Here is a 45,141-nt window from a genome sequence, read left to right on the forward strand (position 1 = left end):
TGGCCTAGTAACAAGGGCTTATAGCTCTAGAGCAAACCACCCGTTGGACGGGTGGTCATGATTTTGTGTCATTGACAAGGCGGGAGGGGCGAGGGTACAATGAAGAAAAGAGATTTAAGAACAGCGAGGGTGTTGCAAAATGGGTAAACGAATCAATCTGGAAGAGGAAAAGGAATTGATGGCACTTGGAAAGGCGCTGTCTTCGGAAATCAGACTGAAAATTCTGGGACTTCTGCAGGAAGGACCTTTGTGTGTCAATGAAATTGCAGAGTTTTTGAACATTCCTGCTTCTTCCGCAGCGCTTCATGTACGGGTGCTGGAGGAGGCGGAACTTATCCGCACAGAGCTAAAGCCGGGTATTCGGGGCTACATGAAGCTGTGTATCCGTCAGGAAACCAGTGTGGTGCTGGATTTACAGAAAAAATCCAAGGAGCAGAGGGAAGAAGTGATTTCCATGCCTGTAGGAAATTATGTGGATTATAAAATTACTCCTACCTGCGGTATGGTAAATGAAGAAGAGTATATTGACGGAGAGGATGAGCCGCGCTGCTTTTACGACCCCAGACGGACCACGGCCAAGCTGGTGTGGTTTTCCTCCGGTTATCTGGAATACCGTTTCCCCAATGCGGGTATGCAGAAGGAGCCGGTAAAGTCTCTGGATTTTTCTGCAGAGTTATGTTCAGAAACAGCGGATTACAATCTGGACTGTCCTTCGGATATCACACTCTGGATTAACGGCATAGAGGCGGGAACCTGGACTTGCCCTTCGGATTTTGGAGGGAGAAGGGGGAAGTTAAATCCGGACTGGTGGGAAGATAAAAACAGCCAGTATGGTAATCTGAAAAACTGGCACATTGATGAGACCGGTACTTACCTGGACGGTCTGCAGGTCAGCGGACGGGGAATTGAAGCGTATGCTTTGGCCGAGGGACCTTATGTGTCAGTGCGCATCGGCATTAAGGAGGACGCAGAGCATGTAGGGGGTGTGAATATTTTTGGGAACTGTTTCGGAGATTATCCCCAGGATTTGGTTATGCGCCTGAAATATTAAGGCGGAGACGGGATTTCTTTGAAAAAGGGCTTTACATCTTGTTTTTCTGTGCTATAATTTCGTTATAAACAAGAAAGATGAATTAAAACATAAAAACTGTTTTAAATGAGAGAAGGGAATTGTGCAGGTCTGTTTTACAGGATGACACAACAGAATTGGGAGGAAGCAAATATGTTGAATAAAGATATCAGAGATTTGGTGCAGTATGGAATGGATGCAGGACTGGTGCCGCCCTGTGAAAAAAATTATACCATCAACCTGCTGCTGGATATGTTCCATGAGGACGAATACCAAGAGCCGCAGGAAGAAATCTGTGCCGATTTGGAGACGATTTTAAAAAGTCTTCTGGATGAGGCGGTAAAGAGAAACATTATCGAAGACAGCATCGGATACCGGGACTTGTTTGATACAAAGATTATGAACTGTCTCATGCCCCGTCCGTCCCAGGTGCAGGAAAAATTCTGGAAAGAATACGAAAAGAGCCCTCAGGAGGCTACGGATTATTTTTACAAATTAAGCCAGGACAGCGATTATATCCGCCGCTACCGCATTAAAAAGGACAGAAAATGGACCGTGGACAGCCCGTACGGTACTATTGACATTACTATCAATCTGTCCAAGCCGGAAAAAGACCCAAAAGCCATTGCTGCAGCAAAGAACGCAAAGCAGAGCAGCTATCCCAAATGCCTGCTGTGTATGGAGAACGAAGGTTATGCAGGACGGTTGAATCACCCGGCCAGAGAGAATCACCGGATTATTCCCATTACCATAAATGATTGCCAGTGGGGCTTTCAGTATTCTCCTTATGTGTATTACAATGAGCATTGTATTGTGTTTAACGGACAGCATGTACCTATGAAAATTGAGCGAAATACCTTTGTAAAGCTGTTTGACTTTATCAAGCTGTTTCCTCACTATTTTCTGGGTTCCAATGCAGACCTTCCCATTGTAGGAGGTTCTATTTTAAGCCACGACCATTTCCAGGGCGGACATTATACCTTTGCTATGGAAAAGGCACCTATGGAAAAGGAAGTCACCATTTCGGGATACGAAGATGTAGAGGCCGGCATTGTAAAATGGCCGTTGTCTGTGCTGAGAATTCGCAGCAAAGATGAAAAACGGCTGATTGATTTGGCCAGCCATGTACTGGAGGTGTGGAGAGGCTACACCGATGAAGAGGCGTTTATCTTTGCTGAGACAGAAGGAGAACTTCACAACACGATTACACCGATTGCAAGAAAAAGAGGAGAGTTTTTTGAACTGGATCTGACTCTGCGCAATAATATTACCACAGAAGAACACCCACTGGGACTGTATCACCCTCATGCAGCCTACCACCATATCAAGAAAGAGAATATCGGCTTAATTGAAGTTATGGGTCTGGCAGTACTGCCAGCCAGACTGAAAGAGGAACTGGAGCTTCTGGCTTCCTGCCTGCTGGAAGGAAAAGACCCTGCACAACATGAAATGCTGGTAAAACATGCAGACTGGGTAAAAGAATTTTTGCCGAAATATCCAAACCTTACCAAGGACAATGTGATGGACATTCTGCAGGAAGAAGTGGGACAGGTCTTTGTCCATGTTCTGGAAGACGCAGGGGTTTACAAATGCACGGAAGAGGGCCGGGAAGCGTTCCAGCGTTTTATCCACGCTTTATAATTCTAAAGAGAAAAACAAAAAAGATAGGTGTCCTGCCTGTCTTTTTTGTTTTTTTTATGCTATACTACTTGATAAACAAAGAAAAGAGGGATAGTTATGCATCCGGTATACGAAAAACTCCAGGGCTGTCTGGCCAGTATCCGGCAGAAGACAGACTTTGTGCCAAAGGTGGCGCTGATTCTAGGCTCCGGTCTGGGAGACTATGCAGAAGAGATAGAAATTCACCAAATCATACCATACGAAGAAATACAGGGCTTTCCCGTGTCTACCGTACCGGGACACAAGGGACGATTCGTCCTTGGATATGTAAAGGGCGTGCCTGTTATCATTATGCAGGGCAGAGTTCACTATTATGAGGGGTATTCCATTACAGATGTGGTGCTTCCGGTGCGTCTGATGAAGCTTTTGGGAGCCGAGATTCTGTTTCTTACCAATGCGGCGGGAGGAGTGAATTTTGACTTCCGGCCGGGAGATTTTATGATGATTACAGACCAGATTTCCTCCTTTGTCCCATCGCCGCTGATTGGCTCCAATGTGGAAGAACTGGGAGAGCAGTTCAGCGATATGAGTGAAATCTATGATAAGGATTTGCAGAAGCTTTTAGAGAGCACGGCAGAAGAATTGCGGATTCCTCTTCAGAAAGGGGTTTATATCCAGCTTACCGGTCCCAATTACGAATCTCCGGCAGAAGTGCGTATGTGCAGAATTCTGGGTGCAGACGCAGTAGGTATGAGTACGGCCTGCGAGGCTGTGGCGGCCAATCACTGCGGCATGAAAATCTGCGGAATTTCCTGTATTACCAATCTGGCCTGCGGCATGAGCGAAACCCCTTTAAACCATAAAGAGGTACAGGAGATAGCAGACCAAAAAGCCCCGGATTTCAAGCGGCTTTTGACGGCTGCGCTATCCCGTATGTAAGACAAAAATGAACCAGATAAGGAGAATACAATGAGGGAAAAAATCCTGCTGATAGACGGACACAGTATTTTAAACAGAGCCTTTTACGGCCTGCCGGATTTGACCAATTCCGAAGGGCTTCACACCAATGCCATTTACGGCTTTTTAAACATCCTGTTCAAAATGATGGAAGAAGAAAAACCGGATTATCTTACGGTTGCCTTTGACCTTTCGGCGCCCACCTTCCGGCACAAGATGTACGACGCCTATAAAGGAACCAGAAGACCCATGCCCCAGGAACTGCGCCAGCAGGTGCCGGTGATGAAGGATGTGCTTGGCGCTATGGGGGTGCCCATTCTCTCTATGGAGGGGTATGAGGCGGACGACCTTTTAGGAACGATTGCCAAACGGAGCGAGGCAAAGGGCATGGATGTCACCGTGCTTTCCGGAGACAGGGATTTGCTGCAGCTGGCTACAGACCATATCTGCATTCGTATTCCAAAGACAAAGGGCGGAAAAACCACCATTGAAGATTATTTTGCAAAAGATGTGCAGGAGGCTTATCAGTTAAGTCCGCTGCAGATTATTGAACTGAAAGCCCTGATGGGAGATACGGCGGATAATATTCCGGGGCTTCCCGGAGTGGGAGAAAAAACGGCTACCAAGCTGCTCTTAGAGTACGGCAGTGTGGAAAATGCCCATGCCCATGCAGAGGAAATTAAGCCCAACAAAGCAAAAAATGCTTTTTTAGAGCATTATGATTTAGCGGTACTCAGTAAGGATTTGGCAACTATCCGCATTGACAGTCCGGTGGAGTATGACTGGGAAACTGCCAGAATCCATGATTTATATACTCAGGAAGCCTACGAATTTTTTAAGGAACTGGAATTTAAAAATTTCCTTTCCAGATTTGAAGAGACCGGAAATACCAGCAAGGCAGAAGAGCATTTTGCAACCATTACGGATTTTGCAAAAGCAGAGGAACTTTTTGCACTGGCTCAAAAGAAAGAGCGGGTGGGACTGGAACTTCTGGAAGAAAAAGGAATGATTCTGGGGCTTGGTCTGGCTTATGAGGAAGAAGGGGATTTGCAAGTGTACGGCATGCTGCCCCAGGGATTTCTGACGGAAGCATATCTTCTGGATAAAGCAAAAATGCTCTGTCAGCAGGGAAATGCGGTGGCGTCTTTGAATGTAAAGGCCATGCTGCGGCATATGGATTTAGACCATCATACCGCCATGTTTGACGCCCAGATAGCCGCCTATCTCTTAAATCCCTTGAAATCCGAATATGCTTATGACGATATTGCCAGAGAATATCTGGGAGAAATGCTCCCTGCAAAGGAAGACCTGCTGGGAAAACTTTCTTATTCCAAGGCAGCGGCAGAGAAAGAAGAGGAACTGGCAAAAAGCGTCTGCTATATGGCTTATACGGCTTTAAAAGCCAGACAGCCTCTTTTGGAGGCTCTGGAAGCAGCAGGGATGAAAAAGCTGTATACAGATATGGAAATGCCTCTGTTGTTTACCCTTTCCGATATGGAGAAAGAGGGAATCCGGGTGAATGCAGAAGAATTGAAGGAGTATGGAGAAAAGCTGCAGGTGCGGATTGCAGAACTGGAGAAAAGTATCTGGCAGCAGGCAGGGGAAGAATTTAATATCAATTCGCCCAAACAGCTTGGAGTGATTCTCTTTGAAAAGCTGCAGATGCCGGGAGGAAAGAAGACGAAAACCGGATATTCCACGGCGGCAGATGTACTGGAAAAGCTGGCTGCAGATTATGCCATTGTATCGGATATTCTGGAATACCGCCAGCTTACCAAACTGAAATCCACCTATGCGGACGGTCTGGCGGGCTATATTGATGAAGGCGGCCGAATTCATTCCACTTTTAACCAGACGATTACTGCCACAGGGCGTATCAGCAGCACAGAGCCCAATCTGCAGAATATTCCGGTGCGGACAGAACTGGGACGGCTTCTTAGAAAGGTATTTATTCCCCAAGACGGGTATGTGTTCTTGGACGCAGACTACTCCCAGATTGAACTGCGTGTTCTGGCTCATATGTCCGGGGACGAAAAGCTGATACAGGCTTATCGGGAAGCCCAGGATATCCACAGAATGACGGCTTCTCAGGTGTTCCACATTCCTTTTGAAGAGGTAACTCCTCTGCAGAGACGGAATGCCAAAGCCGTCAACTTCGGTATTGTGTATGGTATCAGCTCTTTCGGACTTAGCCAGGATTTGAGCATTACGAGAAAAGAGGCAGAGCAGTACATTAAAAATTATTTTGAGACTTATCCGAAGATAAAGGGATTTCTGGATAATCTGGTACAGCAGGCCAAGGACGAGGGATATGTCAGTACGATGTTCGGACGCCGCCGTCCTGTGCCGGAACTGAAATCCAGCAACTTTATGCAGCGTTCCTTTGGGGAGCGGGTAGCCATGAATTCCCCTATTCAGGGCACGGCAGCAGATATTATTAAAATTGCCATGATTCAGGTCAGCCGCCGCCTGAAAGAGGAAAATCTGAAATCCAGACTGATTCTGCAGATACACGATGAGCTGCTGATTGAAACGGCAGAGGATGAGGTGGAACAGGTTTCCGCCATTCTGGAGCAGGAAATGAAGGGAGCGGCGGAGTTATCCGTATCCCTGGAAATTGATATGCACACCGGCAAAAGCTGGTATGAGGCAAAATAAATAGAGAAATGCGTTACAAAGGAGGAAGTGTCTATGAGGATTATAGGAGTAACCGGCGGCGTGGGAAGCGGCAAAAGCGCGGTATTGAATTATATGGAAGAACATTTCGACTCCAGAGTGGTAAAGGCAGATGAAGTGGGGCATATGCTGATGATGCCTGGAAGAGAGTGCTATGAACCGGTGATTCAGCTTTTCGGGGACTGGGTGGTAAGGGAGGACACCTCTTTGGACCGGGCAGCCATTGCATCCATTGTCTTTGATAATCCCGAAATGCTGAAAAAGCTGGACGATATTGTACATCCGGAAGTAAAAAAATACATTTTAAGGGAAATTGAACGGTCCAGAAAAGAAGAGACGGAATTTTTTTTTATTGAGGCAGCTTTGCTTCTGGAAGAAAAATATGATGAAATTTGTGATGAGATATGGTATATTTATTGCGAAAAAGAAGTACGCATGGAAAGACTGCGCAGAGACAGAGGCTATTCAGATGAGAAAATCAAAAAGCTGATGGACAACCAGCTTCCGGAAGAGGTCTTTGAAGAGCGCTGTGATTTCCAATTATATAATGATGAAGATGTAGCTCATACTTATCTTCAGATTGAACGGAAAATGAGGACATATTATGAATCTTTGTAGTATAGCCAGCGGTAGCAGCGGAAACTGTATCTATGTGGGAAGTGATACCACAAGCCTGCTGGTAGATGTAGGAATCAGCGGAAAACGCATTGAAGAGGGACTGCGAAGCATTGACCACACCACCGGGGACTGCGACGGTATTTTGATTACCCATGAGCACTCCGACCATATCAAAGGTCTTGGGGTGATTTCCAGAAAGCACAAAATCCCCATTTACTGCACCAGGGGAACCATGGAGGCCATGCAGTCCATGAGCAGCCTGGGGAAAATGCCGGAAGGGCTTTTCCGTCCCATAGAGGCAGACAAAAAATTTCAAATCGGGGATTTACAGGTGCAGCCCTTTGCCATTTCTCATGACGCGGCAGAACCGGTGGGATACCGGGTAAATCATGGTACAAAGTCTGCAGGCATTGCCACGGATTTGGGATATTATGATGATTACATAGTGCAGAATCTCTCCGGACTAGATGTGCTTTTGCTGGAAGCCAACCATGATGTAAATATGCTGCAAGTGGGAAGTTATCCCTATTATTTGAAGCAGCGTATTTTGGGAAACCGGGGACACCTTTCCAATGAAACGGCAGGCCGCCTTTTGTGCCGTCTGCTGCATGAGCGGATGAAAGCTGTTTTTCTGGGACATTTAAGTCGGGAGAACAATTACGAAGCGCTGGCTTATGAAACGGTCTGCTCCGAGGTGACTATGGGGGAAAATCCCTGGAAATCTTCGGATTTTAAAATTGCTGTGGCACACCGGGAGCAGGTGTCGGATTTGGTAACTGTGTAAAGACAGCAGGTAGAAAGAAACATTTTACAAATAAAATAAGAAATGAGGAGCTAATCATGAAGAAGACCATTATTACCGTTGTGGGAGAAGACACCGTAGGAATTATTGCAAAGGTATGTACTTACCTGGCAGAGAACAAAATTAACATTCTGAATATTTCTCAGACGATTGTAGACGGATATTTCAATATGATGATGATTACAGATACCAGCATGTCTGCAAAAAAACTCAATGTGATTTCCGAAGAACTGGAAGAGATTGGAAATGGAATCGGCGTGGTGATTCGTGTGCAGTTAGAAGACATTTTCACAAAAATGCACCGGATTTAAGAAGCAGGCAGAAAGGACGGAAAATCACCTATGATTAACATGTATGAAGTCAATGAGACAAATAAAATGATTGAGGAAGAAAACCTGGACGTGCGCACCATTACGCTGGGTATCAGTCTTCTGGACTGTATTGATTCCGATTTACAGCAGGTGAACCGTAAGGTTTACGAAAAAATTACGGGACTGGCCAGACATCTGGTGGAAACAGGAGATGATATTTCCAAGGAGTTCGGAATTCCGGTTGTCAATAAAAGAATTTCTGTAACCCCTATTGCACTTGTAGGCGGTGCAGCCTGCAAGACACCGGAGGATTTTGTCAGTCTGGCAAAGACGCTGGATAAGGCGGCGAAAGAGGTGGGCGTCAACTTTATCGGGGGCTATTCTGCCACCGTGTGTAAGGGCATGACAGCGGCAGACGAGCTTTTGATTCGTTCTATTCCTGAAGCGCTGGCTTCTACGGAGCGGGTATGCAGTTCTGTGAATCTGGGTTCTACCAAAACAGGAATCAACATGGATGCCGTGCGCCTTATGGGCAGTATTGTTCTGGAAACGGCTCAGGCTACCAAGGAAGAGGATTCTCTGGGCTGTGCAAAGTTGGTGGTATTCTGCAATGCTCCTGACGACAATCCGTTTATGGCAGGTGCTTTTCACGGAGTGACCGAGGCAGACGCGGTTATCAATGTAGGCGTATCCGGTCCGGGTGTTGTGAAAAAGGCGCTGGAACAGGTGAGAGGCAAGAATTTTGAAGTGCTCTGCGAAACGATTAAAAAGACGGCCTTTAAGATTACCCGCGTGGGACAGTTGGTGGCTCAGGAGGCGTCCAGACGTCTGGGGATTCCTTTCGGTATTATCGACCTTTCTCTGGCGCCGACTCCGGCTATTGGAGACAGTGTGGCAGATATTCTCCATGAAATCGGTGTGGAATATGCAGGCGCGCCGGGAACCACGGCTGCTCTGGCTCTTTTAAATGACCAGGTGAAAAAAGGCGGTGTGATGGCTTCCTCTTATGTAGGCGGATTGAGCGGTGCTTTTATTCCGGTCAGCGAAGACCAGGGTATGATTGACGCAGTTGTAGCGAATGCCCTGACCATTGAAAAGCTGGAGGCTATGACTTGTGTCTGCTCCGTAGGGCTGGATATGATTGCGATTCCCGGAGATACAAAAGCAACCACGATTGCAGGCATTATTGCAGACGAATGTGCCATCGGTATGGTAAACCAGAAAACTACAGCCGTGCGTGTGATTCCGGTTATCGGCAAAGGCGTGGGAGAAACGGTGGAATTCGGCGGTCTTCTGGGCTATGCGCCGGTTATGCCGGTGAATCCCTATTCCTGCGAAAACTTTGTGAACAGAACCGGAAGAATCCCGGCGCCGATTCACAGCTTTAAGAACTAAGGAGAAGAGGAAATGGAATCTCTTTGGTCGGTACTGAGTATTGTCATACAATTTTCCGGGGTTTTTGGTATTTTTTATGTGATTCGCGGCATGTATATGTTCCGTAAGAAAAAGTTTCTCACCGCGGGATTTGATGAAACCCAAAAAGAAGAAAACCGGGCATGGTGCAGAGGCGAGGGCACGGTATGCCTGTACTGGGGCGTTTTGCTGCTGCTTCTGAATGTGTATGCATTTGTTGCGGCGTGGACAACAGGGCAGCTTTCTATGGTTGTAGTCATGGTGTTTGTGCTGTTGTTCTGCGCAGGCTGCGGGGGACGTATTCGGAACAATCTGAAATACAGAAATAAACAGAACCAGAAAATAAAAAGAATATAAGAAAAGTGAAAAGAGCAGAATCTGGAGAGTACGGCATCTCTGGATGCTGCTCTTTTTCGCTGGAATTTTAGATTTCTATGGTTTTCGTTGCTATTTTCTGGCGGAATGTGCGGTCATGTTCTACGAAAATCATGGTGGGTGCAAATTCCAGTATGAGTTCTTCTATCTGCATACGGGAATAGATGTCAATAAAGTTCAGGGGTTCATCCCATACATAGAGATGAGCCTGCTCACAGAGACTTTTGGCTACCAACACTTTCTTTTTCTGGCCTTCTGAAAAATCCTGCATATCTTTCAGGAACTGTGTACGGGCAAAGTCCATTTTCCGCAGCAGGGTTTTCAGCAGGGTTTCTTCTATCTGGTTCTGGGCCGCAAAGTCCGAAAGTGTGCCTTTTAAGTGGGAAGTGTCCTGTGGAACATAGGAAATTTGAAGCCCGGAACCTACGGTAACTGTGCCTGTATGAGGAACAGATATCCCGGTCAAAAGTTTTAAAAGGCTGCTTTTGCCGCTGCCGTTTTTTCCATGCAGCACCAGACGGTCCCCTTGCTGTACAGAAAAGGAAAGCGGGCCGCAGACAGGTTTCCGGTCATAACAAATGCAGATATGGGAAAAGGAAGCCAGAGTATCTGTATGATATTTCTGAGGGAAAAGCTTTAAATTTTCCGTATATTCTGCATTTTTCAAAAGGCCGGATTTTTCTTCTATGGCCTGTTTCTGCCGGGCTTCAATCGTTTTTGCACGTTTCATCATTTTAGCGGATTTATGGCCAATATAGCCTCTGTCTACAGGTCCGTTTCCATATTTGGCAGTTTCTGTGCGGACAGACCAGGCAGAAGTTCTCTGGGCCGCCTGCCGCAAATGGGAAATATGAAACCACCATCCGACAGGAACTGAAACGGTGCGCCGATGAAATTGCTTCGGTGGATGTGTCCATGCAGACGATACGGGATATTCTCCGCAGTGAAGAATGGGAATAAAAATCCTTGACATATATAGATAACCGATATAGTATATAGTTAATCGATATATCGAAAAACTATATGCTATATTTTTGTTTGAAAATGTCTGACACAAGGAGGTAGAAAATGGCAATCAGTAAAACAATGGTTTCCGGCAGTATGACGATGTTGCTTTTAAAGCTGCTGTCGGAAAAAGATATGTATGGGTATGAAATGATTTCAACATTACGGCAGCGTTCTCAAAATGTTTTTGAGCTGAAAGCGGGAACCCTCTATCCTTTGCTGCACACCATGGAGGAGAAGAAGCTTCTGCAATCTTATGAGCAGGAAATCCAGGGGAAAATGCGGAAATATTACAGCATTACCAGAGAAGGCCGCAGAATGCTTTCTGAGAAAGAGGCGGAGTGGCGGGAATATGCCGGAGCAGTAACCAGTGTCTTAGGATTGGAGGGGTGACAAATGGAAGAATATTTACAAAAAGTACTGGAGCAGATACGCTGCAAGCAGGCCCGAAAAATGGTGGAAGAAGAACTGCGGGGACATTTGGAAGAGCAGATTTCAGACAATCTTCTGGAAGGCATGGACAGGGACGAGGCAGTGAAAAGGGCGGTAGAGGATATGGGAAGCCCTGTAGAAACCGGAATTTCTCTGGATGCCCTTCACAGACCACAGATGTGTTGGTCTATGATTATCCTCATAGGGTTTATCAGTTTTCTGGGAATTGTGATTCAGACCGTGATTGGAAAAAGCGATGGAACCTTGGGAAACAGCCACATTATCCGCTATATTTTTCATGTGGTGCTGGGCTTTGGCCTGATGCTGGGCGTATACCGCCTGGACTACAGTTTTCTGGGAAAATATGCAAAATTTCTGGCAGGACTGGGCGGACTTTTCCTTTTCCTGCAGGCAGAGTTTTTCCCTGTATCTGTGAATGGCGCCAATAGCTGGATAACGCTTCCCGGAATCGGAACGTTTTCCATATCTTCCATGTTGTATCTGGCGATTCCTCTTTATGGAGGAATTTTATATCAGTATTATGGACAGGGAATACGGGGAATTGGCAAATGTCTTCTGTGGCTGCTGATTCCGGTTTATCTGGCTTACCGTATGCCACATCTTTTTCAGGCCGGATTTTTGTTTCTGGTGGAGGGGGTTCTCTTGAGTTATGCGGTATGGAAAGGCTGGTTTCAGGTGAAAAGGGGAGTTTTTCTAGGAATGTTCTGGGGAATAACGCTGGCGCTCCCGGCAGGGATTGCCGTGTTGGGGGTGAAACTTCATTGGTTTGCCCCTTATCAGATAGACAGAATACAGTATTATCTTGGACGACTGGGACATATTTCTGGATTTTCAACAGAAGTGATAAGAGAAAATGGCAGATATGATGTGGTTCCGTTTTTAAGCGCCAGTTATGGTGTCATAGCCGCTGTGGTTGTGGTTGCTATGGTGCTGATTCTGGCCATGAAAGGGCTGCATGTGGCAAAGAAACAGAAAAATCAGCTGGGAATGATGATTGGTTATGCAGGTGCATTATTTTTCCTCTTTATGACACTTTTTCACATAGGGGAAGCTGCCGGATTTTTCCCTGGAACGACCAGTTTTCTGCCCTTCCTTTCTTCCGGCGGCTCAAACCTTCTGGTATCTTATGTGGTTCTGGGACTTCTGCTCAGCGTGTACCGCTATCAGAACCTGCTTCCTGCAGAGCAAAAGAAAACCGTTGTTCACAAAAGAACAGGCGGCTTTTGCAAATCATGAACAAAAGCGGTCTGTTTTTTTATATGCAGTACGGACTGGTAGAGGTTGGAGACAAAAATATCTGTCTCAAAAGCAGAAATTTCTTCCTTAGGCAGCCGTTTTTTGTAGTCCGCGGCTTTTGTGAGGACAGGAATCGTACTGTTGTTCTGTAAAAGCCGGAGAAATTCGGAACTTTTCTTTTGAAAGCCAAGCAGCCGCACATAACCGGGAGCATGGGAAGGCAGGTCTGCCGGAATTTCCAGGAGCGTGTGGAGCAGGGCGCGGTTAATTCTGGTACGGGTCAGTTCCTTTGTTTTTAAAAGTCCTGCAAACTGGGAAAAGGACATAAATTCATTCAAACGGTTGCAGATTCGCCTGGCCAGTTCCGGGGACATGTCGGCATACTGACAAAGGCTGTCGGGGGTACTGCGCATCAGTTTGTATTTTAGCAGCAGGGAGAAATCGTCCTCGGTCATCATGTCTTCTTTTGTCAGATTGTGGGGCAGAGAGGCTACCATTTCCGGCTGTGTCCGGGTGAAAAGTGATAAAAGAGCCGGGAGAAATTCTCTGGAGTCCGTATCCTGTAATTGGGAAAGGCTTCTGCGGACAGCGGAGGCGCTGGGATAGCTGTTTTCCAGTTTTTCGGCGTGATAGGCGCTGCCTTCCCGTTTCAGTGTTACCGGACGTATAGAACTTTTCAGTGAAAGCAGCGCTTTGCAGTATTCGACTCCCAGAATATTGTTTGGCGTATCTAAAAATTCGTTGTTCCATGGACCGGAAAGGAATTTTGCGCCGTATTCTAAGAGTGCAGCTTTGCGGGCTGAGGGGAAAGAGAGGCCCTTTTTCAGGTTTTCTTTTAAAGAAATCTGAAAGGCTTCCGGTTCTTTCGACAAAATTTCAGCCGTGGCCATACAGGGAGAGAGTTCTCCGCTTTCGCTGCCAAAGCAGAGAAAATCTATACCATGTAAAGCATTTAGAATTCCTATGCTGCCTTTGGCAAAATATTCTGCACTGGAGGAGGCGTAATAAGAGGGGAGTTCCAGCACCACATCAGCCCCTCCCAGAAGCGCCATTTTTGTCCGCAAATGTTTGGAAAAAACAGCAGGAGTGCCCCGCTGGACGAAATCACCGCTTAAAACGACTACAGCATAGTCTGCTCCGGTCAGTTCTTTGGCTTTTTCTATGTGATAGGCATGTCCTTTATGGAAAGGGTTATATTCCGCTATGATTCCGACTGCTTTTTTCATGGTAAAATCCTTTCTGTAAAAATTGTGTTCTGTTACTATATAAACATATGAGGGAGTTGTGTGCAAGGAAAAAATAGAGAATATAAAATTGTCAAGAAAAAATACTTGACAGCCGTAGAATCCTGTTGTATGATAACCAAGGTGATTACGAATGGAAAAATTTGTAGAACAGACTTTGCTGTATGATTTCTACGGAGAGTTGTTGACAGCTCACCAGAGAAGAATCTACGAAGATGTGGTTTTAAATGACTACTCCTTAAGTGAAGTGGCCGACGAGCTGGGTATCAGCCGGCAGGGCGTGCATGATAATATCAAGCGCTGCAACAAGGCTTTGCAGGATTACGAAGCAAAGCTGCATCTGGTAGAAAAGTTTGTGAATATTAAAAAAAAGGTCCATCGTATTCACAAGCTGAGCAGAGAATGTGAAAATCTTAGCAGACAGGAACTGGTTTCCCAGGTGGAAAGTATTTCTCAGGAAATCTTAGAGGAGTTATAACAGATGGCATTTGAGAGCTTAACAGACAAACTTCAGAATGTATTTAAGAATTTAAGAAAAAAAGGACGTTTGACCGAAGCCGATGTAAAGGCTGCCTTAAAAGAAGTAAAGATGGCGCTTTTGGAAGCGGACGTCAGCTTCAAGGTAGTAAAGCAGTTTATGAAGGCTGTGCAGGAGCGTGCTATCGGACAGGACGTTATGTCTGGTCTGAATCCGGGTCAGATGGTCATTAAGATTGTAAATGAAGAGCTTGTCCGCTTAATGGGAAGTGAAACAACAGAGATTGCCTTAAAGCCCGGCAATGAAGTGACCGTTTTGATGATGGTGGGACTTCAGGGTGCCGGTAAGACTACAACCACTGCAAAGCTGGCAGGAAAGCTGAAGTCCAAAGGAAGAAAGCCTCTCCTGGCTGCCTGCGACGTCTATCGTCCGGCTGCAATCAAACAGCTGCAGGTAAACGGAGAAAAACAGGGTGTGGAAGTCTTCGCCATGGGAGATAAAAACAGCCCGGTGGACATTGCAAAAGCAGCTTATGAGCATGCAAAAAATGAGAAGTATAATGTGCTGATTCTGGATACGGCAGGACGTCTTCACATTGATGAAGATATGATGAAGGAACTTGCCCAAATCAAAGAAGCCATTGACGTAGACCAGACCATTCTGGTGGTAGATGCCATGACCGGACAGGATGCGGTAAATGTGGCAGAGACCTTTGGAGAAAAAGTTGGAATCGACGGAGTCATTTTGACAAAGATGGATGGTGACACCCGAGGCGGTGCGGCGCTTTCCATTAAGGCCATCAGCGGAAAGCCGATTTTATATGTGGGTATGGGCGAGAAGCTGTCCGATTTGGAACAGTTTTATCCCGACCGTATGGCGTCCCGTATTTTAGGGATGGGGGATGTCATGAGCCTGATTGAAAAGGCACAGGCCAATCTGGATGAAGAGAAAGCCAAAGAAATGGAGCAGAAGTTCCGCAAAAATTCTTTCGGATTTGACGACTATCTGGAAAGCATGAACCAGATGAAAAACATGGGCGGTTTGTCCAGTGTACTGAATATGCTTCCGGGTGTGGGTTCCCAGATTAAGGACATTGACAGCATGGTAGATGAAAAGGATATGGCGAGAAAAGAAGCGATTATTCTGTCCATGACCCCAAAAGAACGTTCTCATCCCGAAATTTTAAGCCCTTCCAGAAAGAACCGGATTGCCAAAGGCGCAGGTGTGGATGTGGCGGAAGTCAACCGTATGGTCAAACAGTTTGAACAGGCCAAGAAAATGATGAAACAGATGCCCGGACTGATGGGCGGCAAAGGTGGTAAAAGAGGAAAATTCAAACTTCCCTTTTAACATATATGAAACTTTATGAAAAAACCAGGAGGTGAAAAGAAATGGCAGTAAAAATCAGATTAAGAAGAATGGGACAGAAGAAAGCTCCTTTCTATAGAATCATTGTTGCAGATTCCAAATCCCCAAGAGATGGAAGATTCATCGAAGAGATTGGAACATATGACCCAACTCAGGAACCAAGCGTATACAAAGTAGACGAAGAAGCAGCTAAAAAATGGCTTGCAAACGGTGCTCAGCCAACAGAGGTTGTTGCTAAAATCTTCAAACTGGCTGGTATCGAAAAATAATCCGGGAGGTAATTTGTAATGAAAGAATTAGTAGAAGTAATTGCAAAATCTCTCGTAGATTCTCCTGAAGAAGTCGTTGTGACAGAAACAGAAGAAAACGACGCTATCCTTTTGGAACTCAAGGTTGCCCCTGCGGATATGGGGAAAGTAATTGGCCGCCAGGGCCGCATTGCCAAAGCTATCCGTACTGTGGTAAAGGCCGCGTCTTCCAAAGGTGAGAAAAAGGTTGTCGTAGATATTTTACAGTAATAACAATCATGAAAGGGGTTGTCGCATGAACAGCAGTGTGACAGCCCCTTTTTTATCATACCGGGCCCAAAGACCGGGAGAAAGAGGAGTATATAATATAGATGGAAGATTTATTGCAGGTAGGCGTGATTACCACAACCCACGGTATTCGCGGAGAGGTAAAAGTATACCCCACCACAGACGACGCCCACAGATTTGACTATCTGGAAAGTGTGCTTCTGGATACAGGAAAAGAACTGTGTGAACTGGAAATCCAGCGGGTGAAGTATTTCAAACAATTTGTTATTTTGAAATTCCGTGATGTGGACAATATTAACGATATTGAGCCTTACAAGGGAAAAAGTCTTTATGTCACCAGAGATTTTGCCGTACCTTTGGAAGAAAATGAATATTATATTGCAGACTTAATAGATATGGACGTATTTCTGGAGGACGGCTCTCTTTTCGGTACTTTAAAAGATGTCATGGAGACCGGGGCCAATGATGTGTATGTGATTCACACCACAGATAAAAAAGAGGTACTGGTTCCTGCTATCAAAGACTGTGTCAAAGAAGTAGACGTAGAGCAGAATAAAATGATTATTCATCTGCTGAAAGGACTGTGCTAGGAGGGAAATCATGAAGTATCATGTATTGACGCTGTTTCCGGAAATGATTGAAAATACCGTAAATACCAGCATTACGGGGAGGGCCTTAAAAAGCGGAAAAATTTCTCTTCATACGGTAAATATCCGGGATTTTGCTGATAACAAACACATGCGGGTCGATGATTATCCCTATGGCGGAGGCGCCGGTATGGTTATGCAGGCCGAACCGGTTTTCAGAGCTTATGAATCTGTGCGAAAAGAATCCCAGGCAGCCCGGCAGGGAAAAAAGCCCAGATGTATTTACCTGACGCCTCAGGGACAGGTATTCCGCCAGACCATGGTAGAGGAACTGGCTATGGAGGAAGAGCTGATTTTCCTCTGCGGTCATTACGAGGGGATTGATGAGCGGGTACTGGAGGAAGTGGTGACAGATTATGTGTCCATCGGGGATTATGTGCTGACCGGGGGAGAACTGGCGGCCGCTGTTATGATTGACGCTATTTCCCGTTTTGTACCCGGTGTGTTGAACAATGAGGAATCCTCTCAGTTTGAGTCCATGCAGGACAATCTGTTGGAATATCCACACTATACCCGCCCGGAAGAGTGGAATGGGAAAAAGGTGCCCAAAGTGCTTCTTACAGGCGACCACAGCAAAATTGAGGCGTGGAGGCTTAAGCAGTCTGTCAAAAGAACAAAAGAGCGCCGTCCGGACCTGCTTTCTAAAAACAGACCTGTGACAGCGGCATATTTCAGTCCCACAGAGGGTACGAAAAGGGCCACAGAACTGCTTATGAGCTGTCTGACCCAGAATCCGGCGTATCTGGACTTGACCAGAAGGAAATTCCGAAAACAGAAGCATGTATTTAAAGAGCAGGAGCTTCTGGTGGCTGCGGCTCCGGTATACGGAGGACAATTGCCTCAGGTAGAGAGTGGTATTTTCTCTTCTCTGCAGGGAAACAGGACGCCCTGTATTCTGGCAGCTGCGTATGGCAACCGCCATTACGAGGATACACTGGCTCAGATGAAGGAAATTCTCACAAGACAGGGGTTTGTTTGTATTGGCGCCATAGCTCCGGTGATTCCGCACATTTATTCAGCGAAGCTGGGAATGGGAAGACCGGATGACAAAGACCTGGAAATCTTCCGGAAGTTTGCCGTTGCTGTGAAAAAAAAGCTGGAAGAAGCGGAAAATAGTGTGCTTTTGGAAACAGACGTACCGGGAAATCCAAAACCTGAGCCCAAAGCTATGAAACCAGTGGAAAAAAGCTTTGCGCGGGAAGCGTGTACGGGCTGTCAGGCCTGCGTGCAGAAATGTCCGGTAAACGCCATTTCCATGGAAACGCTGGAGATCCGGCCGGACAAGTGTTTAAACTGTATGCGGTGTACAAAGGTCTGTCCCACAGGTGCCAGAACTTTTGAGGCCGGTCAGGTGCGGGACTATCTGGAAAGCAATTATGCTGCGCCGAGAGAAGTGGAGTATTTCCTGTAAAAAAATTCAGCAAGGAAAAAACCTTGACAACAGCAGACAGGCATAGTATAATCAAACCTGTTGTAAAAAGAGATGGTCCTCTGCTGCTGATTGCATTAAGAACATCCAGGATAAAAGGAGAAAAATCATGAACGAAATTATTAAAAACATCGAAGCTGCTCAGATGAAAGCTGAAGCACCGGAATTCAACGTAGGTGACACTGTAAGAGTTCACGGAAAAATCAAAGAAGGAAACCGTGAAAGAATCCAGATTTTTGAAGGTGTTGTATTAAAGAAACAGGGCGGAAGCAACCGTGAAACATTCACAGTAAGAAAAACTTCCAACGGAATCGGCGTTGAAAAAACATGGCCATTACATTCCCCTAACGTAGAAAAAGTAGAAGTTATCAGACGCGGTAAAGTAAGACGTGCGAAACTGAACTACTTAAGACAGCGTGTAGGTAAAGCAGCTAAGGTTAAAGAATTAGTAAAATAATAACGTAAGCATGACAGAGGGTGTTGCAGTAGTGGCACCCTCTGTTTGTTCATCATGCGGATGAATTTATGCGGGGACGGGGTGACAGGATTGAGCAGAAAAAGAAAGAAAAAAAATATCAATATAGAAGAACAAAAAGATTTGGCGCTGGAATTTATCAGAAGCGAAACGGGACGCCGGGTGTTCGGCTGGGTGTTTCAGATTGCAGTGGCCCTTGCTCTTGCGGCTGTAGTGGCGATTTTCTTTTTCCAGAGTATCAGTATGCAGGAAAGCAGTATGGAGCCAACCTTCCAGACCGGTGAGCGGTTTTTCATCAACAAGGTGGTCTATAAGCTGGGAGACCCCAAAAGGGGAGATGTGATTGCTTTTACCAAGGATGGCAAGGATAATGCGGCAGTGCACATCAAAAGAGTGATTGGTCTTCCTGGAGAAACCATACAGATTAAAGACGGACAGGTATATATTGACGGAAAGCTGTATGAGGAAAGTAAGGAATTGTCGCAGATCAGCAATGCCGGTCTGGCTGATGAAGGGGTGACGCTGAAAAAGGATGAATATTTCGTCCTGGGAGATAACCGGAATAACAGCGAGGACAGCCGTTTTGCAGAAGTGAAAAACGTAAAGAAAAAATATATCTTAGGGAAACTCTGGTTTCGGATTTCGCCCTTTGATTCTATGGGATTTTTAAAAGACTGACAGAAAAGAGAGGATAAGTATGAATTATCAATGGTATCCCGGCCATATGACAAAGGCCAAACGTATGATGCAGGAAAATATTAAGCTGATAGATTTGATTATTGAGGTGGTAGATGCCAGAATTCCTCGTTCCAGCAGGAATCCTGATATCGATGAGCTGGGGAAAAATAAGGCCAGACTCATACTTTTAAATAAGGCGGATTTAGCGGACGAAAGAGAAAATGAAAAGTGGGCTCAGTATTTTCAGGAGAAGGGCTATTACACGGTAAAACTCAATGCAAAAAGCGGTGCAGGCATTAAAAACGTTCTGCCTGCGATTATGGAATCCTGTCAGGAAAAGCTGGAGAGAGACCGGAAACGAGGAATTAAAAACCGTCCTGTCCGGGCTATGGTAGTGGGAATTCCAAACGTGGGAAAATCTACGTTTATCAATGCCTTTGCAGGAAAGGCCTGCACAAAAACCGGAAATAAACCGGGAGTTACCAAAGGAAAACAGTGGATTCGCATTAATAAAAATGTGGAGCTTCTGGATACGCCCGGAATTCTCTGGCCCAAGTTTGAAGACCAGAGCGTAGGTGCCAAGCTGGCTATGGTGGGCTCTATAAAGGATGAAATTTTGAATCTGGAAGAACTTTCGCTGGAGCTTCTCGGATGCCTTCATGAATTTTACAAAGGGCTTTTGGAGAAGAGATATGAACTGACAGAATCCGATGACCGTTTATCTATGCTGACACAGATTGCGGAGAACCGGAAGTGTATTCAGAAGGGAAATGAACTGGACTATTTAAAAGCTGCCAACATATTTCTGGAAGAATTCCGAAACGGAAAAATCGGAAGAATCACTTTGGAAAGACCAGAGCAGTAGAGGGGAAACAGGAAATGAAAAGTATTCAGGAAATAAAAGAAGAACTGAAAAGAGCGCCGGAGGAGGAACTTCCGGCGCTTTGCGCTCTTTATCAGGAAGACGGACGGAAAGGGGTTCAGAGCCTTCTGCAGCAGGCGAAGAAACGTCTGGAGCGTCTGGAGCGGGAAAAACAGCGTATAGAAGCTATGAGAGCGTATGAAGAACAGTACGGTCATCTGGGATATATCTGCGGTATTGACGAAGTGGGAAGAGGGCCTTTTGCAGGTCCTGTGGTGGCAGGCGCAGTTATTTTGCCCAGGGACTGCCGGATTCTCTATATCAATGATTCCAAACAACTGTCGGAGAAGAAAAGAGAAGAACTGTATGAAGAGATTCTGGAGAAGGCGGTAGCTGCAGAAGTGGGATATGCTTCGCCTGCCAGAATTGACGAAATCAATATTCTTCAGGCAACCTACGAGGCCATGCGGGAAGCTGTCTCCAAGCTGCCTGTAAAGCCCCAGATTCTCTTAAACGACGCGGTGACCATTCCCGGAATTGACATTCCCCAGGTGCCCATTATCAAGGGAGACGCAAAAAGCATTTCCATAGCAGCGGCCAGTATTGTGGCAAAGGTTACCAGAGACCGGCTTATGCGGGAATATGATAAAATCATGCCCCAGTATGGTTTTGCCTCTAATAAGGGCTATGGTTCCCAAGCACATATAGAAGCCATTCAAAAATACGGTCCCACCCCTATTCACAGGCGTTCTTTTATCCATAATGTGCTGGGAGAACAAGAATGACAGGAGAAAAAGAGAACGGCTCCAAAAGAGAGCTGGGATTTCAGTATGAAGAAGAGGCTGTCCGCTACTTGAAAGACCAGGGATACCGGATTTTGTGCCGGAATTTTAGCTGCAGGCAGGGAGAAATTGACATTGTAGCCAAAGAGGGCTGTTATCTGTGCTTTGTGGAAGTGAAATACCGCGGTACAGCCAGATGGGGAGACAGCCTCTCTGCAGTGGATTTTCGGAAACAGCAGCGGATATCCAGAACCGCCCTGTATTATCTCGCCAGACACGGATATGGGACAGAGACACCCTGCCGCTTTGATGTGGTGGGGATAACGCCCACAGGGACAACACTCATAAAAAATGCATTTGAATTCAGAGGATAGAAGTATGGAATTACAAGAAAAAAATGATGTCCTTTTTTTGTCTTATCCGGCTTTTTCGGAACTGCCGGGATTTTATCATGGCTTTTCTACCAGAAAGGGAGGGGTAAGCAAAGGGATTTATGCCTCTATGAACCTTAGTTTTACCAGAGGAGACAAGGAAGAGGATGTGAGAGAGAATTACCGGAGAATAGCAGAAGCCATTGGCTTTTCTGCGGACAGCATTGTATGCGCAGACCAGACCCATACCACCAGGGTACGAGTGGTAACGGAGGAAGACCGGGGAAAAGGGGTGACAAGGCCAAAAGATTATCAAGAGGTAGACGGGCTGGTTACGAATGTGCCGGGAGTGACGCTGGCTACTTTTTATGCGGACTGTGTTCCTTTGTTTTTCATAGACCCGGTAAACCGCGCCGTAGGGCTGTCTCATTCCGGATGGAGGGGTACCGTAGGCCGTATGGGAGCGAGGACGCTGGAGGTTATGGAGAAGCAGTACGGCACCAACCCGGAAAGCGTGTATGCGGCCATAGGCCCTTCCATCTGTCAGAAATGTTATGAGGTCAGCGGGGATGTAGCGGAACAGTTCCTGGCAGAATTTGCTCCTTACCGGGAGGACAAAACCCTGATTTACAAAAAAGAGAATGGAAAATACCAGCTGAATCTGTGGCGTGCCAATGAACTTGTGCTGACAGAGGCAGGGATACGTCCCCGAAATCTGAGTTTTCCTGACCTTTGCACCTGCTGCAATCCCGAATTGCTGTTTTCCCATCGGGCCAGTAAGGGGAAAAGAGGAAACCTCTGCGCCTTTCTCGGAATAAAAAATCAATAGGAGAAGTGCATAAAATTTACAGGACAGATAAAGTAGTATTACATAAATGTTACGAAAAGTTAAAAAAATGCTGTTCTTTTTTGAATTTTTGTGTTATAATCAGTTTCGTTAGTGAAAAGGAGCTTTGATTATATGAAGAAAAAAACAAGTACAAGCCTGCTTTTGGGTCTGTTAGCGACCAGCCTGGTTGCGGCCCCTTGTTACGGTTCTGCTACTCAGAAAAAGATTTCAGCAGCACAGAATACGCAGCAGGAAAACCAGAAACAGTTAGACAATGCCCAGGGGAGAATCGATAGCTTGGAATCCAAGAAAAACGATTTAGAAGGGTACTTGAAAGAGTTGAATCAACAGCTTAGTGAATTAGGGGAGAATTTACAGGAGATTCAGACTCAGTCAGAGGAGAAACAGACAGAACTGGAAAAGCTCGAGAAGGAACTGGCAAAGGCTCAGGAAAAAGAAAAAGAGCAGTATGACAGCATGAAGCTTCGTATCCAGTACATGTATGAAAACTCAGACAATTCCTATATGACACTTTTGTTGGAAGCTGACAGCTTTACAGACTTTTTAAGTCAGGCGGAAAATATGACGGAAATGACAAAGTATGACCGCAAGATGCTGGAAGAGTACAAAGAAACCACAGAAGAAATCAAGGAAAAAGAAGAGAGCATTAAAAAGGAACAGGAAGAACTGGAAACCCTGAAACAGGAAAGCCTGGACAAGCAGGATGAAATTACAGCCGTGGTAAAAAGCACCAGAGGTCAGATTGAAACCTACGAAAGCCAGATTTCCGCAGAACAGACCAGTGCGAAAGCACTGCTCAGCAAAATCGAAAGTCAGAAAAATACCATTGATAATCTGATTAAGCAGCAAAAAGATGAAGAGGCTGCACAGATTCTGGCTGAAAAACAGGAACAGAATTCTGCTTCATCCCAGAATAATTCCGGCGTCTCACAAGAGACAGCACAGCCAAGCGCGCCGGAATCTCAGGATAACAGCCAGAATCAGAATTCCCAGTCGCAGCAGGAGGAAAGCACTACACCGCCTGTCCAGCAGGAAGACAGTCAGAATGAGTCCCAGCAGGACAATTCCCAGGGAAAATATCTGGGGAAATTTACACTGACAGGTTACTGTAACTGTGAGAAGTGCGGAGGTCATTCCAGCGGACTGACAGCCAGTGGAACTACACCGGTACAGGGAAGAACGATTGCCATGGGCGGTGTTCCATTTGGAACCAAGCTGTTGATTAATGGCAACGTGTATACCGTTGAGGACAGGGGAGTTCCATACGGACATGTGGATATTTTCTTCAACAGTCATGAAGAAGCCTTGCAGTTCGGAAGGGGTTCTGCTGATGTTTATCAGATAAACTAAAATCATACATAAAAAAAGAAGGCCGATGGCCTTCTTTTTTTACTTTAATATCTGTTTAACAGACGGTTGATTTTATCAGTGGTGCTGCGGACTTTTTCCACAGACAGGTCATGGTTTAAAATATCCATGATACTTGCCAGATATTTGCTCATGTCAGCTTCCAGATAATACGGACGTTTTAAGAGTTCCGGATTCCGGTAGTTCAAGTTGGTGGTGATAACACGATAAATATATTCGTTTTCATAATACTCATCGAATTTTTCCAGACCGTCTGTGAACAATCCGAAAGTTGTGCATACAATGACGCGTTTTGCCTTGCGGTCTTTTAACTTTTTGGCTACGTCTAACATACTTTCGCCGGAGGAAATCATATCGTCGATGACAATGACGTCTTTGCCCTCCACAGAATCTCCCAGGAATTCATGAGCAACAATGGGGTTTCTGCCGTTTACTACCGTGGAGTAGTCCCGGCGTTTGTAGAACATACCCATATCCACGCCCAGAATATTGGAGAAGTACACGGCTCTTTGCATGGCGCCTTCATCCGGGCTGATAATCATCAGATGTTCATTGTCAATCTTAAAGTCATCAATAGAAGCACATAATGTCTTTAAGAACTGGTAAGTAGGCATAAAGTTATCAAAACCGGACAGCGGAATCGCATTCTGCATACGGGGATCATGGGCGTCAAAAGTGATGATGTTGGATACACCCATACCCACCAGTTCCTGCAGAGCTAAAGCACAGTCCAGAGATTCTCTTTTGCTTCTCTTGTGCTGGCGGCTCTCATACAGGAAAGGCATAATCACATTAATGCGGTGAGCTTTTCCTGCTGCCGTAGCGATAATTCGCTTTAAATCCTGATAATGGTCGTCCGGTGACATGTGGTTTACATGACCGCACATATTGTAAGTTAAGCTGTGGTTGCACACGTCTACCATAACGAACATATCCGCGCCGCGGATGGATTCATTCATCACACCCTTGGCTTCTCCAGAGCCAAAACGCGGGCATTTGCAATCAACTAAAAAGGTGTTCTCAGCATACCCACGGAAATTCAGACCTGACTGATTGTGGGAATCTAATTCTTTACGAAACTGTACCAGATGAGCATCCACCTGAGCAGCCAGATGAGAGCAGCTTTCCAAAGCGGCAATCTTAATAGGCGCTACGGGAATGGACTTTTCCAGCAAACTGATATTAACCATAGTGACCTCCATTTTCGGTTTTTTAACATAATTTGATAGAATAAAACACAATTACACAATAAGTTATAACATTCGACAAGTACAACCGTCAAGGAAAACTTATTGCTTTTTTTCTGTAATGTTGGTATTATAAGAAATAACGGGCATTTGCAGGAGGAAGAAAATGAAAGATTGCCGACATAAAATCAGCCGGGTAAAGGAAGGAAGTATTGCCTGGGAACTGGAACTGCAGCCGGGAGATGAGCTGCTCTCCATTAACGGGGAAACAATAGAAGATGTGTTTGATTACCATTACCTGGTAAATGACGAATATATAGAACTTCTGGTGCGCAAACCAGACGGAGAAGAGTGGGAGCTGGAAGTAGAGAAAGAGTTTGAGGAGGATTTGGGACTGGAATTTGAAAACAGTCTGATGGACGAATACCGTTCCTGCAGAAACAAGTGTGTGTTCTGCTTTATTGACCAGATGCCTCCGGGTATGCGGGAAACTCTCTATTTTAAAGATGACGATTCCCGCCTGTCTTTTCTTCAGGGAAATTATGTGACGCTGACCAATATGAGCGACCATGATATTGACCGGATTATCCACTATCATTTGGCTCCTATTAATATTTCTTTTCAAACCACCAATCCCCAGCTTCGCTGCAAAATGCTGCACAATCGCTTTGCGGGAGATATTTTTCCAAAAGTGCAGCGGCTTTTTGAAGCAGGTATTGAAATGAATGGACAGATTGTTCTGTGCAGGGGCTTAAATGACGGGGAAGAACTGGAGCGCAGTATTTCGGACCTTGCGAAATATCTGCCCCATTTAAAGAGCGTTTCTGTGGTCCCTGTGGGACTGAGTAAGTACAGAGACGGACTCTATCCTTTAGAGCCCTTCACAAAAGAAGATGCAGAGCAGGTGATAGATACCATTGAAGTGTGGCAGACGAAGTTTTTCCCTCAGTATGGGCTGCACTTTGTGCATGCCAGTGATGAGTGGTATCTGCTGGCAGAAAGAGAACTGCCGGAAGCAGACCGCTATGACGGGTATCTGCAGCTGGAAAACGGTGTGGGCATGCTTAGGCTTCTGGAGGAAGAAGTGCAGGAGGCGCTGGAAGCCAGAGACGGAGACGGGCGGCAGAGAACGGTTTCTTTTGCCACAGGACGTCTGGCTTACCCTTATATCGCGCGGTATGCCCGGGAGATTCAGAAAAAGTATCCGGGAATGGAGATAAAAGGGTATGAAATACGAAATGACTTTTTTGGAGAAAAAATTACGGTATCCGGTCTTCTTACGGGACAGGACATTACGGCTCAGCTAAGGGGAAAAGAACTGGGAGAGTATCTGCTTCTGCCCTGTAATCTTTTAAGAAGCGGGGAAGAGGTTTTTCTGGATGATAAGACCGTAGGGGATATTGAGCAGGAATTGGGAGTTCCTGTAAAAATTGTAGAAGAGAGCGGCGCAGATTTCGTGGCCGCAGTTTTGGAACAGGAAACAGAAAGAACACAGAAAAGGAGACAAATGTATGAGCAAACCGATAGTAGCAATTGTTGGCAGACCTAATGTAGGAAAATCCACGCTGTTTAATGCACTGGCAGGAGAGCGGATTTCTATTGTAAAGGATACCCCAGGTGTGACCAGAGACCGGATTTATGCAGAAGTGACCTGGCTGGACAAGACTTTTACCATGATAGATACCGGTGGTATTGAGCCGGAAAGCAAGGATGTTATTCTATCTCAAATGCGGGAACAGGCACAGATTGCCATTGACACCGCAGATGTGATTGTTTTCATGACAGATGTAAAACAGGGACTGGTAGATGCAGACGCCAAGGTGGCAGACATGCTCAGAAGAAGCAATAAACCTGTAGTGCTGGTAGTCAACAAAGTGGACAGTTTTCAGAAGTTTATGATGGATACTTATGAATTTTATAATCTGGGTATTGGAGAACCGGTGCCGATTTCCGCAGCTTCCATGCTGGGGCTGGGAGATATGCTGGAAAAAGTAGTGGCCCATTTTGATGAACACGCAGGAGAGGAAGAGGAGAGCGACATTCCGAAAATTGCCGTAGTGGGAAAACCCAATGTGGGAAAATCTTCCCTGATTAATAAAATTCTGGGAGAGGACCGCGTGATTGTTTCCAACATCGCCGGCACTACCAGAGATGCCATTGATACCCTGGTAGAGTACAATGGGAAAGAATACACTTTTATTGATACGGCAGGTCTTCGCCGGAAAAACAAAATTAAGGAAGAACTGGAGCGTTACAGCATTATCCGTACTGTCACTGCTGTAGAACGGGCCGATGTGGTGGTTATGATGATAGACGCTACAGAGGGGGTGACAGAGCAGGACGCGAAGATTGCCGGCATTGCCCATGACAGGGGAAAAGGTGTAGTCATTGCCGTAAATAAGTGGGATGCCATTGAGAAAAATGACAAAACCATCTATAAATTTACAAATAAAGTGCGGGAGACTCTTTCCTATATGCCGTATGCAGAAATTATGTTTATTTCCGCCCAGACGGGACAGAGAATTCCAAAATTATTTGAGACGATTGATATGGTGCTGGAAAACCAGACGCTGCGAATTCAGACAGGCGTGTTAAACGAAATCGTCACTGAGGCTATTGCCATGCAGCAGCCGCCGTCTGACAAGGGGAAACGCCTGAAAATCTTCTATACCACACAGGTAGCTGTCAAACCGCCGACCTTTGTTATTTTTGTCAATGACAAAGAATTAATGCATTTTTCTTATACCAGATATCTGGAAAATAAAATCAGAGAAGCCTTTGGGTTTAAAGGAACTTCCCTGAAATTTATTATTCGCGAGCGCAAAGAAGGAGAATAAAAAGAAATGTTGGTGCGAATGATTTGTCTGGCAGTGGGATATGTATGCGGACTGTTTCAGACGTCTTATATCTATGGAAAAAAGCAGGGGATTGATATCCGGGAACACGGCAGCGGCAATGCGGGAAGCACCAATGCCCTTCGGACACTGGGAAAGAAGGCGGGGGCGCTGACGCTTCTGGGAGACTGTCTAAAGTGTGTAGCGGCTATCTGGATTATCCGTCTGATTTTTGCCTCTCACGGAGGCAGTGATTTGCTTTTGCTGGAGCTGTATGCGGGAGCTGGCTGTATTCTGGGACATAACTTTCCTTTTTATCTGAACTTTAAAGGGGGGAAAGGAATTGCGGCTTCTGTGGGACTTTTGCTGGCTCTTGACTGGAGACTGTTTCTGGTTTGTGCGGTGCTGTTTTTCGGTGCGTTTTTCCTGACCCATTATGTGTCCCTGGGCTCCCTGCTGGCCTATCTGGGATTTGTCATTGCCTTGATTGTGTTTGGACAGATGGGAACTTATGACTGTACGCAGAGGGCGCTTTACGAAATGTATGTTGTAGCGGCAGGACTTATGCTTTTGGCATACTGGAGACACAGACAGAATATTGTGCGTCTGCTTCACGGAAATGAAAACAAAATTTTTCTTGGAAAAAAGAGGTGAATGCTTTGGCAAAAGTAAGTGTACTTGGAGCAGGAAGCTGGGGGACAGCCCTTGCTGTCTTGCTGACCCAAAATGGTCATGAAACGATTCTGTGGTCTCACAGACAGGAGCAGGCAGAAGAACTTGCCAATAAGCGGGAGCATGAGGCAAAACTCCCGGGAGTCACCCTTCCGGAAGAACTGGAAATTACTGCTGATTTTGAGAGGGCTTTGACAGGCCGGGATGTGCTGGTGCTTGCTGTGCCTTCTGTAGCTGTGCGGAGTACGGCGCGGCGCATGTGTCCTTATATCAAACAGGGACAACTCATTGTCAATGTGGCAAAGGGCATTGAAGCCCATACACTCACCACGCTGACGGATATGATAGAAGAAGAGATTCCCGGTGCCCAGGCCTGCGTTCTCTCCGGACCCAGCCACGCAGAAGAAGTGAGCCGGGGATTGCCTACCACCTGTGTAGTAGGTGCAAAGAAATGGGAAATTGCAGAATATCTGCAGAATATTTTTATGAATCCTATTTTTCGGGTATACATCAGTCCTGATATTCTGGGTATTGAGCTGGGCGGAGCGCTGAAAAATGTCATTGCCCTGGCAGCGGGAACGGCAGATGGACTGGGATACGGTGACAATACCAAGGCGGCTTTAATCACCCGGGGGATTGCGGAAATTTCCCGTCTGGGAATTGCCATGGGAGCCAGAGCCGATACCTTTTACGGGCTGTCCGGTATCGGGGATTTGATTGTAACCTGCGCCAGCCGCCACAGCCGCAATCGGAAAGCCGGTTTTCTCATGGGACAGGGAAAGACCATGGAAGAAGCCATGGCAGAAGTAAACATGGTGGTAGAAGGCGTTTATTCTGCAAAGGCGGGGCTGGAACTCTCCCAGAAGTACCAGGTGGAAATGCCGATTATCCATCAGGTAAACAAAGTGCTGTTTGAGGGAAAAAATCCTGCAGAAGCAGTGAGAGAACTTATGGTAAGAGATAAAAAAATAGAATCCTGGGACAGCGCCTGGGAATAGGGATAGAAATATAAAAATTCTGCCCCGTCAAAGCACATATGGGAAGAAATCCTGGTGTGTGCTTTGACGGGGCAGAGTTTATTTTATGTACGGAACCATATCCTCGGGGATTCCGGCAACTCTCTGACCGGCATCCATGGCAGCGATAGCAGTCATCTCTTCTTCAGAAAGAGAAAAATCGAAAATTTCGCTGTTTTCTTTTAAACGTTCCGGATGTACAGATTTGGGGATAACGGCGATTCCCTGCTGGACGAGCCAGCGCAAACCTACCTGGGCCGGAGATTTCTGATACCGTTTGCCGATTTCCAGCATTAGAGGACTCTGCAGATAGGCGCCTCTTGCTAAAGGGGCATAGGCCTGCATAGCGATACCGTTTGTCTGACAGTAAGCAAGCAGTTCCGGGTGATTGAACAGGGGGTGAAATTCTATCTGGTTTACGGCAGGAAGCACATCAGAAACGGTTTTTAACAGTTCTAAATCCTGTATGGAAAAGTTGGATACACCAAGAGATTTTATTTTTCCTGCAGCCTGGAGCTTTTCCATGGTTTTCCAGGTGTCGCAGAAGCATCCGGGTACAGGCCAGTGAATCATGTATAAATCCACATAGTCCAGCCCCAGCCGTTCCAGGCTCCGGTTGAAACTGTCTTCGATATCTCCAATGCGCTGTGCGGTATTCCAGATTTTTGTAGTGACGAATAATTCTTCACGGGGAATGTCCAGGGCTTTTATGGCTTTTCCAACGCCCTCTTCGTTCTTATAGAAAGAAGCTGTGTCGATTAAGCGGTATCCCAAAGCTGCAGCAGAGCTGACAGCCTGTTTCAATTCTCCGTCATCGGTTGCTTTATAAACCCCAAGTCCAAGCATGGGCATTTCTTTCGTATCGTTTAACTGAATTACATGGTTGTCAAAAGACATAAACGAACCCTCCTTAAAAACTCCTGTTTAGTATACCACGAAAATGTGAAAAATGTGATACGATTTTATTAAATTCCTTTATGAAAAAAAAGATTGTTCAAAAATATACAGAATTCGTGGGGAAGATGAGGGAAAACTGCCGTATGGCGGTGGAAATATAAAGGAGAGGGAGGGCAGACAAAACAAAGAGAGAACGGGAGAAGAAAAAACAGTTTTGGGGAAATGCACAAAATGCAAGATGTCAAGAGGGGATTTTTGAAAAAATTTACGGGTTGGACACAGAAAAAAACATAAAATATCTTGATAAAAATATGGAAAACAGGTATAATGAGAACAATTGATAAATTATTGTCATTCATTGCGTCCAAAGCCAAAAAACGGGCGCAGAAAGGATAGGAATATGCATTTAATTAAAGATGAAAATGGAAATGTGATTCCTCATGGAGGAGATGAACATCATCACGACCATGGTCATAACCATGAGCATTGCGGCAGCTGCGAAGACGGCTGTTCCGGAAACTGCACAGACGAAGTTGTGGCATTGCTGAATTATATGCTGTCTCACAACGAACACCATGCAGAGGAATTGGACCAGATGGCTGAAAATCTGAAAAAGATGGGTATGGAGGATGCGGCAAAGACAATCAAAGAAGGCGTGGCAGACTTCCAAAAAGGAAATATGCGTCTGGGACTGGCTTTGACACTGGTAAAAGAACATTTAAAGGAGGCTTAAAATATGTGTCTTGCAACTGTTCAGAAAGAAAGTGACAATACCGTAATCTGTAAAATGGTAAGCCGTATTGATGTGGACGGAGATAAAGTAATACTCCGGGATATTATGGGCGAAACCAAAGTGATTGAAGGAAAAATCCTGATGGTAGATTTGGCAAACAGCCTTGTAAAGCTGGATTGCGAGTAATGATTTTAAAGGGTAAAACCTTAAAATAATATATTACAATATGCGGAGGTAGAAATTATGAAATTATCAGATGCAATGAGAGAGAAAATGCTCCTTTCCTTTGAGCTTTTCCCGCCAAAAACAGACAAAGGAATGGAAAATCTTCCAGGTACAATCGAACATCTTTGCAAGTACAAACCGGAATATATTTCTTGTACATACGGTGCCGGCGGTACAAACGTTGGAAAGAACATGGATGTCTGTAAGATGATTAAAGACGCAGGAACGATTCCGGTAACACACTTTACCTGTATCGGAAACACTGCAGAAGGAATTAAAGAACAGCTGCAGAATTACCTGGACAACGGTGTGGACCATATGCTGGCTCTGCGCGGCGACCTTCCTTTCGGATGGACAGGTACCGGCGGCGATTTCGCTTATGCAACAGACCTGGTGGCATATGTTCGTAAAGAGTTTGGTGATAAAATCGAAATCGCAGTAGCAGGTTCACCGGAAGGACATATTTCCTGCCGCAGCCTGGAAGCTGATATCGCTGTTTTGAAACAGAAACAGGACAACGGCGCTGACTACATCATGACACAGCTTTGCTGGGATATGGAACAGTTCAAATACTGGTTAGACGCTATCCGCTGCGCAGGAATCACAATGCCTGTAGATGTTGGTATCATGCCTATCTTAGATCAGGCTGCTACCATTAACATGGCTCTGTCCCGTAACGCGTGCGTAATGCCTCGTGAACTTTGCGAAATCATCTCCAGAAACTGGATTTTCCCGAACCCATTCGTAAAAGATCCATTCGATGCAGATGTAGAAGGCAAGAAAGAAAGATTCAGAGAAGCCGGCATTGAATACACAATCCGTCAGATTGATGAATATCGTGCATGCGGTATCGAAGGTATCCACCTGTACGCTCTGAACAAATGGAAAGACGTATCTGAAATCATTGACCGTTCCGGTCTTCGTACATTAGTGTAATTTGAAACAGTATAGTATAGAATTTGGGAGGTGCCCTTTATGGCGCATGTAATTGCGGTTGCCGGAAAAGGCGGCGTAGGTAAGACAACATTGACCGGACTTATCATTCAGTATCTTGGTGAAAAGGGAAAAGGTCCGATTCTTGCAGTAGACGCAGATGCAAATTCAAATCTGAACGAGGTTCTCGGTGTAGAAGTAGAAGCTACGCTGGGAGAAGTTCGTGAAGAGGTGGCCAGGTCAGAAATGGCAAAGGACAATCCGATTCCGGCAGGAATGACCAAAGCGGATTATATGGAATTTAAGTTTGATGATGCGCTGGTAGAAGATGATGATTTCGACTTGCTGGTTATGGGACGGACACAGGGGAAAGGCTGCTATTGTTTTGTAAATGGACTTTTACAGGCGCAGTTACAAAAACTTCAGAGACATTATCCGTATATTATCGTGGATAATGAGGCGGGTATGGAACACATCAGCAGGGGCGTGCTGCCCAGCATGCAGACAGCGATTTTAGTCAGTGATTGTTCACGCAGAGGCGTACAGGCTGTAGGAAGGATTGCCAAGCTGATTGAAGAGTGCGATATGCACCCTCAGAAAATAGGTTTGATTATTAACCGCGCACCTGGCGGCGTATTAAACGAAGGAACCAGAGAAGAGATTGAAAAACAGGGATTGGAACTTCTGGGTGTTGTGCCTCAGGATGAAACCGTGTTTGAATATGACTGTGAAGGAACTCCAACTGTGACGCTTCCGGAGAATTCTCCGGTGAAAAAAGCAGTACGGGAGATTGTTGACAAACTGGGACTTTAAAAGCGCAAGCTTTGGCCTCTCTGTCTGGGGCAACTGCACTGGGGAGAGAGGATTTTTTATAAAGCTGATAACCCCCTGGGGCGGATAGGGGTACAGAATCCGCCTGCTTGAACGAGGCAAGCCACTTTAAAATATTTGAAAAAGAGGCGACAATAAAAGGAGGATATTCATGAGTGAATTCAGATTAACTACAGTAGAAGAATTTGAAGCTGCTACTGCGAGACTTCTGGAAACAGGCGCAAAAGTCGGCGCTGATTCCTGGCAGGCTCGTGTGAAAAATCAGACACCACATTGTAAATTTGGTGAAGAGGGCATTTGCTGCCGTATCTGTACAATGGGACCATGCCGTATTACAAAGAAAGCGCCAAGAGGAATCTGCGGCTGCGACGTACACGGTATTGTAGGACGTAACTACCTGAAATTTACAGCAGGCGGTTCCGCTACCCATTCAGACCATGGTCGTGAAATCTGCCATACCTTATATGAATCATCAGCAGATGGCTGCTATAAAGTAAAAGACCCTGAAAAACTGGTTCGTATTGCAAAAGAATGGGATATCGAAACAGAAGGCAAAGATATCTATGATTTGGCACACGAAGTGGCTCTGGAAGGTCTGATGGAATATGGTAAACCGTTTGGAACACAGAGATTCTTAAAGAGAGCTCCGGAATCACAGCAGAAACTGTGGGAAGAAAATGAACTGGCTCCTCACGCAATCGACAGAGAAGTTTCCCGTTCTTTACATATGGCTCATATGGGATGTTCTTCCAAACCGGAAGCGCTGGTAAAACAGTCTATCCGTGCCGGACTTTCCGATGGATGGGGCGGTTCCATGATGGGAACAGAGTTCTCTGATATTTTATTTGGAACTCCAAAGCCAATCGAAACAGAAGCAAACCTTGGTGTTATGGTAGAAGAAAACGTAAACATCGTTGTTCACGGACATGACCCAAGTCTTTCTGAGATGATTTGCGAAGTTGCAGACAGCCCGGAAATGGTTGCATATGCAAAAGAAATGGGCGCAAAGGGAATTACAATTTCCGGTGTGTGCTGTACTTCCAACGAAGTTGCAATGCGCCGCGGTATTCCAATGGCCGGTAACTTCTTACAGCAGGAAAACGTGGTTCTGACAGGGGCTTGTGAAGCTATCGTCGTAGACGTACAGTGTATCTTCCCGGCACTTGGACCTTTAAGCAAATGTTTCCATACAAAGTTTATCACAACTTCTCCAATCGCTCAGATGCCGGATTCTGATTTCATCCGTTTTGATGCACATACAGCATTGGAAAAAGCTACACAGATTGTAAAACTGGCAATCGAGAACTTCAAAAACAGAAAGCCGGAATTGGTATACATTCCACAGATGAAACAGAAAGCTACCGTAGGTTATTCTACAGAAGCTATCGTAAAAGTTCTGGATGGTGTTACCAACTCACAGGTTGATGAACTGGGAACTACAAAACCATTGTTACAGTGTATTACCTCCGGTGTACTTCGCGGTGCTGTTGCTATGGTTGGATGTAACAACCCAAGAGTTCGTCCTGACCTGGCTCATATCGAACTGATGAAGAAAATGCTGGCAAACGATATCATCGTTATCGCTTCCGGATGTTCTGCACAGGCTGCTGCGAAAGCAGGTCTTATGGATAAAGCTGCCAAAGATATCTGCGGCGACGGTTTGAAGAGAGTCTGTGAATTGGCTGACATTCCTCCGGTACTGCACATGGGCTCCTGCGTGGATATCTCCCGTATGCTGGTTCTGGCTGCAACTCTTGCAAAAGATGCAGGCCTGCGTATTTCCCAGCTTCCGGTTGTAGGATGTGCACCTGAATGGATGTCTGAAAAAGCAGTATCTATCGGTAACTATGTAATTGGTTCCGGTCTGGATACTTTCCTGGGTGTTGACCCATATGCTTCAGGTTCCAGCGAAATGGTTGAAATCCTCACAAACGGCACAAGACAGTGGTGTGAAGCAGCATTTACTGTAGAAAAAGATATTGAAAAATTAGGCGATGCCATGATGGCAAGAATCGAAGAGAAGAGAGCTGCCCTTGGTATCTAAGAGCGTCAAAATCGGAAAAGCTTCTTGTTTTAGGGGAAGCTTTCCGAAAACATGACTAGGAAAGGTGAATGACATGAAAATTGCAGTTACAGGAAAAGGCGGCGTAGGGAAAACCACTTTTGCGGCAACCCTGGCTCGTCTGTATGCGGAAGAAGGAAAGCATGTGCTGGCAGCAGATGTGGACCCGGACGCAAATCTGGGACTGGCGCTGGGCTTCGACGAGGAAACCCTGGATTCCATTGTTCCCATTACAAAGATGAGAAAACTCATTGAAGAGAGAACCGGCAGCGGAGAGGACAACCAGTTTTATAAACTGAACCCTCAGGTAAGCGATATCCCGGATACCTATTCCAAAATGGTAAACGGTGTGCGGCTTCTGGTTCTTGGCACCGTGGAAACAGGCGGCGGCGGCTGTGTCTGCCCGGAACATGTAATGCTGAGAAGAATCATCAATAATCTGGTTCTGCACAGAGATGATGTAGTAATCCTGGATATGGAAGCCGGATTGGAACACTTGGGAAGAGGAACCACAGAGTCTGTGGATCAGTTTATTGTGGTGATTGAACCAGGTGCGAGAAGCGTACAGACTTATAAAAATGTAAAACGTCTGGCAGAGGATTTGGGCGTGAAGCAGGTTCGTGTAGTGGCAAATAAGGTGCGAAACCAGGAAGATGAAGACTTTGTGAGAAGCCGGATTCCAGCGGAAGACCTTCTGGGCTTCATTCACTATAACACCGAGGTTATGGACGCTGACCGTCAGGGAAAATCCCCTTACGATTTCAGCAATACAGTAAAAGAAGAAATCACAAAAATCAAAGACATAATCGATAAAGGATTATGAGAATGTTAGGAGGAAAAGACATTGACATTATTTGAAACAGTATTTAGTGGAAATGACGCTGTCTATGGTTTGACAGAAGGCGCTATCAACGCTGCTATTGAACAGCACGGCGCTGACAAAGCTATCAGCTTTCCCAATACAGCATACAGCTTACCATGCTACTACGCTGTAACAGGTGTAAAGGTTGGTACTTTAGGAGAATTAAAAGAAGCATTAGGCGTTGTAAAAACTCTTATGACAAGAGAAATGAGAACACATGACATCTTTATGTCCGGTGTTGCAACTGCTCTTTGCGCTGAATTTATCGAAGTATTAAAATACATTGACGGAGCTGCTCCATACGAAGAACCATGCTACGGACATCTGGCTGACGCGGTTATTCGTGAACTTGGTGTTCCTCTTGTAACAGGCGACATCCCAGGTGTTGCTGTTATCCTTGGAAAAGCTCCTACAACAGAAGATGCTGTTGCACTGGTTAAGAGCTACCAGGCACAGGGTATTCTGGTAACCTTGGTGGGCGATGTAATTGATCAGCTTGCAGAAGCAGGTATGAAGACAGGCGCTAACGTTCGTGTGATTCCGTTAGGAAAAGACGTAACCGCAGTTATCCACGTTGTATCTGTTGCATTAAGAGCAGCTCTTATCTTTGGTAACATCACACCAGGTGATGCAGGCAGCTTAATGAAATACACCATGGAACGTGTTCCTGCATTCGTAAATGCATTTGCACCATTAAACGATGTTATCGTTGCATGCGGCGCAGGTGCTATCGCTCTTGGATTCCCGGTTATCACAAACCAGGAAGGCGTATCCGAAGTACCGAAGAGCTTAATCGTTCAGACAGACGTAAGCAAATTCAACGCTACTTCTCTGGAAGCACGCGATATCAAAATCAAAATTACAAACATCGACATTCCGGTTGCTTTCGCTTCTGCATTTGAAGGCGAAATTATCCGTCGCGGCGATATGCAGGTAGAGTTCGATGGTTCCCGTGTAGACTGTGCAGAATTAGTACAGACTGTAGATGCATCCGAAATCGAAGATCACAAGATTACAGTGGTTGGTCCGGAAGCAGATGAAATGGAACTGGGAAGCAAGAACAGCATTGCATACGTTGTAAAAGTTGCAGGAAAGAATATGCAGCCAGACTTTGAGCCGGTTATTGAGCGTAAATTCCACAACTACATCAACTGTATCGAAGGTGTTTACCATACAGGACAGCGTGATATGCAGCGTATCCGTATCAGCAAAGACGCTTTTAATGCAGGATTCCGTATCAAACATATCGGTGAAGTATTATATGCGTCTGTTAAGAATGAATTTGACGCTGTTGTTGATAAATGTGAAGTTGTTATTTACACAGACCCGGCTGAATGTACAAGAATCCGTCACGAAGTGGCTATTCCTACTTTTGACAAACGTGATGACCGTCTGAAATCTCTGACAGATGAATCTGTAGACGTATACTACAGCTGTATTCTGTGCCAGGCTTTCTCACCATCTCATGTATGTGTGGTTACACCGGAACGTCTGGGACTCTGCGGTGCGGTTTCATGGTTAGATGCAAAAGCGACGAATGAACTTGACCCGAACGGTCCTTGTCAGGTTATCACAAAAGAAAGACCAATCGACGAAAGAATCGGTGAGTACGAAGACGTAAACGAAGCAGTACAGAAATTCTCCCAGGGCGCTCTGCAGGATGTATCTCTGTACTCCATCATGGAAAAACCAATGACCTCCTGTGGATGTTTTGAATGCATCTGTGGTATTGAGCCATTCTCCAACGGTGTTGTTATCACAAACCGTGAGTATGCAGGTATGACTCCTCTTGGAATGACCTTCCCGGAACTGGCTTCCATGACAGGCGGCGGTGTACAGACTCCTGGTTTCATGGGACATGGTAAACATTTTATCGGTTCCAAGAAGTTCATGAAAGCAGAAGGCGGTATTGAACGTATCGTATGGATGCCGAAAGAGCTGAAAGACACCGTTGCTGAAAGAGTTAACGCTACAGCAAAAGAACTCTACGGAATTGACAATTTCACAGACATGATTGGTGATGAAACAATCGCAACTGATCCGGAAACACTGGTTGCATTTCTGACAGAAAAGAACCATCCGGCACTTTCTATGGAGCCAATGATGTAATTGAGAAACAAAAACATAAATGTATGTTTTGTATACAGGAAATGGGAGTTTGTCCAAAAGAGGAAAACTCCCGTTTCCCACATTAGAGAAAGTTGATAAAAATACTCTAAATTTCTACAAAAAACGCAGGTGATTTTCAGAGATTTTGATGAAAGTTTTCGCCAAATATTACCGGGGAAACTTGTCAATATTACCTGAATTGTAGTATAATGTAGGCGGTAAATGCGGATTGCCATAAGCATTTGCCGGTTATAAAAAATATGAAGGAGGCTAATGGAAATGCCGTTTAATCAGAAACCACAGAAATTCAATGCAAACATTAACACAGTTGAAATTGGCTGCGGGGACAAAGCAATCAAATTAGGAGGAGAATGTACTTTTCCTTTCTATACTTTTGATGCTCCTCTTGAAAATGCACCAAAAGTAGGTGTGGAAATCTCAGATATGGGATTATCTGAAATCCCTGGTATTCAGAAATTTTATGAAGGCGCTTCTACAATGGCTGAAATCGCTAAAAAAGCAGAAGCTATGGAAGGCGCTGATTTCGTATGCTTACGTCTGGAAGGCGGAGACCCAAACGGAGCAGACAAATCTGTTGATGAATTAGTCGCAGTAGTAAAAGAAGTTGCGGAAGCAGTTACAGGCCCGTTAGTGGTAGAAGGCTGCAAAAATGTCGAAAAAGATTCTGAATTACTTCCTAAAGTTGCCGAAGTATTACAGGGCAAAAATGCTCTGGTTCTTTCTGCGAGAGAAGAAAACTACAAAGCAGTTGGTGCTGCTGCAGGACTTGCTTACAACCAGAAGGTTGGCGCTGAATCTGCTGTAGATATCAACCTTGCAAAACAGTTAAACGTTGTAATGACACAGTTAGGTGTTAAGGCACAGGATATTGTTATGAACGTTGGTTCTGCTGCTGTTGGTTACGGATTTGAATACGTAGTATCTACTATGGACCGTATCAAAGGCGCTGCATTATCTCAGAACGATAACATGTTACAGATGCCGATTATCACAACTGTAGCTGATGAATCCTGGAGTGTAAAAGAAGCTATGGCATCTGAAGAAGATATGCCTGAATGGGGTCCATTGGAAGACAGAGGTATCAGTATGGAAGTGCAGACAGCAGCTGCTGTATTAGCATCTGGCTCTGACGCTGTTATTCTGAAACATCCTCAGTCTGTTGCAGCAATCTCAAAAATGATTAAAGAATTAATGTAATCGTAAAACAGGAGGATAAATAGAAATGGCATTAACAGGTATTCAAATCTTTAAAATGACACCAAAGAAAAACTGTAAAGAATGCGGCTGTCCTACTTGTATGGCGTTTGCCATGAAAGTGGCTCAGGGTGCTCTGGAAATTTCCAAATGTCCGCATATGTCTGACGAAGCTTTAGCTGAATTATCAGAAGCTACAGCACCGCCAATGAAAACAATCAAAGTAGGTGCAGGCGAAAACGAATACAGCCTGGGCGGTGAAACTGTTTTATTCAGACATGAAAAAACATTTGTAAGCAAAACAAGATACGCTGTTTCTCTTTGCACATGCATGGATGACGCAGCAGTAGATGCAAAGCTGGCAGAAATCCAGAAAGTAGACTACGACCGTATCGGTGAAAGAATGCACGTTGAAATGATTTATGTAAATTATGAAGACGGAGCAGACAAAGACCGTTATGTGGAAATGGTGAAAAAAGCAGCAGCTCTTGGCAGAACTTTAATCCTTGGATGTAAAGATGTTGAAGTTGCAAAAGCAGCTCTGGAAGTATGCAAAGACGGCAAACCGGTATTAAACGGCGCTACAGCAGCAAACTACGCAGCAATGAGCGAAGTTGCTACAGCAGCAGGCGTGGTACTTGGTGTTGCAGGTGCAGACTTAAATGAGACTTATGATACGGTTGCAGCTTTAGAAAAAGCAGGCAACAAAAACCTGGTTATCGACGCAACCGGCACATCTGTAAAAGAAGCATATGCAAATGCAGTACAGATTCGTCGTGCATCTGTAAAAGACCAGGATAGAACATTCGGTTACCCGACTATCGTAAATGTTGCTGCACTGGCTCACGGTGACAGAACATTACAGCAGGCTCTGGCTTCTCTGTTTACTGTAAAATACGGTTCTATCGTTGTTATGGAAACTCTGGACTATGCAGAAGCACTTCCATTATTCGGTTTAAGACAGAACGTATTTACAGACCCGCAGAAACCAATGAAAGTAGAGCCGGGCATCTACCCATTAAATGGTGCAGATGAAAACTCTATTTGCCTGACAACCGTAGACTTTGCTCTTACATACTTCGTGGTATCCGGTGAACTGGAACGTTCTGGTGTGCCATGTAACCTGATTATCTCCGATGCAGGCGGACTCTCCGTATTAACTGCATGGGCTGCAGGTAAATTATCTTCTACATCTGTAGCAAACTACATTCAGGAAAATGTAGAAGGTAAAGTAAAATCCAGAAAACTGGTTATCCCGGGTAAGGTTGCTGTATTAAAGGGCGACATCGAAGCAAAACTTCCAGGCTGGGAAATCATCGTAGCTCCTCTGGAAGCTGTACAGTTAGTAAAATTCCTGAAAGATTTAACAGCTTAATGTTTGCATAGGACAGCTTTGGCAGACTGTCTGAAAGGAAGGAAAGCACCTTCCATTTCTTAAGAGGCGGCAGTTCCTTTTGGGAACTGTCCCGCCTCTGTAAATCTGAATTCTCTTCTGTATTCCCCGTTTCTTTTTGAAGTTGTTTTCAAAAAGGGAAAATAGGAGTTGAATAGATAGAAAACAATGAGCTTAAAATATTAATTTATATAAAAGGAGAAGTATTATGGCTAAATTTGTTACAATTGGTGAAAGAATTCACTGTATTTCCCCATCTATCCGCAAAGCAATGGCTGAGCGTGACCCTGAACCAATTTTAAAACGTGCGAAAGAGCAGTTAGATGCAGGTGCTACATACCTGGACGTAAACATTGGACCTGCTGAAAACGACGGTGAAGACTTAATGAAATGGGCTGTTCAGTTGATTCAGTCTAACTTCGACAACGTTCCTCTGGCTCTGGATACAGCTAATAAAAAAGCGATTGAAGCTGGTATTTCTGTATACAACAGAAGCAAAGGAAAACCAATCGTAAACTCTGCTGATGCAGGCGGAAGAATCGAGAATATCGACCTGGCTGCAGCAAACGATGCTATCGTTATCGCACTTTGTTCAGCAGAAGGTATTGCAGCAGACAACGACGAGCGTATGATGCACTGCCAGAACATGCTGGAAAGAGGTATGATGTTAGGTATGGAACCAACCGATTTATGGTTCGACCCATTATTCCTGGTTGTAAAAGGTATGCAGGACAAACAGATGGAAGTTCTGGAAGCAATTAAAATGTTCAGCGATATGGGTCTGAACTCTACAGGTGGTCTTTCCAATAACTCCAACGGTATGCCAAAACACATCCGTCCAATCATGGATTCCGCTTTAGTAGCGATGTGTATGATGCAGGGTCTGACTTCCGCTATCGTAAATCCATGTGATTTAAGATTAATGGAAACTATCAAATCCTGTGATGTATTCAAAAACAATACTTTATATGCAGATTCTTATCTGGAAATCTAATATCTGCAGACAGACGAAATAAGATTCCTATACAGGGGGTGTCGCATTAAGCGAGGATTGTTTGATGTGACAGCCCCTGTGTACAAGAAAGAGAAAGGCAGAGTTTCTATGTTTAAAGTGACTTTTAAATTCGGAAGCGGCGAGGATGTCACGACCTTTGCCCAGGAAGGTGAGAACCTTTTAGACGTAGCACGCAAAACCAATGTAGCGATTGACGCTCCCTGCGGTGGAAATGCATCTTGCGGGAAATGCAAGGTAAAATTTGTGAACGGGGAACTGGATTCTCCCAAAACACGGCATATTTCAGATGAGGAGTATGAAAGCGGCTGGAGATTGGCATGTGTAAGTAAGATTACGGGTGACGTTGCGGTAGAAGTACCCGATATAGCATCTGCTTACCGCAGCCGAATGAAAGTTGCAGATTTAAGTTCCAAAGAAGAGATTGCCATTTTTGAAAACGCAAAAAACGATTTGGAAACGGCAGGTCTTGCCTTAAAAAACAGTATGGAGATTCTGGATGTGTCCATGGAGATTCCTACCCTGGACGACACCATGCCGGATAATGAACGTCTGGTTCGGGCCATTAAGAAACAGACAGGTGCCTCATCTGTGCGTCTGCCCTTCCAGGTGCTGACGAAGATAGCCAGAGTGTTCCGGGAAAGCGGCTTTCAGGTGCGCTGTGTGGTGCGGACTTCTTCTGCCGGAAACATTTTTGTTTATGATGTGTATCCAAAAGATGCCGAAGTAGTAATCGGAGGACTGGCTGTGGACATTGGTACAACCACAGTATCTGCGCTTTTGATTGATATGCTGACGGGTGAAATTATCGGAAAAGCGTCTGCCGGAAATGGACAGATTCGCTACGGTGCAGATGTTATCAACCGTATTATTGAATCTATGAAACCGGGAGGCAGTAAAAAACTGCAGGACGCCATTATTGGAGAAACCATCAATCCGCTGATTGAGCAGATGTGCAGAGCCAGCGGTTTTCTGCCGGAACACATTTACCGCATGGCAGTAGCAGCCAATACAACCATGAATCATCTCATGGCAGGAATGGAAGGCGACCCCATCCGTATGGAGCCTTATATTCCTACTTTTTATAAAACCAATTCCCTCTTTGCCTCAGATATTGGGATTTGCATTAACCGGGATGCCCATATCATTGTAGCGCCCAATATTGGAAGCTATGTAGGCGGAGATATTACAGCAGGTACTCTGGTAAGTATGCTTTGGAACCGGCCGGAGTTTTCCCTGTTTATTGACCTTGGTACAAATGGCGAACTTGTATTCGGCAACTCAGACTTTATGATGAGCTGTGCATGTTCTGCAGGTCCTGCTTTTGAGGGCGGTGATATCAGTTGCGGTATGCGTGCTACAGATGGGGCCATTGAGGCATGTACCATTGATAAAGAAACCATGGAACCTTCCTACAGCGTTATTGGAAGAGAAGGTGAAAAACCCATTGGTTTATGCGGTTCCGGTATTATTGATGTCATTGCAGAACTGTTCCGCACCGGAATTATCAATCCGAAAGGAAAGTTTGTCCGGGAAGGAAAACGTATCCGTCACGATGAATACGGCATGGGCAGTTATGTTCTGGCTTTTGAAGAAGAAGCAGGTTCTGTCAAGGACGTAGAAATCAATGAAGTGGATATTGATAACTTTATTCGTGCAAAAGGAGCAATTTTCTCTGCTATCCGCACCATGCTGGCTTCCATAGATTTTGAAGTGGAAATGATTGATGATGTTTATGTGGCAGGCGGCATTGGCAGTGGAATCAATATGGAGAATGCTGTGCGAATTGGTATGTTCCCGGATATTTCTATTGAAAAATTCCACTATATTGGAAATTCTTCTCTTGCGGGGGCTTATACCATGCTTCTTTCAAGAGACGCAGAAAGAAAATGCTATGATTTGGCATCGAACATGACGTATCTGGAACTGTCCACAGTGCCGTCCTACATGGACGAATTTGTGGCGTGCTGTTTTATTCCGCACACAGATACCGCTCTGTTTCCGTCCAGTGTACAGGAATCATGAGTTTTGACTAAAATTATCCGAGGTGAAAATATGAATTTTGATTATGCAAAAGACAGTAAGGAACAGCGTCCCTATGAGCATTATTTAAGTGCCTATAAAAGTATGGACCCAAGGGAAATCAGTGAGAGAACGGGCTTTCCCTATGACGAGGAAACCGGCAATTTTACTGTCCGTCTCATGGGAAGCACTTATCTGGTTTCATTCCCGGACTACGAGATTCAGCCTGTAGAAGATACGATTGGTGTGTATCCTCTTACAGAGGCCATGAATGTAAAAATTCTGATTATCCGGTATATGGCGGAACGGTTTCAGACACCTTTCTCCGGTAAGTTTATCACTTATCATGAGGTTCCATGGGGTGAGGTGTATTTCAGACAATTCCAGGGCAGATGTCTCATGCGTTTTGCTTTTTCCTACGGAAATAAACTGGAAATGTTTGCGAAAATAATGGAACATCTGGGAGCAGAGAAATCAGAGGAGGGAGATTGTTCCTATAAACTGGAGTTTATGGACAACCTTTTTATTAAATTTATCCTCTGGGCCGGAGACGACGAGTTTCCACCGTCTTCGCAGATTTTGTTCTCTGATAATTTTGCGGCAAGCTTTGCAGCAGAAGATTTAGCTGTGGTGGGAGATATTTCCATCAATATGATGAAAGCACTGGAAAAAAAGCTGTCTTAAGAATGTGAAGTATTAGTAGAGTAGATATTGCGCGTTAAGTGTCATGGGATGGGAAGTTGTCCATGAACGAAGGTAATCTGGTTATCTTTGGATTCGCCACGATGTAATATTGCGTCCGCTACTACATTAAGGATTTGATAAATTCTTCTCTTTGGTGTAGTAAACTACTATGCCGTATCATTGCTGTAAATGCTGTTTCAGACAGCAAAAGAGGAGGATTTATTACAAATGAAAAGAGTAAGTAAAGTAAAAATCATGGTATTTGCGGCTGTTTTGATTGCCATGAATATTGTATTGTCCAGAATACTGTCCATATCCATCGGCCCAACGCTGAGAATCACGGTTTCTCAGACACCGATGTATCTGGCTGGTTTCTGGTTTGGACCTGTTGTAGGTGGCCTTTGCGGATTCCTGGGTGACTTGATTGGAAGTCTGCTGCAGGGCTATGCGCCAAACCCGTTCATTTCCATTTCTGCGATTCTGACGGGAGCGCTTCCGGGAATTGCAGCGTGGTTATTTAAGAAATCCATAGGTCTGCCCCAGATATTGGGCATTACGATTTTAAATGGACTTGTGGGGTCTCTGGGATTCACCTGCATCGGTCTTCACTTTTATTACGGAACCCCTTGGGTGGTACTTTACAGCACTCGTATCATCCAGACAGTTTTGCTGACAGCAGTCAATACGGTTCTGGTACTGTTACTCTATAAAAGCCCTTTGACCGCTTATCTTAAAAAGAGCATGTCTATGGGAATTATACAGGAGAGGCAGATGCCGCAGAGCCATGTGAAATAAAACATTAAGGGAGGTTTTAGAATGGGATTTAAAACT

The 45,141-nt window shown here is 45.2% G+C and carries 44 protein-coding genes, 1 pseudogene and 1 riboswitch; of the genes and pseudogenes, 41 read left to right on the forward strand and 4 right to left on the reverse strand.

The window, feature by feature from the left end:
• Positions 1–139 precede the first annotated feature (139 nt).
• The 9 genes from WKT17_RS13660 to WKT17_RS13700 all read left to right on the forward strand — a co-directional run bounded on the left by WKT17_RS13660 (position 140) and on the right by WKT17_RS13700 (position 9,823).
• Complete coding sequence (locus WKT17_RS13660) at positions 140–1,051, forward strand: ArsR/SmtB family transcription factor (RefSeq protein ID WP_173749497.1); 912 nt, start codon at positions 140–142, stop codon at positions 1,049–1,051.
• 171 nt (positions 1,052–1,222) lie between these two features.
• Positions 1,223–2,710, forward strand: coding sequence for a UDP-glucose--hexose-1-phosphate uridylyltransferase (galT, locus tag WKT17_RS13665; protein ID WP_173749496.1), 1,488 nt, complete (start codon positions 1,223–1,225; stop codon positions 2,708–2,710).
• Positions 2,711–2,806: 96 nt separating this feature from the next.
• Positions 2,807–3,628 carry a purine-nucleoside phosphorylase gene (locus WKT17_RS13670; RefSeq protein ID WP_173749495.1) on the forward strand — a complete coding sequence of 274 codons (822 nt, stop codon included), beginning with the start codon at positions 2,807–2,809 and terminating at the stop codon, positions 3,626–3,628.
• Between the two features lie 30 nt (positions 3,629–3,658).
• Positions 3,659–6,304 carry a DNA polymerase I gene (gene polA, locus WKT17_RS13675; protein ID WP_291683353.1) on the forward strand — a complete coding sequence of 882 codons (2,646 nt, stop codon included), beginning with the start codon at positions 3,659–3,661 and terminating at the stop codon, positions 6,302–6,304.
• Between the two features lie 33 nt (positions 6,305–6,337).
• Positions 6,338–6,940 (forward strand): dephospho-CoA kinase, encoded by a 603-nt coding sequence (coaE, locus tag WKT17_RS13680; protein ID WP_173749493.1) that lies wholly within the window; start codon positions 6,338–6,340, stop codon positions 6,938–6,940.
• Positions 6,927–7,724, forward strand: a complete 798-nt coding sequence (locus WKT17_RS13685) for an MBL fold metallo-hydrolase (protein ID WP_173749492.1) — start codon at positions 6,927–6,929, stop codon at positions 7,722–7,724. The genes coaE and WKT17_RS13685 overlap by 14 nt, the downstream gene beginning before the upstream one ends.
• 56 nt (positions 7,725–7,780) lie before the next feature.
• Positions 7,781–8,053, forward strand: coding sequence for an ACT domain-containing protein (locus WKT17_RS13690; RefSeq protein WP_173749491.1), 273 nt, complete (start codon positions 7,781–7,783; stop codon positions 8,051–8,053).
• Positions 8,054–8,083: 30 nt separating this feature from the next.
• Entirely contained in the window at positions 8,084–9,448 is a 1,365-nt protein-coding gene (locus tag WKT17_RS13695; RefSeq protein WP_173749490.1) for a PFL family protein, read from the forward strand.
• 12 nt (positions 9,449–9,460) lie between these two features.
• Positions 9,461–9,823, forward strand: a complete 363-nt coding sequence (locus tag WKT17_RS13700) for a hypothetical protein (protein ID WP_173749489.1) — start codon at positions 9,461–9,463, stop codon at positions 9,821–9,823.
• 67 nt (positions 9,824–9,890) lie between these two features.
• Here WKT17_RS13700 and WKT17_RS13705 read toward each other — a convergent pair.
• A pseudogene (locus tag WKT17_RS13705) lies at positions 9,891–10,691 on the reverse strand (ATP-binding cassette domain-containing protein); the annotation flags it as partial.
• Between the two features lie 218 nt (positions 10,692–10,909).
• On the opposite strand from WKT17_RS13705, the gene WKT17_RS13710 reads away from it, so the two are divergent.
• Both WKT17_RS13710 and WKT17_RS13715 read left to right on the forward strand, forming a co-directional pair.
• Positions 10,910–11,239: a PadR family transcriptional regulator gene (locus WKT17_RS13710; RefSeq protein ID WP_173749487.1), complete on the forward strand. Its 330-nt coding sequence runs from the start codon at positions 10,910–10,912 to the stop codon at positions 11,237–11,239.
• A 3-nt stretch (positions 11,240–11,242) separates the two neighbouring features.
• Positions 11,243–12,535: an FtsW/RodA/SpoVE family cell cycle protein gene (locus tag WKT17_RS13715; protein WP_291683352.1), complete on the forward strand. Its 1,293-nt coding sequence runs from the start codon at positions 11,243–11,245 to the stop codon at positions 12,533–12,535.
• Here the strand turns inward: WKT17_RS13715 and WKT17_RS13720 are convergent.
• Positions 12,502–13,761, reverse strand: a complete 1,260-nt coding sequence (locus WKT17_RS13720) for a nucleotidyltransferase (RefSeq protein WP_173749485.1) — start codon at positions 13,759–13,761, stop codon at positions 12,502–12,504. The two genes, WKT17_RS13715 and WKT17_RS13720, sit on opposite strands and share 34 nt — an antisense overlap.
• A 151-nt stretch (positions 13,762–13,912) precedes the next feature.
• Between WKT17_RS13720 and ylxM the strand changes: the two genes are divergently transcribed.
• The 13 genes from ylxM (at position 13,913) to WKT17_RS13785 (ending at position 23,605) form a co-directional block, all read left to right on the forward strand.
• Positions 13,913–14,257 (forward strand): YlxM family DNA-binding protein, encoded by a 345-nt coding sequence (ylxM, locus tag WKT17_RS13725; protein ID WP_173749484.1) that lies wholly within the window; start codon positions 13,913–13,915, stop codon positions 14,255–14,257.
• A gap of 3 nt (positions 14,258–14,260) precedes the next feature.
• Positions 14,261–15,607 (forward strand): signal recognition particle protein, encoded by a 1,347-nt coding sequence (gene ffh / locus WKT17_RS13730; protein WP_173749483.1) that lies wholly within the window; start codon positions 14,261–14,263, stop codon positions 15,605–15,607.
• Between the two features lie 41 nt (positions 15,608–15,648).
• Entirely contained in the window at positions 15,649–15,894 is a 246-nt protein-coding gene (rpsP, locus tag WKT17_RS13735) for a 30S ribosomal protein S16 (protein ID WP_111919888.1), read from the forward strand.
• A gap of 18 nt (positions 15,895–15,912) precedes the next feature.
• Entirely contained in the window at positions 15,913–16,143 is a 231-nt protein-coding gene (locus WKT17_RS13740; protein WP_173749482.1) for a KH domain-containing protein, read from the forward strand.
• Positions 16,144–16,244: 101 nt separating this feature from the next.
• A complete protein-coding gene (rimM, locus tag WKT17_RS13745; RefSeq protein WP_173749481.1) occupies positions 16,245–16,751 on the forward strand; it encodes a ribosome maturation factor RimM in 507 nt (168 codons plus the stop codon).
• A gap of 10 nt (positions 16,752–16,761) precedes the next feature.
• Complete coding sequence (gene trmD, locus WKT17_RS13750; RefSeq protein WP_291683351.1) at positions 16,762–18,219, forward strand: tRNA (guanosine(37)-N1)-methyltransferase TrmD; 1,458 nt, start codon at positions 16,762–16,764, stop codon at positions 18,217–18,219.
• A 127-nt stretch (positions 18,220–18,346) separates the two neighbouring features.
• On the forward strand, positions 18,347–18,694 hold the full coding sequence (gene rplS, locus WKT17_RS13755) for a 50S ribosomal protein L19 (RefSeq protein WP_111919885.1): 348 nt from the start codon (positions 18,347–18,349) through the stop codon (positions 18,692–18,694).
• An 81-nt stretch (positions 18,695–18,775) separates the two neighbouring features.
• Positions 18,776–19,390 carry a signal peptidase I gene (gene lepB / locus WKT17_RS13760; protein ID WP_370779222.1) on the forward strand — a complete coding sequence of 205 codons (615 nt, stop codon included), beginning with the start codon at positions 18,776–18,778 and terminating at the stop codon, positions 19,388–19,390.
• A gap of 19 nt (positions 19,391–19,409) precedes the next feature.
• Positions 19,410–20,255 carry a ribosome biogenesis GTPase YlqF gene (ylqF, locus tag WKT17_RS13765; RefSeq protein WP_173749478.1) on the forward strand — a complete coding sequence of 282 codons (846 nt, stop codon included), beginning with the start codon at positions 19,410–19,412 and terminating at the stop codon, positions 20,253–20,255.
• A gap of 14 nt (positions 20,256–20,269) precedes the next feature.
• Positions 20,270–21,037, forward strand: coding sequence for a ribonuclease HII (locus WKT17_RS13770; RefSeq protein ID WP_173749477.1), 768 nt, complete (start codon positions 20,270–20,272; stop codon positions 21,035–21,037).
• Positions 21,034–21,408 carry a YraN family protein gene (locus WKT17_RS13775; RefSeq protein WP_173749476.1) on the forward strand — a complete coding sequence of 125 codons (375 nt, stop codon included), beginning with the start codon at positions 21,034–21,036 and terminating at the stop codon, positions 21,406–21,408. The genes WKT17_RS13770 and WKT17_RS13775 overlap by 4 nt, the downstream gene beginning before the upstream one ends.
• Before the next feature lie 4 nt (positions 21,409–21,412).
• Complete coding sequence (gene pgeF, locus WKT17_RS13780; RefSeq protein WP_291683350.1) at positions 21,413–22,234, forward strand: peptidoglycan editing factor PgeF; 822 nt, start codon at positions 21,413–21,415, stop codon at positions 22,232–22,234.
• A 132-nt stretch (positions 22,235–22,366) separates the two neighbouring features.
• The gene (locus WKT17_RS13785; protein ID WP_291683349.1) at positions 22,367–23,605 is read left to right on the forward strand and encodes a PcsB-like coiled-coil domain-containing protein; all 1,239 of its coding nucleotides are present in this window, start codon (positions 22,367–22,369) and stop codon (positions 23,603–23,605) included.
• Positions 23,606–23,649: 44 nt separating this feature from the next.
• On the opposite strand, the gene WKT17_RS13790 is transcribed toward WKT17_RS13785, so the two are convergent.
• Positions 23,650–24,813 carry a ribose-phosphate pyrophosphokinase gene (locus WKT17_RS13790; protein ID WP_173749473.1) on the reverse strand — a complete coding sequence of 388 codons (1,164 nt, stop codon included), beginning with the start codon at positions 24,811–24,813 and terminating at the stop codon, positions 23,650–23,652.
• Between the two features lie 163 nt (positions 24,814–24,976).
• Here WKT17_RS13790 and WKT17_RS13795 point away from each other — a divergent pair, with 163 nt between their 5' ends.
• Genes WKT17_RS13795 through WKT17_RS13810 form a run of 4 tightly spaced genes read left to right on the forward strand, consistent with a single transcriptional unit; the run spans position 24,977 to position 29,314 of the window.
• Positions 24,977–26,359 carry a DUF512 domain-containing protein gene (locus WKT17_RS13795; protein ID WP_291683348.1) on the forward strand — a complete coding sequence of 461 codons (1,383 nt, stop codon included), beginning with the start codon at positions 24,977–24,979 and terminating at the stop codon, positions 26,357–26,359.
• Positions 26,322–27,647 carry a ribosome biogenesis GTPase Der gene (der, locus tag WKT17_RS13800; protein WP_173749471.1) on the forward strand — a complete coding sequence of 442 codons (1,326 nt, stop codon included), beginning with the start codon at positions 26,322–26,324 and terminating at the stop codon, positions 27,645–27,647. Before WKT17_RS13795 ends, der begins: the two co-directional genes overlap by 38 nt.
• A gap of 6 nt (positions 27,648–27,653) precedes the next feature.
• Entirely contained in the window at positions 27,654–28,298 is a 645-nt protein-coding gene (gene plsY / locus WKT17_RS13805) for a glycerol-3-phosphate 1-O-acyltransferase PlsY (protein ID WP_173749470.1), read from the forward strand.
• A 5-nt stretch (positions 28,299–28,303) separates the two neighbouring features.
• A complete protein-coding gene (locus tag WKT17_RS13810) occupies positions 28,304–29,314 on the forward strand; it encodes an NAD(P)H-dependent glycerol-3-phosphate dehydrogenase (protein WP_291683347.1) in 1,011 nt (336 codons plus the stop codon).
• A 78-nt stretch (positions 29,315–29,392) separates the two neighbouring features.
• Here WKT17_RS13810 and WKT17_RS13815 read toward each other — a convergent pair whose 3' ends face one another.
• Complete coding sequence (locus tag WKT17_RS13815; protein ID WP_291683346.1) at positions 29,393–30,229, reverse strand: aldo/keto reductase; 837 nt, start codon at positions 30,227–30,229, stop codon at positions 29,393–29,395.
• 400 nt (positions 30,230–30,629) lie between these two features.
• Between WKT17_RS13815 and WKT17_RS13820 the strand changes: the two genes are divergently transcribed.
• The 13 genes from WKT17_RS13820 (at position 30,630) to WKT17_RS13880 (ending at position 45,105) form a co-directional block, all read left to right on the forward strand.
• Positions 30,630–30,962, forward strand: coding sequence for a cobalt transporter (locus WKT17_RS13820; RefSeq protein WP_294461945.1), 333 nt, complete (start codon positions 30,630–30,632; stop codon positions 30,960–30,962).
• 3 nt (positions 30,963–30,965) lie between these two features.
• The gene (locus WKT17_RS13825; RefSeq protein WP_173749466.1) at positions 30,966–31,148 is read left to right on the forward strand and encodes a CooT family nickel-binding protein; all 183 of its coding nucleotides are present in this window, start codon (positions 30,966–30,968) and stop codon (positions 31,146–31,148) included.
• 57 nt (positions 31,149–31,205) lie between these two features.
• A complete protein-coding gene (locus WKT17_RS13830; RefSeq protein WP_111919874.1) occupies positions 31,206–32,123 on the forward strand; it encodes a methylenetetrahydrofolate reductase in 918 nt (305 codons plus the stop codon).
• Between the two features lie 39 nt (positions 32,124–32,162).
• Positions 32,163–32,933 (forward strand): ATP-binding protein, encoded by a 771-nt coding sequence (locus WKT17_RS13835; RefSeq protein ID WP_173749465.1) that lies wholly within the window; start codon positions 32,163–32,165, stop codon positions 32,931–32,933.
• Between the two features lie 169 nt (positions 32,934–33,102).
• A complete protein-coding gene (cooS, locus tag WKT17_RS13840; protein WP_173749464.1) occupies positions 33,103–34,995 on the forward strand; it encodes an anaerobic carbon-monoxide dehydrogenase catalytic subunit in 1,893 nt (630 codons plus the stop codon).
• 73 nt (positions 34,996–35,068) lie between these two features.
• Positions 35,069–35,836, forward strand: a complete 768-nt coding sequence (locus tag WKT17_RS13845) for an ATP-binding protein (RefSeq protein WP_291683344.1) — start codon at positions 35,069–35,071, stop codon at positions 35,834–35,836.
• A gap of 21 nt (positions 35,837–35,857) precedes the next feature.
• Positions 35,858–37,984 (forward strand): acetyl-CoA decarbonylase/synthase complex subunit alpha/beta, encoded by a 2,127-nt coding sequence (gene acsB / locus WKT17_RS13850; protein ID WP_173749462.1) that lies wholly within the window; start codon positions 35,858–35,860, stop codon positions 37,982–37,984.
• Positions 37,985–38,263: 279 nt separating this feature from the next.
• A complete protein-coding gene (acsD, locus tag WKT17_RS13855) occupies positions 38,264–39,202 on the forward strand; it encodes an acetyl-CoA decarbonylase/synthase complex subunit delta (RefSeq protein WP_291683342.1) in 939 nt (312 codons plus the stop codon).
• Between the two features lie 25 nt (positions 39,203–39,227).
• Positions 39,228–40,574, forward strand: coding sequence for an acetyl-CoA decarbonylase/synthase complex subunit gamma (acsC, locus tag WKT17_RS13860; RefSeq protein WP_173749461.1), 1,347 nt, complete (start codon positions 39,228–39,230; stop codon positions 40,572–40,574).
• Between the two features lie 226 nt (positions 40,575–40,800).
• Positions 40,801–41,586, forward strand: coding sequence for a carbon monoxide dehydrogenase/acetyl-CoA synthase methytransferase subunit (gene acsE, locus WKT17_RS13865; RefSeq protein ID WP_111919868.1), 786 nt, complete (start codon positions 40,801–40,803; stop codon positions 41,584–41,586).
• A 108-nt stretch (positions 41,587–41,694) separates the two neighbouring features.
• Entirely contained in the window at positions 41,695–43,629 is a 1,935-nt protein-coding gene (acsV, locus tag WKT17_RS13870) for a corrinoid activation/regeneration protein AcsV (RefSeq protein ID WP_291683341.1), read from the forward strand.
• Between the two features lie 30 nt (positions 43,630–43,659).
• Entirely contained in the window at positions 43,660–44,310 is a 651-nt protein-coding gene (locus WKT17_RS13875) for a DUF3786 domain-containing protein (protein WP_291683340.1), read from the forward strand.
• Between the two features lie 14 nt (positions 44,311–44,324).
• Positions 44,325–44,433: riboswitch (THF riboswitch) on the forward strand.
• 105 nt (positions 44,434–44,538) lie between these two features.
• Complete coding sequence (locus WKT17_RS13880) at positions 44,539–45,105, forward strand: folate family ECF transporter S component (RefSeq protein WP_173749458.1); 567 nt, start codon at positions 44,539–44,541, stop codon at positions 45,103–45,105.
• Positions 45,106–45,141 lie beyond the last annotated feature (36 nt).

The sequence above is a fragment of the Blautia sp. HCN-20427 genome (assembly GCF_037890365.1).
Taxonomy (GTDB): domain Bacteria; phylum Bacillota; class Clostridia; order Lachnospirales; family Lachnospiraceae; genus Blautia.

Coding starts and splice junctions, on each gene's coding strand:
- WKT17_RS13820 (WP_294461945.1), top strand. CDS start 30,630: ATGCATTTAATTAAAGATGAAAATGGAAATGTGATTCCTCATGGAGGA.
- WKT17_RS13715 (WP_291683352.1), top strand. CDS start 11,243: ATGGAAGAATATTTACAAAAAGTACTGGAGCAGATACGCTGCAAGCAG.
- pgeF (WP_291683350.1), top strand. CDS start 21,413: ATGGAATTACAAGAAAAAAATGATGTCCTTTTTTTGTCTTATCCGGCT.
- WKT17_RS13845 (WP_291683344.1), top strand. CDS start 35,069: ATGAAAATTGCAGTTACAGGAAAAGGCGGCGTAGGGAAAACCACTTTT.
- WKT17_RS13825 (WP_173749466.1), top strand. CDS start 30,966: ATGTGTCTTGCAACTGTTCAGAAAGAAAGTGACAATACCGTAATCTGT.
- WKT17_RS13785 (WP_291683349.1), top strand. CDS start 22,367: ATGAAGAAAAAAACAAGTACAAGCCTGCTTTTGGGTCTGTTAGCGACC.
- WKT17_RS13685 (WP_173749492.1), top strand. CDS start 6,927: ATGAATCTTTGTAGTATAGCCAGCGGTAGCAGCGGAAACTGTATCTAT.
- der (WP_173749471.1), top strand. CDS start 26,322: ATGAGCAAACCGATAGTAGCAATTGTTGGCAGACCTAATGTAGGAAAA.
- galT (WP_173749496.1), top strand. CDS start 1,223: ATGTTGAATAAAGATATCAGAGATTTGGTGCAGTATGGAATGGATGCA.
- ffh (WP_173749483.1), top strand. CDS start 14,261: ATGGCATTTGAGAGCTTAACAGACAAACTTCAGAATGTATTTAAGAAT.
- acsV (WP_291683341.1), top strand. CDS start 41,695: ATGTTTAAAGTGACTTTTAAATTCGGAAGCGGCGAGGATGTCACGACC.
- ylqF (WP_173749478.1), top strand. CDS start 19,410: ATGAATTATCAATGGTATCCCGGCCATATGACAAAGGCCAAACGTATG.
- WKT17_RS13740 (WP_173749482.1), top strand. CDS start 15,913: ATGAAAGAATTAGTAGAAGTAATTGCAAAATCTCTCGTAGATTCTCCT.
- WKT17_RS13835 (WP_173749465.1), top strand. CDS start 32,163: ATGGCGCATGTAATTGCGGTTGCCGGAAAAGGCGGCGTAGGTAAGACA.
- WKT17_RS13875 (WP_291683340.1), top strand. CDS start 43,660: ATGAATTTTGATTATGCAAAAGACAGTAAGGAACAGCGTCCCTATGAG.
- WKT17_RS13775 (WP_173749476.1), top strand. CDS start 21,034: ATGACAGGAGAAAAAGAGAACGGCTCCAAAAGAGAGCTGGGATTTCAG.
- rimM (WP_173749481.1), top strand. CDS start 16,245: ATGGAAGATTTATTGCAGGTAGGCGTGATTACCACAACCCACGGTATT.
- ylxM (WP_173749484.1), top strand. CDS start 13,913: ATGGAAAAATTTGTAGAACAGACTTTGCTGTATGATTTCTACGGAGAG.
- rpsP (WP_111919888.1), top strand. CDS start 15,649: ATGGCAGTAAAAATCAGATTAAGAAGAATGGGACAGAAGAAAGCTCCT.
- acsE (WP_111919868.1), top strand. CDS start 40,801: ATGGCTAAATTTGTTACAATTGGTGAAAGAATTCACTGTATTTCCCCA.
- WKT17_RS13770 (WP_173749477.1), top strand. CDS start 20,270: ATGAAAAGTATTCAGGAAATAAAAGAAGAACTGAAAAGAGCGCCGGAG.
- WKT17_RS13710 (WP_173749487.1), top strand. CDS start 10,910: ATGGCAATCAGTAAAACAATGGTTTCCGGCAGTATGACGATGTTGCTT.
- cooS (WP_173749464.1), top strand. CDS start 33,103: ATGAGTGAATTCAGATTAACTACAGTAGAAGAATTTGAAGCTGCTACT.
- coaE (WP_173749493.1), top strand. CDS start 6,338: ATGAGGATTATAGGAGTAACCGGCGGCGTGGGAAGCGGCAAAAGCGCG.
- WKT17_RS13660 (WP_173749497.1), top strand. CDS start 140: ATGGGTAAACGAATCAATCTGGAAGAGGAAAAGGAATTGATGGCACTT.
- acsC (WP_173749461.1), top strand. CDS start 39,228: ATGGCATTAACAGGTATTCAAATCTTTAAAATGACACCAAAGAAAAAC.
- polA (WP_291683353.1), top strand. CDS start 3,659: ATGAGGGAAAAAATCCTGCTGATAGACGGACACAGTATTTTAAACAGA.
- plsY (WP_173749470.1), top strand. CDS start 27,654: ATGTTGGTGCGAATGATTTGTCTGGCAGTGGGATATGTATGCGGACTG.
- WKT17_RS13700 (WP_173749489.1), top strand. CDS start 9,461: ATGGAATCTCTTTGGTCGGTACTGAGTATTGTCATACAATTTTCCGGG.
- WKT17_RS13720 (WP_173749485.1), bottom strand. CDS start 13,761: ATGAAAAAAGCAGTCGGAATCATAGCGGAATATAACCCTTTCCATAAA.
- WKT17_RS13690 (WP_173749491.1), top strand. CDS start 7,781: ATGAAGAAGACCATTATTACCGTTGTGGGAGAAGACACCGTAGGAATT.
- WKT17_RS13790 (WP_173749473.1), bottom strand. CDS start 24,813: ATGGTTAATATCAGTTTGCTGGAAAAGTCCATTCCCGTAGCGCCTATT.
- acsD (WP_291683342.1), top strand. CDS start 38,264: ATGCCGTTTAATCAGAAACCACAGAAATTCAATGCAAACATTAACACA.
- WKT17_RS13695 (WP_173749490.1), top strand. CDS start 8,084: ATGATTAACATGTATGAAGTCAATGAGACAAATAAAATGATTGAGGAA.
- WKT17_RS13670 (WP_173749495.1), top strand. CDS start 2,807: ATGCATCCGGTATACGAAAAACTCCAGGGCTGTCTGGCCAGTATCCGG.
- rplS (WP_111919885.1), top strand. CDS start 18,347: ATGAACGAAATTATTAAAAACATCGAAGCTGCTCAGATGAAAGCTGAA.
- WKT17_RS13830 (WP_111919874.1), top strand. CDS start 31,206: ATGAAATTATCAGATGCAATGAGAGAGAAAATGCTCCTTTCCTTTGAG.
- WKT17_RS13880 (WP_173749458.1), top strand. CDS start 44,539: ATGAAAAGAGTAAGTAAAGTAAAAATCATGGTATTTGCGGCTGTTTTG.
- trmD (WP_291683351.1), top strand. CDS start 16,762: ATGAAGTATCATGTATTGACGCTGTTTCCGGAAATGATTGAAAATACC.
- WKT17_RS13795 (WP_291683348.1), top strand. CDS start 24,977: ATGAAAGATTGCCGACATAAAATCAGCCGGGTAAAGGAAGGAAGTATT.
- WKT17_RS13815 (WP_291683346.1), bottom strand. CDS start 30,229: ATGTCTTTTGACAACCATGTAATTCAGTTAAACGATACGAAAGAAATG.